Origin of the sequence: Bizionia paragorgiae (assembly GCF_900107625.1) — a bacterium.
Classification (GTDB): Bacteria; Bacteroidota; Bacteroidia; order Flavobacteriales; family Flavobacteriaceae; genus Bizionia; species Bizionia paragorgiae.
In genome coordinates, this window is sequence record NZ_FNQK01000010.1 from 1 (window position 1) to 57,671 (window position 57,671).

A 57,671-nucleotide genomic window follows, 5' to 3' on the forward strand; every position below is an offset into this window, starting at 1 on the left:
CTACTAAATTCCAATCGCGTTGTACAACCTGATTCGTATTTTTATCTAACCATCTGCGACGTTTTACGTGAAGATAGACTGTATTACCTCGAAGTGGAAAATCTTGAATAGTGACTTCTTTGTGAAAACCATGAGCAACAAGCATTTTGGATTTCTCCTCTTTAGGAATCACATTGCGCTCTTCAAAATAAAGGTGCATTACTTCACCATTTTTTGTGTTTTTTATTAAATCGAAATGATTAATTAAAAATTCAGGGAGAATAAGTTTCAGTAATTCTAAATAATTGTCCACGGCTATTTTTTTTACAAAAATCGTAATCTTATTTCAATTCACACACAACTTTTGAGATTGATCCGAATTCTGTATTGTTTATACCGAATTGAACGCTAATCAAAAAATAGGGTCATGGATTTTAAAAGTTACTCAAGTAGTATTTTGATATCGCTTATTAACCGACGGATCTCGTGGTCTTCTGTGCCGTCATTAATACCACGAATCTGTTTTTTCTTATCTACTAAGATAAAATTTGGGGTATGAATAAAATCTTGTAGTCCGCCATCGCCTTGTTCTAAGACCGCAAAATAACTCTTTCTCGCTAAGCTATAAATGTGTTTTTTATCTCCAGTCGTTATATTCCATATGGAGTCATTAACACCATTATCGCTTGCGTAACTGCGGAGTACCGCTACATTGTCGATAGTTGGTGTTACGGATAATGATAAAAGCTTGACTTCCTTAGTATTTTTAAATTCGTTTTGTAAACGTAGCATATTGTTGGTCATTATGGGGCAAATCGTCGGGCAACTCGTAAAAAAGAAATCTGCGACATATATTTTGTCCTTATAATCATGTTGTGTTATCGTGTCTCCGTTTTGGTTTATCAGTTTAAAATCGGAGACAGTATGGTTTTTTGTTTGTTTTTGTAATTCAACATCAACTAATTCCGGATGGAAATCAGATGGTGTATAAACAGGGAGTTCTGGTGATGTTGACTGATTGCAAGCAAATACGCTACTAGTTATGATACTAATTAAAATATATCGCATCCACTGTTTCATCGTTTAAATCGCTTTTTGATTCAGGTATGTTCTAGCTTCACTAATTTCCTTTCGGTCACTTTTAGTGTGTTGAGAAAGGTCTAATAAGATTTTAAAATACATGCTTGCTTTTTCCTTTTGTCCCGCTTGTTGTGCTGCTAGTGCAGCACCATAAACGCCATTAAAACGGTTAGGTCTGCGTTGTAAATTCAATTCATAAGCCACCAAGGCGTCTTCTGGTTTGTTTAGTGCTAATAATAAATCGCCTAAGAGTTCGTCTGCGGGTAAAATTTCTCCTGGAGTAACCGGGTGTTTAGACGTTTTACTCTCCATATCTGCAGCCGTGGTCATTAGGGTGATAGCATTTTCTGATTGCCCTTTTTTGAGGTTTATCCATGCTGCAACGGACTTTATTTGTATTGCCACTTGATTTGCTTTATAACTATCTTTATTGGCTATTAATTTTTCCTTTAAATCGTGTAAAGTATCAAGTTCTTTACTTGCCAATTCAATATCATTTAAATGAATATGACCTAAAGCTTTAGCAAAACGCAAAAGGGCTTCTTGCCAAGGGAATTTTTCCCAATCTAAGCCTGGTAATTGTGGTAGCTCTAAAGCAGCTGCCTCATTCCAACTTTTTGTTTCAACAGCTATGCGTGATGGGATAGCGGCTGCAGTGTAAGCAATCTTTAAGTTCGTAGGAAATAGCTCTTTAAACGTTTTAAGATAATCGTATTGTTCTCTAGCTAAGGTGGTGTTTCCTGTTTGGAGGTAAGCATATACTAAATATCCCATTGCATGTACTTCTTCATCCCAATGGGCTCCTGGTGCAAGACTTTCGGCATAGCATACTGCCGATTCTGCGGATTTTATATTCGTAGCGATAGACTCCTCCCAAAGTCCTAATCGAGTAAATAGGTGAGAGGGCATATGTTGGGCATGCGCGGAGTTTGGTGCAATAGTAGCATAACGTCGTGCAGTATTTAACCCTAAATGAGCTAATTCTGGGTAGTCATAAGAATGTATAATGTAATGCGCTATCCCTGGGTGGTTGGGTGCTTTCTTAAATAGACCTTCTAATATTTTTCCTGCTTCCCGTTGTTTTGAATAGCTTTTATCGGAGGGTTCTGCTGAAGCACGTAAAGCTAAAGCGTAGAATACCGCAACTTCAGTATCGTCTTTATTGGCTTCGTATAGTGCTTTCATTTTTTCTGCATAAGCGTTTTTTCGACTTTGATTATCGGTGGTTTCCCAGTCAGTATAAAAAGCGTCAATAGCATTAATATATTGGGAGGCCTTTTCAGATTTAGGTAAGCTTTTTGCTACGCTTAGAAGTTTAACGCCTTTCTCTAACACGGATGGTGTTGGCGGTACCCATAAGCCATGATAGATACTCATGGCTACACCCCAATAGGCCATGGCACAATTAGGATCGGCATCTATCACTTGTACAAAGGCTTTCTCGGCTTCGATATATTCAAAGGAATGCAATAAAGCAATGGCAAGGTTAAAAGTTTCTCTAGTTTCATAGCTGCAAGATTCGGCAAAACTCACCTCACCAAACTGTCCGTCACCACAAAATTTAAGTTCTCCTCTTAAAAGATTTAAAGTGTCTAAGTTTGGTTGTGACGTAGTGTTTTTACATGAACTAAGAAAAATAAATACGACACACCCAATAGTAATGGCTGTATTTTTAAAATGATTCATACAGTTAAGTTAGTAAAAATAATTTTAAATATTGATTATTAGTTGTTTATGTTTTTTTTTATGCAGATATGGAAATGACCTTATTTTAGGATTATTGATTCTTGCAATTAGAAGTTTTAATCCTTTTATGTATAAATATAGACTTTAACTATAAAGGAAAAGGTGGAGAGTTCTATTTTTTCTAACTGGGGCTTGTAAGTCGTGTTGCTAAGTGCTTCTAGGCTATGTGTATTTTTTATTTAGTATAAGGGCGCTCATTTATCCATTGAAATTTACGCGCATATAGCTTAAAAGCTTTATGATCTATTCTGTTTAGTGTTATTTTCAAGGTGTCAGTATTTATTACGCCTTGTAATAGCAGACTATTAGTGCCTAGTTGCTTATAGTTAAAATTATACGTTGTAGCAACAGTACCTAATTTGTGTATGCTTACTTTTTGAGTGCTTGAATCTGGTATAAATGTATAATAATGTTTTGTGTCATCCATGGTTTTAACGGTAGCTTCCTCTTTAATGTCCACGATAAGATAACGCCATCGGTAGTTGTCTGTTATTAACGGTGGGAGGGTGTCTCCATTTTTAATAAAGTGACTAGCTTCCCAAATGCCATAAAGCAGTGGTTTTTTTCTGTTTTCTCCTCTATTTCTTTCCGTAGTATAAAAATTAAAAGATATAAAGCTAATAAGAAGAATTAAGGCAACAGATTTAAGCCAAAAAATGACCTTGTGGTATTTTTTATTGGCAATGGGATGGAAATAATTATAACTATCAACGGCTTTATTTTTTATAAAGACACTAATAAACCTATGGTCGGTAATAAAAATCACAAGAGCCATTAAAATAAGGTGTATCGAAAATAATTTGACGGGAATATCATAGCAGAAATTCATCATGGCCACTTGAGTCATTACCCCGATTATAATAAACGCCCCAAGTGTTTGTGTACGTCTAGGGATTAATAACAGGCCGCCCAGCACCTCCATTAGGCCAACAAAGACATTAAAACCTTTAGAAAATCCCATGTAAGTCCATGCTAACCCCATAGGAGTGAAATCACTTAAAGGATCCAACATATGTGTTAGTGAGGCGGATGGAAACTGGAGTTTAAAGATTTTAACAAAGCCATATAGAAGCATGGTCGCTACTAAGACGATACGGAGAAAGACTAAAAACCAATATAAAAGCGTATTGTAATTGTTGCGCTTGCGGTCTAATATACTCCATAGTAAAACAGTTACTCCTGTAAAAATAACAGTTACAAAAAGATTTAGATAAGCATAGGTGTTGTCGCCACTGCCGTTTCCGCTGACTTCATAAGCATAGTTTATTTTAAATAAGAATGTGCCAATCCAGCGGTAAGCGGTTTCAAAAAGAGGACTCAATAGCATGAGGAGCATATAGAGTACAAAATAAGAAAACACAAGCCTAAAGAACATTTTACTCTGGGTACTCCAATAGGTTCTATAGGTTTGTGTTAGTAGTTTCAAGTGTGGTTTGTTTAGTGGTGTCTAGTTAATATAACTTATTAGTATTTAAAAGTGAGTTTTTGTTACAAAAAGTTGATTATTAATGTGATAATAAGTTGTTGAAGGCAAAATACAGCTGGAGACAGTATCTAAATGTTGCTCATTTAACTTTTCAACTTAGCTTTCTCTAGGGTCTGGAACAATACCTAGTTTTTTGCTCCACACAATAGTCATACTATAAAAATCGAATCTATCGGTTATTTTACCATAGCAGGCGTAAACACCCAAGCCGTTAATAGGGAACTTATCGACTACCGAGGTAAAGTGTACGGCATCAAAATAAGTACCATCCTGATCTACAAAGGTGCTTAATCGCATCAGCTTGCCTTGAGCTGTTTTATTGTAGCGGGTGGTGACAAGGTTCCCATAGATTAATACTTCTTTATTGATATGTAGCTTCATGTCTTTAGCACGAATTCCGCCTTGCAGGGGTGTGTTTACTAGTTTAAAATAATCGCAAAGCGGAAAACCTAAAAGCTCCATCTCGTCGTAGGCATCTTCCACCCAATTAGAGTTTAGCTTGGGTAGAGTAAAGCTTTTATGCTGAATTTTAAATAGTTTCGATTGGTTCGATCGTGCCTTATCGGCATTCAGCTTAAAAGTAGCATGCCACAGCAATTCGGTTTTACTATGCTTAGTAAATCGGAAAGCATTAATTCTAATCAGTAATGTTAATTGCTCGATACTTATAGTAACGCGATCTATAAAATCGTCTAGAGATTTGTATGGACCGTAGAGTTGTCGCTCGGTTAATAGGCGCTGAATGGTATAGACTTCTAAGTTTTTTAAATACCCAAAACCGAGATAAATAGAAGTGCCTACCAAGCGGTTGGGGTGATCGCTAGTATTAATACAGGGCGCACAAATGGTTGCTCCTTGCTGTTTGGCTTCGTGTAAATAATGCTCCACACTATAAAATCCGCCGCCATTATTTAAAACGGCAGTCATAAACTCCAAGGGGAAATAGCATTTTAAATACATACTCTGGTAGCTTTCTACGGCATAGGATGCCGAGTGTCCTTTTGCAAAAGCATAGCCGGCAAAGCTTTTAATTTGGTTCCATACTTCTAAAGTAAGGGCATCGTCATGGCCTTGAGCTTTGCAATTGGCTAAAAACTTATCTTCTACGGCAGTAAATTCTGCGCGCGACCTAAACTTACCGCTCATACCACGACGCAGCACATCGGCCTCTCCAAGGGTGAGTCCCGCAAACTGATTAGCGACTTTTAAAACGTCCTCTTGATATACCATAACGCCGTAGGTTTCGGGCATGATTTTAAGGAGTATAGGGTGTGCCTTTTTACGCTGTTCGGGATGGCGGTGACGTTTTATAAATTCTTCTTTCATTCCCGACCCCGATACCCCGGGCCTAATAATAGAGCTAGCAGCGACCAAGCCCAAATAATCTTGCGTCTGCAATTGCTGCATGAGTCCGCGCATCGCTGGAGACTCCACATAATAGGCGCCAATAGCGCCACCAGATTTTAAGAGCCGATTAATGTTTTTATCTTTTTTAAAGGCTTCGACATTAGTGATGTCTATTGCTGGTACATCGGGTCTGTTTTCTTTTATAATTTCTAAAGCATCTTTAATTTTTGCTAAGCCGCGCTGACCTAGGATATCGAATTTAAACACTCCAACATCCTCGGCAATAATCATATCAAACTGCACGGTAGGGAAACCTTTTGGAGGTAAATCGGTAGCAGAATAACAATGAATAGGCTGGTCTAAGATTAAAATCCCTGCTGAGTGCACACTTAGGTAGTTGGGAAAGCCTTCGATTAATTTACCGTAACGCAAGACTAGTTTCGATATGGTGTCTAACTTAGATTCGGGAATATTGCCTTTGCTAAGCTTATCGATTTCTTCTTTTGGTAAGCCAAATACTTTACCCAATTCGCGAACTACAGCGCGATATTTAAAAGTGTTGTAAGTGGCTAGTAATGCCGTGTGTTCAAAACGTTTAAAAATGTAAGCGGTAACATCATCGCGGTCTTTCCACGAGAAATCGATATCAAAATCTGGTGGCGATGCGCGAAACGGATTAATAAATCGTTCAAAATACAGGTCTAATTCAATAGGGTCGACATCGGTAATACCAATAATATAAGCCACAATACTATTGGCGCCACTACCACGGCCTACATGAAAATACCCCTGACTTTTAGCATAAGACACAATATCGTGATTGATTAAAAAGAAGGACACGAAATCCATAGCTTTAATCGTATCTAACTCTGTTTTTAAGCGCTGTAATACCATTTCGCTAGGGTTTTTATAGCGTTTTTTTAAGCCTTGTTGACATAGGCGTTCTAAAAGCTGGCAATCGTCTTCAAAAGATTTGGTATAGAGTTTTAAGTTTTGAGATTGGCGTTCGGCACCAAAATTAAAGTGAATACTGCAGCGCTCTAATAGCTGTTTTGTATTTTCTAGAATATGCGGAAAGTCTTTAAAAGCGTCTTGTAACGCTTCCGCGGAAAGCATTTTGTCTGTAATTTTACACTCTTCAGTAGGACATAATTTGCTTAAAAGCGTGTTGTTATCGATAGCTCGCAGTAGGCGGTGGGCATTAAAGTCTTTTTGAGAGCGCACGGTTACCGGCTGAAGCACCACTAGCTTATCGGTATAGGTATTTAATTTTGAAAAACGTAGTTTTCGTAATTCTTCAACAGAAACGCCAATGTATTCAGAATCTGAAAATGACGTTTTATTCATTTGAAGGACTTTTTCAAACGGATAAATAACAAAACTGTCGTTAAACGCAGGGGCGGTTTCAGGACACTTTAGTTTGCGTTCAGAATGCAGCGATAAAAAGCGATTCAATTCTTTAAACCCTGCGTTATTTTTAGCAATACCAACAAAATGCTGCTGCGCACCACTTCTAAAATCAATACCAACCACCGGTTTAATATTATAGACCTTAGCTTGTCGTATAAAATTTAAACAGGCAGAGGTGTTGTTAATATCGGTTAATGCTAAGGTGGAGATACCATTTTCTTGAGCTAATTGTAGTAAATCAACTTCCGAAAAGGTTCCGAAACGCAAAGAGTAATAGGTGTGACAATTAATATACATTAGTGTTTTCTATGTGCTAATAAAACTGGAGGTTCGCCGCCAAACGGGTTTTGAAACCTACCAATTGTTTTGGCGCCCATCGAAGAGGCTCTCATAACGCTTAACTCGCCATAACGTCCACGAATAGTATCCATAGCGTTATAAAGGCTTAACATCTCTTCGGTGTCATCAAATAAATTAATCTGATAATTCCCTGTAACGATATCGCTTATTTTTACGCCTACCAATCGGATGAGTAGGCGGCGCTGGTACAGTTTATCGAACAGTTCCAAGACTTTAGGAATAATAATATGGTCGGCGCTAGAATAGGGGATTTTAATCTGTTTACTATAGGTGTTAAAATCCGAATACCTGATTTTCACGCTAATGGTTCCGGCTAATTTTTCACCTCTTCGCAACTGGTAGGCTAAACTTTCTGCCATAGCAAAAATGGTGGTTCGTAACTGTACCACATCAATAGTATCCTTGGTAAAGGTGCGTTCGGTAGAAATGGATTTTCGTTCGTAAAAAGGAATTATTGGCGGGTTGTCGATACCGTTGGCGCGTTTCCAAATGGTACGGCCGTTGGCACCCAAAGCACTAATCATCATTTCTACTGGCATTTGCTGTATAACAGCTACTTTGTCAACACCTAGATTACGTAGGGTTTGATAGGTTTTTTCACCTACCGAAGGGATTTTTCGAATGGATAAAGGCGCTAAAAATGATTTTTCAAAACCTGAGTCTATTTGTAACTGGTTGTTGGGTTTGGCTTCTCCAGTAGCGACTTTAGAGACTATTTTATTCGCCGATAAGCCGAACGAAATAGGAAGGCCACTCTCTTTTATAATCTGCTGTCTTAACTCAGAAGCGTACTTATAGCAGCCATAAAATTTATCCATACCGGTTAAATCGGCATAAAATTCATCGACACTCGCTTTTTCAAAAAGCGGTACTTTTTCTTTTATAATTTCTGTTACTAGATGCGAATACTTGGTGTAGATACCAGAGTTTCCTTTAATTACAACCGCTTCGGGACAGAGGCGTCTGGCGACTTTCATAGACATTCCCGAATGCACTCCAAAAGCACGTGTTTCGTAACTACAAGCCGCTACAACACCGCGATCACCAATACCACCAACGAGTAATGGGCGGTGTTGTAAACGACTATCTATAAGGCGCTCGCAAGAGACAAAAAAGGTGTCTAAATCGAGATGTAAAATATTTTTCTGCATAAAGCAAAAATAGTTTGTATATCGAACATTGATTGTTTAATTTTGTAACATTATGAATAATTTATCAAAAAACATAAAATACCTCAGAAACTTAAAAAAGTTGTCTCAGGAAGCTTTAGCTGAAGAATTAGGGGTGCACAGATCACGTATCACCTCGCATGAAGCTAATAGAACAGAGCCTAACGTGGATATGATTTTAGCCTTGTCTGATTTCTTTAAGGTACCGGTAGATATTTTGTTACGTCACGACTTAAGCAAGTCTAAAGGCACCTCGTTTATCGAATTGGGAAACCAGCGTGTGTTGTTTCCTATTATGGTGGATAGTGATAATGAGGATTTAATAGAAGTAGTACCTGTAAAAGCATCGGCAGGTTATTTGGCGGGGTATGATGACCCGGAATATATCGAGCAGCTTCAGAAAATAAAACTACCTTTTCTACCTACCGGTAAGCACCGTGCGTTTCCTATAAAAGGGGATTCGATGCTACCCATGAAACCAGGTTCGTTTGTTATTGGACGCTTTGTTGAGGATCGCAGCGATATAAAAACAGGAAGAACCTATGTGTTGGTAACACTTAACGAGGGGATGGTATATAAGCGTGTTATGAATAATATTGATTATAACGGCTCGCTACTTTTAATGTCTGATAATAAAGCTTATGACGATTATAGTATTCCTATAGATGAGGTTTTAGAGCTCTGGGAGTTTACTTGCAGTATTAATACTCAGGAGTATTCGGTTGAAGAATTAAAAATTAGCAGTATTCTCAACTTATTTAATGAGTTGGGAGTGGAGTTAAAAGCTCTAGAAAAACACTTAAAATAATGCTGTACACAATTATAGATGTTGAAACGACGGGGAGAAGTAATCAGATTACCGAAATATCTATTTTTAAATATGACGGCCGGCAGATTGTAGATGAGTATACTACCTTGGTAAATCCGCAGACAGAAATACCAGATTATATAACCGCTTTAACAGGTATTGATAATGCAATGGTTGCTCATGCGCCTACTTTTGAAGAGGTCGCACAAGCGATTTTAGACATTACCGAAGACACGGTATTTGTGGCTCATAACGTTAACTTTGATTATAACGTGATTAGAAATGAGTTTAAAGCCATAGGAATTGATTTTAGACGTAAAAAACTATGTACAGTAAGGCTGTCTCGTAAGTTATTACCGGGCCATAAGTCTTATAGTTTAGGGAAGTTGTGTAAGGCGTTGCATATTACGATTACCGACAGGCACCGCGCAAAGGGTGATGCAGAAGCGACGGTAGTGTTGTTCGAAATTCTTTTAAACCAAGAGAATGCTGAGACCGTGTTTAATGATTTTTTAAAGAAATCATCAAAAGAAGCAACCTTGCCGTCGCAGTTGCCAACGGCAGTATTTAATGCGATTCCAAACGCTGCTGGCGTATATTATTTTAAAGATAAAAAGGGAAATATAATATATATTGGTAAGGCTAAGGACTTGAAAAAGCGTGTTCTCAGTCATTTTTATAGTAAAACTAAGAAATCATTAGAGCTGTGCCGCGAAACAAAAGACATCGATTTCGAGTTGTCAGGAAGCGAACTTGTAGCGTTATTAATGGAGGATGCTGCAATAAAGCACCATTACCCTAAGTTTAATCAGGCAGCAAAACGGAAAACCAAGCAATATGGTGTTTTTAGCTTTGAAGATCGCAATGGTGTGCTTCACCTTGCTTATAATACTATTAAAACCACTCCCAATGCTCTAAAAATATTTCAAAGTATTAGGGAGTGTCGGGCGTATTTAGAGTCTATTTGTTTGCAGTATAATTTATGTCCCAAATATTGCCATTTGCAAGAAGGGGTAACACAATGCTCACATTACAGTATAAAAACCTGTAAAGGGATTTGTAAAGAGGAGGAATCTGCTGCCGAGTATAATGCCAGAGTAACTGCGGTTATCGATGCGATTAACAACACTACTGAATCAAAAGTGATAAAAGAACAGGGGAGAACACCGAGCGAGGAAGCCTTTATATTAATTAAAGATGGTACCTATTTAGGTTATGGATTTATCGACAAAGAAGAGGTGATACAATCTGAAGAAGAATTAGCCGATTTTCTAATTCAGCAGAAAGATAATTTAGATATTCAGAAAATATTACGTCCGCATTTATAGTTAAAGTACTAGTTTAACTATTGTTAACTCATAACTTTAAATAAATTGCCATAAGTCTTTAATTACTAGTATTTTGTAGTTTAATTAGAGGTGGTTTTGTTAGTCCAAGTCACTGTGTGTAAACCTTAAATAAGAGATATTGTTAATCTGCGGTGGATAACACGTATTTGCCTAAATTTTGTCTGTAGTCACGCTTTTATTTCGCTATTACGACGAGTGATTTAAACCTTCTAATTCCGTTTTAATGTTATGTTTGGCTTGAGCCTCAAAGGTCGATTTAAAATAATCTATTTTAAAAATTGAATCTAATGCTAAGAAATGCTGAAGCACTTTTATCCTTCCTTTCCGATACATAAAATCGGGATATATTTTATATTCTTTTCTGATACTATCGCAGTAGATTTTGTAGTCATCTGGACTTTGTCCTAAGATAGACAGGTCTAAATCCAATAGAATATTTGTATCTGTGTCTAACGATGGTTCATGGGCTTTTGTAGCTTCAATTAAAGCCATGCTTTCTGGTATACGTCTAAATGTGGTGTTTGAAAGTCTTTTTTCTAATCGTAAAGCACTTTCGTGCTCGTTAGTGCTCTTTGTCGCATTATAAATGATATCGTGGTAGTATATAGCAAACAAAAGCGTGTCCATATCCGTCACTTGCGAAGCTATGGGGGCTAAACTGTTTATCATGTGTTCTATATGCTGAAGGTTATGATAATAGCGCGATTTAGCGCTGTAAGCTTTTTCGATTTCTCGCCAACATTCTAAACTATAATCATCGTTATCAGAATACTTTGTAATCAGGGAAATAAAGGTTTCTTTTATCATAGTTGAGGTGTTTACCACCACCAAATTTAGGTGTAATTCCTTTATCACCCATTGTAACAGAGTAAAAATAGACTAGCGATGACTCCCGTAATACTTGATCCTGTTTCCTAATCAGGAGCTACAGCTTGTCTTTCAAGTATTTTCCGGTTATCGATTTTTTGTCTTTTACCAATTCTTCAGGCGTTCCGTAAGCAACCAAATGGCCACCGTATTCTCCACCTTCCGGTCCTAAATCAATAATATGATCGGCACATTTAATCAGTTCTAAATTATGTTCTACGACTAAAATAGAATGGCCTTTCTCGATTAAAGCAGTAAACGATTTTAATAGTTTCTGAATGTCGTGAAAATGCAAACCGGTCGTAGGTTCATCAAAAATAAACAATGCTGTTTCCTTTGTGTTTCCTTTTCCTAAAAAGGAAGCGAGTTTTATACGTTGAGCTTCACCACCAGATAGGGTAGAAGAGCTTTGTCCTAAAGTGACATAGCCTAACCCAACATCTTGTAGAGGTTGAAGTTTGTTTTTGATTTTTGTTACATGGTTTTCATCAAAGAATCTAATCGCATCATCGATAGTCATGTTTAAGATATCATCAATGTTTTTATCGGCAAAGGTCACCTCTAATACTTCTTTTTTAAAGCGTTTTCCTTTACAAGTTTCACATTCTAGGTGGACATCGGCCATAAATTGCATTTCGATGGTAACTTCACCTTCACCTTTACAGGTTTCACATCGACCTCCATCGACATTAAAACTAAAATGTTTAGGTTGGTAGTTGCGAATATCACTTAGCTTCTGTTTTGAATATAAGGCTCTAATATCGTCGTAAGCCTTAATATAAGTTACTGGATTAGAACGTGAAGAACGCCCTATAGGGTTTTGATCGACAAACTCAATATGCTTTACATTGGCATAGTTTCCTTTTAACTCTGAAAACTGCCCCGGCTTATCTCCAAAACCTGTTAATGCCTTTTGTAAGGCTGGATATAAAATCTTTTTTACCAAGGTACTCTTTCCACTTCCCGAAACCCCTGTGATAACTGTGAGCATGCCCAATGGGAAGGTCACATTAATGTTCTTTAAGTTGTTTTCACGTGCGCCAATAACTTCAACACTGTACTTTGAGCTTCGTCTTTTCTTAGGGACCTTAATCTGAAGGGTTTCGTTTAAATATTGTGCTGTTAGGGAGTTTGATTTCAAGATCTCTTTAAAGGTTCCTGTGGCAACCACTTCACCACCTAAGGTTCCTGCTTCGGGTCCGATATCAATAATTTCATCGGCCTCTTTCATGATATCTTCATCGTGCTCAACCACAATTACAGTGTTTCCTAAGTCACGTAATGCCTTTAAAACCAAAATAAGGCGCTCTGTGTCCTTTGGATGTAATCCTATACTTGGTTCATCTAAAATATACATAGATCCCACCAAGCTGCTCCCAAGGGATGTGGCTAGGTTTATACGCTGACTTTCTCCACCGGATAGTGTGTTTGATTTTCGGTTTAAGGTTAAATAATTTAAACCGACATTTGATAAAAAGGACAAGCGGTTATTAATTTCTATAAGTAAGCGTTTTGCAATCGTGCTATCGTGCTCGTTTAATTGTATATTTTTAAAGAAATCGGCCAATTTATTAAGAGGCATTTCAACCAAATCGGTAATAGATTTACCATCCACTTTTACATAATTAGCTTCTGGTCGTAAACGCTTACCCTGGCACGTTTTACACTTCGTTTTTCCGCGATAGCGCGATAACATTACTCTATTTTGAATTTTATAAGCCTTAGCTTCTAATTCTTCAAAAAAGGTGTTTAGCCCTTCGAAATATTCGTTTCCTTCCCATATTAGGTTTTTATGTGCTTCACTAAGTTGAAAATACGGCTTGTGAATCGGAAAATCGAATTTATGAGACTGATTCACTAGTTGGTCGCGGTACCAACTCATACTTTCGCCGCGCCATGGGAAAATGGCGTTTTCATAAATGGATAATTCGGTGTTGGGAACGACTAAATCATCGTCAATCCCCACAATATCACCGTAACCTTCACATTTGGGACAAGCGCCATACGGGTTGTTGAAACTGAATAAGTGCACATTAGGTTCTAAAAAGCTAAGGTCGTCCAATTCAAACTTGTTGCTAAAATGACGTTTAGTATCGTCTTTTAATAACTGGATATAACACTCACCTTTACCTTCAAAGAAAGCCGTTTGAACCGCATCGGCCAAACGATTATAAAAATCCTCATCGTTTTTGGTAACAATTCTATCTACAACCAAAAACAGGTTGTCTAAAGAAGAGATATTTTCGGCATCATTGATTTTTAAGATCTCACCGTTATACTTTATACGCGCATACCCTTGTTGATTTAGGGCTTGTAATTTATTTTCTATGGTACGGCCTTCCTCTAAAAAGATAGGAGAGAGGAGCAGTAGTTTTTCCTTTTCGTCAATGGTTTTAATGTAATTTAATACATCGCTAACCGTATCTTTTTTAACTTCAAGACCAGAGACTGGTGAGTGGGTTTTACCAATTCTCGCGAACAGTAATTTTAGATAGTCATAGATTTCCGTTGTGGTTCCTACAGTTGATCGGGGGTTTGTAGAGTTTACCTTTTGCTCTATAGCAATTGCAGGAGCAATTCCCTTTATATAATCGACTTTAGGCTTGTTTAAACGTCCTAAAAACTGTCTGGCGTAACTCGATAAGCTTTCTACATAACGACGTTGGCCCTCGGCGTATAAGGTATCGAACGCTAAACTTGATTTTCCAGAGCCTGATAATCCTGTGATAACAACTAATTTATTACGTGGGATAACAACATCTATATTTTTAAGGTTGTGCAGTTTAGCCCCTTTAATAATAATGTTTTCTTTAGGATTAACTTCGGAAAGTATAGTGTTCATAAGTGTTTAAATATCTAATCTGCAAAGATAAGGTATATGTGTCAGCATATAAAAAAGAATATTGTGCAATAAAATGTTAAATGTTTAGATTTTTTTTGTTTATTCGGAATGATTGTTGTTATATTTGAGACACACAATAACCATTTAAACTTCATTGCTTATAGCAAAATTTTACTTTTTCACTTTATAAACCCCAAATTGCAAGAGGCCTACTTCTGCAAGAAAAAGTAATGATTATGCAAAACAAACTAATCTCGGATGCTACATTGGTTAGCAACTATATTCAAGGCGACGAGCCTTCTCTAGAAATTTTAATCAAGAGACATAAACAGCGCATATTTAGCTTTATATATTCTAAAGTTTACGATAGAGATGTCGCAGAAGATATTTTTCAAGACACCTTTATTAAGGTCATTAAAACCTTAAAACGTGGGGCGTATAACGAAGAAGGCAAGTTTTTACCGTGGGTAATGCGAATTGCTCATAACTTGGTAATCGATTATTTTAGAAAGAATAATAGAATGCCCAAATTTGATAATAGTGGGGAGTTCAGTATTTTCTCGGTATTAAGTTGTGATACCCTCAATGCTGAAAAAGCAATTATTAAAGAACAGGTGGAAAGTGATGTGCGACGCTTAATTGATGAGCTTCCAGAAGATCAAAAAGAAGTCCTTATGATGCGTATGTACAACGATATGAGTTTTAAGGAAATTTCGGAACGTACAGGGGTAAGTATTAATACCGCTTTAGGGCGTATGCGTTACGCATTAATTAATATGAGAAAAGTTATCGAGAAGCATAATATTATATTAACTAATTAATTAATTAATACAATATTTTTAAAAGTGAGCCGTTTTACATTTTGAAACCAACCAAAAAAAACAAAACATGGCGAAACTTTACTCTAAGAAAAACAAAACGGAAATTGTAATGAATCCGAGAGATGAAACCATTAGTTTTATTCTTAATTATTCGAAAGCTTTACGAGTGATTACTCACAAAAATATGAAGTTTGAATCGCTTCAGAATTAGTTTTTTTAAGCCTTGATTTATTTCAAGGCTTTTTTATTGTTTTTGTAGTATTCCTTGAGTACTGAAGCTCTACCAATAGTTTTGGTAATAATATCTTTTTCTAAATCCCAACCTCTTGCTGGCGAATACTCTCTACCGTACCATATAATTTGCAGATGTAAATCGTTCCAAATTTCTTTAGGAAACAAACGTTTGGCATCTTTTTCTGTTTGTACAACGTTTTTACCATTAGTAAGGTTCCAACGGTAGAGTAGTCGGTGAATATGTGTATCTACAGGAAAAGCAGGAAAGCCAAAACCTTGTGACATAACAACGCTTGCGGTTTTGTGTCCTACAGCCGGTAAAGCTTCTAAGTCTTCGTAAGTTTGTGGAACTTCGCCATTATGTTTTTCTATAAGTATTTTAGACAAGCCGTAGATACCTTTACTTTTCATAGGTGATAAACCACAAGGACGAATAATTTCCTTGATTTCAGCCACCGATAGCTTGACCATATCATACGGATTGTCGGCTTTTTCAAAGAGTATAGGAGTTATTTGATTTACACGTACATCGGTACATTGTGCAGATAACAACACAGCAATAAGTAAGGTGTAAGAATCTTTATGATCTAAAGGCACTGGTATCTCTGGATATAGGTCTTTTAACGTATTTATAACAAATTCTACCTTTTCTTGCTTGGTCATATATTGTATTTTTGGGTAAACTCAAAAATACAACTATGAATACACTAAAACAAGGAGATAAAGTACCTGATTTTTCAGTAAATAATCAGGATGGTGAAACAGTATCATTATCAGATTACAAAGGTAAAAAGCTAATTGTATTTTTCTACCCTAAAGCAAGTACTCCAGGGTGTACGGCAGAAGCTTGTAATTTAACCGATAATTATAAATTATTACAAGATAAAGGCTATGAAATATTAGGTGTAAGTGCCGATTCTGAAAAAAGACAGTCTAATTTTAAAAACAAATATAATTTCCCGTTCCCACTATTAGCAGATGAAAACAAGGACGTAATTAATGCTTTTGGTGTTTGGGGATTAAAGAAGTTTATGGGGCGTGAATACGACGGTATTCATAGAAAAACGTTTTTAATTGACGAAAATGGCGTGGTAGAGCACGTTATTGATAAAGTAAAAACAAAAGACCATGCCGCTCAAATATTAGAGCTGTAGGTCGGACTATTATTGATAGACAAAAAACAAAAAAGCTGCTAATTTACCATTAGCAGCTTTTTATTTATAGTTAAGTGTTTTATAGCACTTCTTCTTCATTAAAATTAGCTTGTTCTGTCTCACAACCAAACAGGCTTTTCTCCATAATAAGACTTGATACTCCCGGTGGAAGCATTTTTTGCCATCCGTCTTCATTATTGGCAATCATAGATAATACTTTTCTAGAAAATACGGTCAGCGTAGAAGGATCATATTCTGAAATATCGACTACTTTTCCATTGTATTTAAAGAACTTATAGAGTTCTTTCATTCTAGGGTGTACTTTTAAGTTCTTACTTGTTGTTATCGTACCATCTTCATTTTCCATAGGGTAGAGGTACACGCGCAAATCTTTAAAAAACAGCTTTCCAAAGGCTTCTAATATACCACCACTTAAATGGCGATAGTATTTTTCGTCGAAAATATCGATAAGATTATTCACACCCATGGCTAATCCCATACGGCTTTTTGTGTACTGAGAAAAGTACTCCACAAGCTTGTAATACTCTTGGAAATTAGATATTAATACCGTTTGGCCAAGAGAGCATAATAGTTTTGCGCGATCCATAAAATCTTGCTCATCAATTTCTCCTTCGGCGCGTAGGTTAGATAAGGTAATTTCAAAAATGACTTGTGTATTATCTTCGTCAACCTTATTTTCTTTTATAAACATGTCGTAAGATTTCTTATACATGTCCATATTTACTTTCGTTACGGGTCTAAAACTTCCACGTAGCGTTAAAATATTCTTTTTATAAAGTACTTTCGCTGGTAAAACGTTGTTACCGTCTGGTGCAAACATAATAGCATCAGTCATACCATTTCTTACCAATTGTAAACTCATTAAGCGGTTGTCTACATTTTCGAAAATAGGGCCAGAGAAGTTTATGGTATCTATTTCTAATTGGTCTTGATCTAGATGGTCGTATAGATAACGCAACAATTTTTTTGGTTCGTTATACTTATAATACGCACCATATATTAAGTTTGTTCCTAATTTACCTAAAGTTTCTTGTTGTAAACGTGCATCATTTTCTTTAAAACGAACGTGTAACACAATTTCGTTATATTCTTGGTCGGCATCCACCTGGTACTTAATACCTATCCATCCGTGACCTTTAAATTTTTTAGCAAAATCGATAGTAGCCACTGTATTCGCATAACTAAAAAACATTTTATTAGGATGCTTATCTCGTGTTATACGTTGCTCCATTAGCATAATCTCATGATCAAGCATTTTACGCAAGCGCGCTTCGGTTACGTAACGTCTGTCATTTTCAATTCCGTAAATAGCATCACTGAAATCTTTGTCGTAAGCGGACATCGCTTTAGCTATCGTACCCGATCCACCACCAGCTCTAAAGAAATGACGAACGGTTTCTTGTCCCGCTCCGATTTCAGAGAAGGTACCGTATATGTTTTCATTTAAGTTAATACGTAAAGCTTTATCCTTTAAAGAAGGAACACTTTGAATAACTTTATCTCCTTTTAATGTGATTTCCATGTATAGAACGGGGATTTATTTGATGTTACAAAGGTACCAAATTACTATATGAAACAAAATAAATAGTTTATTTTTGTGTCAAAGAAAATTTATTTGAAGATTACATTTTTAGGCACCGGAACGTCTCAAGGTATTCCTGTTATTGGAAGCACACATCCTGTATGTTTAAGTGAAAACTTTAAAGATAAACGCCTCCGAGTTTCGGTTTTAGTAGAGTGGGATAACTATACTTATGTTATAGATTGTGGTCCCGATTTTAGAACGCAAATGATTCGCGCCAACTGTGGTCGTATTGACGGGGTGATTTTCACCCATGAGCACGCCGATCATACCGCGGGTTTAGATGATATTAGACCTTACTTTTTTAGGCAGGGTGATATTCCTATATATGCCCACCAACGGGTTCTAGGAGAGTTACGTCGTCGTTTCGATTATATTTTTGCTACCGAAAATAAGTACCCTGGAGTACCCAGTGTGATAGAGAACGAAGTGAAAAACGAGCCTTTTATGTTGCATAATATGCAGGTAGTTCCCATTGAAGGCTACCACTATAAGTTGCAAGTTTTTGGCTATCGTTTTGATAGGTTTGCTTATCTCACCGACATGAAAACCATTTCAGAAACCGAATTGGAAAAACTTAAAAACCTTGACGTTCTAGTTATAAACGCCTTACGTGAAGAAGAGCATATTTCACATTTTAATTTAGAACAAGCTTTAGAAATTATTACTAAATTACAGCCCAAAAAAGCCTACTTAACACATATTAGTCATCATTTAGGTTTCCATGATGACGTTGAAAGCCGATTGCCTGAAAACGTGTTTCTAGCTTACGACGAATTACAAATAACACTATAACTAATTAGAGATTACCATAGCCTTATGAAGAACAAAATATTTATGTACTTGTTTATTTTTACGCTGTTAATACTATTGTTTCAGTATATGACATCTAAACAGGTGTTTGATGACAGCAATAAAACGGTAGCGAGTTACAAAGCACAAACTGAAAAATATAAAGACTCTATTGTTGCCCTAAACAACAAAATAACTGATCTTTCATTATTTGATATCGAGTGGAATGACCCGGCTTTATCTTATTTTGAAGATAGTGGTTATAACGTTTCACAATTATTACCATTAATTAAAGATGGTTTATATCAGCAAAACGAAACAAAAGGTCAGCACCCTTTAATTCCTTACGCATCTAGCGAAGGGAATAGAATGCAGATTAATTCGATTAGAATATTAAATCACAAATGGATTATTTGCAACTTTACCGATGGAGAGTTTTCTGGTGAATTGTTTATTAAATATTTTATTGACGATAATAGCCAATTAGAATATATAGTAGAAGACTCGTTTTTGTACCGTATGTAAAAAAAATAGTGCCTAAAAAAAGGGCTAATAGTTCGTTACAATTTGTTTTTTAACCACTCTTTAAGCTCATAGAAATTTTGTGGAGCAACACCGTGACCTACAGGGAATTCATTGTATTTATGTTTAATATCTAAAGCCTTTAAAAACACTGGGTTTTGTCGTGCCCAATCTATAGGAATGACCTGATCCACTGTACCATGAGAACTGTAGATATCTAAATGTGCATAGGCTTCCTTAGGTTTTAATGTAAAGAGGTCCTCGTTTACATACCCACTAAGAGCAATTACATTTTTAATTTTCTCAGGGTAGGTTAGGGCGACGGCATAACTTAGTATAGTACCTTGACTAAAACCTAATAGTGATACACTATCTTTATTTACAGGGTATGTTTGTATTAAATCATCTATAAATTTAGCGATTACATCTCTAGATAGTATAGCTTGTTCATTGTCACTCCATTTTCCTTTTTCTGCATCAAAATTAATAGCATACCATGCATTTCCATAAGGTTGCATAGGGTAGGGTGCACGGGCAGAAACAATAAAAAGCTCTTCAGGCAGTTCTGAGGCGAAAGAAAACAAATCGTTTTCATCACTTCCATAACCATGAAGAAGAATTAGTAGGGGCGCATTTTCTTTTAAAGAAGATTCACGTACGATATGATGTAAAGAGAGCTGAGACATATTATTTACCTAAATTTTTAAAGAAGTTTTGATAGAATCTTCCTATTAATGGGATTTCTTGAGTTTTACCAGTGGCAGCCATTATAACGCCATAAAAAAACAGAATACCAAAGCCTATCCAAAATCCGATAGAGATTAGCCAACTATCAAATTGCCCAATAAAATACCCTAGAATAAGATAAGTAGAACATAGCCCTAGTCCTTGGCGAATGTGAAAAGCGGCAAATTCATTTTTCTTATCGTTATTTAATATAAGTGCTATTACAGAACCTATTATTGTTAAATAGCTAATAATAGCCATGGTCTTTCCTTGCTCAATAGTGTTATTATCCATAATTTATAAACTCAATTTTTTATTTGCTATAATCCCATAAACCGAACCTTTTAAGTCCGTATTTAAAAACAGGCTATTCTTAGATTTAGAAACGATATGCTCCTCACTAAAAGTATATTTTGTATCGGGGTTGAATAAGGTTAGGTTGGCTAATTCGCCAATATTTAAGCTTGAATTCTCAAGGCCAAAACGGGACTTCCCTTTGGTTAATAATCCAATGGTTTTTTTTGTCGAAAATAAGGTTTGAAGCGCTCCGAAGGCACTTTCTAAACCGATTGTGCCGTAAGCCGCTTGTTCGAATTCTACTTTTTTATCTTCAATCGTAACAGGATTATGGTCACTAGTAACCATATCTATTGTGCCGTCTTTTACTCCTTCAATTAAAGCTTCTATATCTTTCTGGGTGCGCAATGGAGGATTTACCTTGTAAACCGTGTCAAAATCGCTTAACACCTCGTCAGAAAATAAAAGGTTATGAATAGCCACACTACAGGTAACGTCCAATTTCTTTTTCTTCGCTTCACGAATTAATTCTACCGATTCGGCAGTAGAGATGGTTGGAATGTGTAATTTTCCGTTGGTATATTCTAAAATATATAAATCTCTTGCTATCTGTAAGGCTTCGGCTAAATTAGGGTTCCCTTTAAGCCCCAAGGAAGTGCTCATTACATTTTCGTTCATAACACCTAGTCCTGCAATACGTTTTTCTTGAGGAAAGGAGCATACCAAGCCGTCAAAATTGCTAGCATATTGCAAGGCGATTTTTAGTAGATTGGGATTACTAATAGGTGTTTTATAATCTGAAAAAGCAACAGCTCCAGCAGTCTTCATATCGTAAAGCTCGGCCAAGTCCACACTCTCACTGTTTTTAGTCAAAGCACCAATTGGGAGTAAGGTTACCGCGTTATTCTGAGCTTTAGAATTCACGAAAAAGATATCCGAATTAGAATCGATTACAGGGTGGGTGTTTGCTTGCATGGCAACGCTTGTAAAACCTGATTTCGCAGCTGTTTTAAGTCCGTTAGCAATGGTTTCACGATCCTCGAATCCTGGTTCGCCAAAACAAACACTACTATCGAACCAGCCTTGAGAAACATGTAAATTATCTAAAACGAGTTCTTTGTAGTTGTTAGGGTTTTCTAATGGTGTACCAATTTTAGAGATTTTCCCTTTTTCGATTAAAATATCTTGTGTGCTATTATGAAAATCACTTTTTGTGTCAATTATAAAGGCCGATTTTATAAGTAAATTCATTTAAAATATTTTAAGATAAGCAGTTCGATAATTAAAAGTATGATTGCAAAAATAACAAACCATTTCCATAGTGCATTTACTTTGTAATCATTTTTTATGGTATTAAAAACATCACGTATAGTAGTTGATACAGACACACCCTCTAAAGTGCTTAAATCATGATAGTTTAAGATGCTTTCGTCTCGACTAAAATTATAACTTACGTTAAGTAGAGGTGAAGCGTCATTTTGTACACTATATATACCCGAACGCGATGGTGTGTCGCTCGTAGTAATAGATACTTTGTTATTAAAATAATGTTGCTGTGGAATGCTATTCCCATCGGCATTCACTAAGGTTAAAACACGATCCTTTTGTAGTGTGGTTTTAACATCAAAGCTATTTTCTTCACCAATAGTAAAGTATAAATTTGGAAGCTTTAAACTACGTTTAGCAATGTTGTAAAATGTAGGGACAATTAAATTTATAGACTGGAATGTGGAATGCTCCGTATTTAGTGCTGCAGTAAATACAAAAGTGTTATTTTTTTCAGACAAGAATGGAGAACCATCTTCGAATAGCAATACTTGAGACGCTCCATTTAGTACTTTATTGTAATAAGAATTTACTTTTGGATATTGAAAATTGTTCACTTCCTTTTCGAACACCCCATTATTGTAAATAGGATGTGAATAATTTATACGAGTAAGGCGTTTTTCTGAATTTACTTTCTTAGTAAATAGATTTAAGTTATTGTTTAAAAAGAAGTTGTTATAACTTTGTAAATCAGTATTTTCGTTAGGAATAATAATTAGGTTTCCACCACTGCTTTTAAACGCTTTTAGAGCAGTACTTAACGCACTTGGAATGTCTGTCAATTCATTTAAAACAATTAAATTCTGATTAGATATTAGACCATAGTTTAAGTTGTTAATTGATGAAGATGTATAGTTGAATTCATCATTTGTAAATAATCGTTTTAAAAAGGAATCGCTAGCTTCATTAATACTTAAAACATGAATAGGTTCTGGTGAATTAATATTAAAAAACAGACTGTTATCGAATTGTAAACTGGTGTCGCTAATAGTCACTTTTCCATTAATAACCGTGTTGTTGGGTAGGGTGAATACGGTGGTAGTTTCTCCTTGAAAGCTCACGGCTGTTTTTGCTAATAGTTGTTCATTATTATACAATGAAACTGGAAGGTTTTGCACCGCCTCACCGGAATTTTTAAGAAAAACCGTTAGTTCTAAATAGGAAGGCGTTTGTTTTGTTATAGCCAGAGAATCTAGTACTATATTATTTTTGTTAATCGGTTTTAACTGTACTAAATGTGTTGTAATGGTGCTATCGTTTACAATAGATAATGGTTTGCCTTTGGCTTGAAAATCACTAATAACCACTAAATTTTTAATGGTAATTTTTGCATCTGAAAAATACGTTTTGCTTTTTAAAAAAGCCGACTCATAATCCAGTTGATTAGTGGCGTAATCAATAGCCAGGAGATCGTTTGTAATACCTTTTATAGTGGTATCCCTAAAGGAATCATCGTTTGTTACTAGTGATACGGTCTCGTTTTCAGGAATCGTAGCGATAAGGTCTTGCACGGCACGTTTTAATAAAGCGCCTTGGCTGCCTTTAGTTTCCATACTAAAAGAGTTATCTAAAAAGATAACGGTCTCTCTCTCTACGTTTATAGTATTTGTTTTTGAGGTGTAAGGTTGCGCAAATGCTAAAATAACAGCTGCTAATATCCCCATTCGGGTTAATAAAATAAGCCACTTCTTAATTTGTGAGCTTTTTCGCGTTTGCAACTGTACCTTTTTTAAAAAGGCCACATTTGTAAAGGCTTCTTTTTTAAACTTACGTAACTGAAATAAATGGACTATAATAGGGATTAGCAGTAGGAGTAAGGCGTAAAGAAGTTCTGGGTTTTTAAACTGCATTGCTAATTTTGATTAAAACAAATATAGAAAATGAATTGTAATTTAGTTAGCCTTTAGCAAAAGAAAAAATAATCGGTCATCGATTGCTTTTTAGCGCTTTTAAAATAAGATGTAATGCGGTCCTGTTCTTCAGGATTGGCAACACTAATAATACATTGTGGTTTTGTTAAATGAGTTATACTATTTACAGCTTTCATTTCTTGCTCGTAAATGTGTTTACCAATTTTTTTAGGATTATTACAGACCCATTGGAAAGGTACCTCTAATTGAATCAGGCGTTGTGCAATTTGTTTCCCTCTTTTACCCGCTCCCCAAAGTACCAAAGGACGATTACTGTCTTTATTTAACTTTAAAAAATAATGTAATTTTATATCTATAAAACTATTTTGCGCATAATTCGTATCTGTTCGCGATGCTCTAGAGCCGTAGTCACGCCAGTAGTGCAACACAGTGTCGCAAGGAATAACTTTTAAATTATGCTCATAAAATCTGAAGGTTAAATCGTAATCTTCAGGATACCGATCACTATTAAATGCACCAACCCGATCAAAGTCCTTTTTAAAAACCATCCAACAGGGAGAGGGAATAACACATTCTTTATAAATCTCATTATAATTACTTCCGGTACGTGTTAATTGATTCAACCAGTTTTCATACTTCCGATACCCATCACTAATACCATCTTCAGAAAAATAATGAACTAATCCTGTAGCAACATGTTGTTCGCCATGGGGTAGTAGTTTATTAACTAAGGTGTCAATTTTTAACTGGTGCATCACATCATCGCTATCCATTCTCGTAATAAAGACTCCTTGGGCTTGGGTGTAGGCCAATTGAAGCGCAGGGATAATACCAGAGCCTTTATTTCTAAAAAGCTTTATTCTTGGTTCTTTAGTAGAAAAGGATTGCACAAGATTGTAGCTGGTATCTGTAGAATGATCGTCGACTATAATTAATTCCCAATTGGTATAGGTCTGATTTATAATAGACTCCAAGCATTCAGCAAGATACTGATCTGTATTTTTAAATGGAATGAGTATACTAACTAATGGGTTTTGCATACGCGAATTTAAGGAAACAATTTTTAACAAAAACTTAAGTAATAACCATGTAACATAATTTATTTTTGAGCGTCTCATTGTAATGAGATATCAACTTAAATTAAAAAGAATGAAGAAAATTGTATTGACCACGGTAGCACTAAGTATGTTACTTGTTGGGTGTAACACAGCAAAAACAGCACATGTCTCTGGAGACGACTTGGCTGTTACTAATCCTATTGAAACAGCCTTGGATCTTACTAAAGTTGTAAATGATAAAGTACCTGTAACTATAAACCCAGGCCGCTTTACAACAGAAACAGTAACTTATAGATTACCAAGAGTAGTACAAGGGACCTATTCGGTAAGTGATTTCGGGAAGTATGTAGACGATTTTAAAGCAATAGATTATAATGGTAATGTGTTACCATCAACTAAAGTAGATACCAACACTTGGACGATAACAAATGCTTCTCAATTAGATAAAATTGAATATTATGTTAACGATACTTTCGATATTGAAAGTGTTGGAGGAATAGGTGGTGAACAACCGTTTTCTCCTGCAGGAACAAATATTGAAGAAACAAATTATGTGTTAAACCTACATGGGTTTATAGGCTATTTTGATTCTTTAAAAAATGCACAATATAAATTAGATGTAATTGCACCAAGTGCGTTTTTAAGAACATCAGCCTTACAGGAAACCGGATCGACGCTGAGTGATGACGGACAAACGATTACATCGACCTATTTTGCTCCTCGTTATTTTGATATTACCGATAACCCAATGTTTTATGGGGAATTAGATGTTGAAGAATTTCAAGTAGGTGATATTAAAATTGTTTTAAGTGTGTATTCTCCAAATAAGAAATATACAGCAAGCCAGCTTAAAGCGGTGATGCATAAAATGATGGAAGCTCAGAAAACGTATATGGGTGATATTAATAGTACACCACGTTACGATATTTATTTATACCTATCAGATGGAGGAGAAACCTCTCCTAAAGGATTTGGAGCTTTAGAGCACCATACTTCTACAGTGGTGGTTATGCCAGAATCGATGCCAGAAGCAGCGCTTTATGAAAGTATGATTGATGTGGTATCTCACGAGTTTTTTCACATCGTTACACCGTTAAGTGTACATTCGGAAGATGTGCACTATTTCGATTACCATTCGCCAAGTTTCTCTAAACACTTATGGATGTATGAAGGGGTAACAGAATATTTCGCTACGTTATTTCAAGTTGATCAAGGTTTAGTTACCGAAGCTGATTTTTACGATAAAATTATGGGGAAAATTCAAGCTGCAGCAGCCATGGACGATACCATGAGTTTTACGGTAATGAGTGAAAATGTATTAGACGAACCGTATGCAGGACAATATTATAATGTTTATCAAAAAGGAGCATTAATAGGAATGTCTTTAGATATTTTATTACGTGAAGAAAGTAATGGTAACAGAGGTATTTTATCTTTAATGAAAGAATTGTCTTTAAAATACGGACAAAATAAGCCGTTTGAAGATGATAGTTTATTTGATGAAATTACAGCAATGACTTATCCATCTATAGGAGCATTCTTAAACACGCATGTAGCAGGTACCACTCCAATAGATTATAATGCACTATTTGCTAAAGTAGGTTTAGAGGTTGTAGAATCTAAAGTAAAAACAAACTACATTCAAAATAACGGCGTCTTCATTTTTAAACCAGATATGGCTAAGGGAACAATTGCTTTTTCTGAAGCGGTAAAAAACAATAGCTTTTGGACTGAAAACGGAGTGTTACCAGGAGATGTTATCAAAACAATAGATGGAGAAGAGGTTACATTAGCTACAGCACAAAGCGTATTGTCTAAAGCTTTTGTATGGCAACCAGGAACCGATGTAGATGTGAGATTAGATCGTAACGGTAAGGAAGTTGTGGTAAAAACAACCTTAACACAATCCTATACAACAGGCGAGGGGTTAAAGGAAATGCCTAATGCAACACAAGCTCAAAAAGACCTACGTCAAGCTTGGTTAAAAGGGTAGTACAAAAATTAAAGTTTTCGTATAATAAAAAAGCCAGATGATTAGTCATCTGGCTTTTTTATTTCTATATATTTTGTTTTAGATGGGTTATAAGGCAATGGTAAAATTAAACGTGGTGCCTTTACCTAGTTCTGACTCTAAGGAAATTGTTCCGCCAAGCTTGGTTATTAATTTTTGAACTGTAGATAAGCCTATACCGTTTCCACGATTACCGTTTCGGTCTAAATTACCAACGGTAGAGAATAAATTGAAAATTTCTTTTTGTTTGTCTTGAGGAATACCGATACCGTTATCAGATATTTTGAATTCCAAGTGAGCATCACCTCTTTTACATGCAATTGTAATAACAATTTTTTCCTTGTCGTTATACTTCAAACTATTGCCTATCAAGTTGAGAAATACCTGCTCTAAAGCTGCACGGTTACAAAACAATTCTTCGTTAGTTTCAGGAAAATTGATTTCGCAGTCAAAGTTTATATTTAATAGATCGACGATCTCTTCTAATAGTAAGTTTAAATCAAAACTTTCTAATTCACCACCTAATTTATCACTTTCATAATGATCTAGTAGCCCTGAAATGTAATCACTCAATGTAAAGGATGACTGTTTTAAGTAATCGAGGTACTCTATGCCTTTAGCATCTAAAACATTTTTGTATTTCTTTTTTAAAATATCGGTAGTCACAATCATGTTTGCTAAAGGCATTTTCATATCATGAGAAACGTGACCCGCAAAATGTTTCAGATTTTCGTTTTGTATATTTAGTTGTTCTTTAGTTTCACGGAGTTCATTATTTCGTTTCCTCAATTCAAATAAATTAACAACTTGTTTAGCCATCGCAATTAACACTTGCTTTTGCAAAGCTGTAAGCTGGCGTGGTTTTGTATCAAAAACACACAGCGTACCTAAAGGAAAGCCTTCTGGATTCATTAAAGGAACACCAGCATAAAAAATCGCCTGATGTTCTTTAACAATAGGATTGTCATGAAAGCGTTCGTCTTTCCTAGAGTCTTCAATAATAAAAATATCATCCTCAGACATGATAGCATGTCCGCAAAAGGAGAGGTCTCTAGGTGCTTCATTAAAAGGAACACCAAAATGAGATTTTAGAAAATTTCTATCCGCATCAAGCAATGTGATTAGCGACATAGGAATATCGAACATTGCCGCTATAATCGAGGTAATATTGTCAAAATCGCTTTCTGGTAATGTATCAATTAGCTTGTATTCGTATACAGCAGCCAATCTAGCCGATTCATTACTTGGTTTTTCTGGTGCAATCACAGATTTGCGTTAAAATTTAGTTAAACAAAAATATGAAAAAATACAGTATGAAAATAATTTATGAGGGTAGGATGATTAATACCTAGTCAAAATGCAATTAAAATAGTGTTTTTAAAACCTCGATTAGGCTTATGGCGTATAGTTTACTAGAAAATAAGCTCGGTATAATGATATGTGAAAACAACTGTTTTTTTTCGACTATTATCTAAGCAAACATAGCTTCGAAATATATGCGTAAATTATGTGCTTTAATACTTGGATTACTTTTACATTTGCCGATTAATTATTTCAGAACTATGAACACTACAAAACATTATTTGGCTGTTACGCTAGCTTTTACTATTTGGGGCTTTTTTAGCTTGGTTTTAAAGCCACTTTCAGACTTTTCTGCATTTGATATTTTAACTTACCGATCGATTGTTTCAGCTTCTATAATGTTAATCGTAAGCTTGTTTTTAAGGCCGAAAGTTCTAAAAAAGAATATTCAGGTATTTAAATCACTAGAAAAAAAGGAACGCATTCGAATACTAATTATAAATCTGTTTAGTGGTTTATTTTTGGCATTAAACTGGTATATATTTATCTATGTCATGAATAATGTTAGTGTAGGAGCAACAGCGTTAGCCTATTTAATTTGTCCTATACTAACTATGGTTTTAGCTTTCGCTATTTTAAAAGAAAAGCTATTTAAACTTCAATGGGTTTCGGTAATTTTAAGCTTAACAGCTTGTATACTATTGTCTTTGGGTGGGTTAATAGACTTTGTTTACAGTATGGTGATTGCTTTAACTTATGCGATATACTTGGTGCTACAGCGTAAAAATAAAGAAATGGATCGTTTTTTAATTTTAACTGTTCAAATTACGTTTGCGGTACTAATTTTAAGTCCATTTTTTGTTACACATGATTTCACAACGGCAAAAACTAATTTTTTCTATAGTATGATAGCCTTAATAGCTGTAGGTTTTACTATCATACCTATGTTTTTAAATATTTATGCTTTACGAGGGTTAAATTCCTCGGTTGTAGGTGTTTTTATTTATTTAAACCCATTGATAAACTTTTTTTTGGCTGTCTTTTATTTTAAAGAATCCTTCACTTATTTACAGGGATTAAGTTACGGCTTAATCATTATATCTATTATTTTATTCAATATTCCGGCATTAAAAAATAGTATAAATAGAAGACGGGCTGCTCATATTCAGTAATAGCATTATTAAAGGGGTTTTAATTGCAGTAAAAAGTAATTTGCAGTTGTAAATTAAAACCCTTCAAAAACACCTAAACCAAAGAGGGCGAAATCATATTTTACAGGGTCTGAAGGATCTAAACGACGTAATGCTTCGTCCAATTCTTTTAAAGCTTTGCCATCGTTTTGTTTGCGGTTTAAAAGATCTAGCTTTCGGGCTACATTTCCAGAGTGTACATCTAAAGGACACGATAAGGCACTCGGAGAAATACTTTTCCAAAGTCCGAAATCAACCCCAGTGTTGTCATTTCTCACCATCCATCTTAAATACATATTAATACGCTTAGCCGCAGAGTTTTTTAGTGGATCACTAATATGTTTTTGAGTTCGTGGTAGGTGTTGTATTTCAAAAAAAGCGCTTTTAAAATGGTGAATAGCGGACTGTAGCCCAGTGGTATTAGCATGTTTTGAAAATACAGCTTCTAAGCCGTTGTGATTTTTGTAAATATGTTGTAAGCCTTGAATAAAGGTCGCAAAGTCATGACCATTAAAGGTTCTGTGAACAAAATGTTCTAGTTTTTGTAAATCTGCCTCTTGATGGTTCATAACAAAATCATAGGGTGACTGCTCCAATAAATTCATCATTTTATTGGCATTATTTATTATGCTCTTACGGTTTCCCCAAGCTATAGTAGCACTTAAAAATCCAGCAATTTCTATGTCTTCTTTTTTAGAAAATTGATGGGGAATTTGAATAGGATCACTTTCAATAAATTTGGGATTATTGTATTCTTCTACTTTGGCGTCTAAAAAGTCTTTTAGTTCTGTTTTAGTCATTGTTAATTGGTTTTATTAGGATCTATATCGAAGCTTATAACCTGTTGTTTTGTAGCATAGAGGCTTTCATTATTAGTCTAAAAACATAAGACTTGGCACTATTAAAGTAGCGTTAAACAAGGCATGTAATAACATCGCATAAAGTAAGCCTAACTTGACTCTTAAATAGCCTAGCAACACACCTAAAACAAGTTGTGGAGCAACTAAAATAGGAGAGAAGATGAGGATTTTAGGAGTGAATTCATAATTAAAAATATGAATATACCCAAAAAGAATAGTAAACCCGTAAAACGCATATTTAAAGCGGCTTTGATTATTACAAAACCAAGTGATCGGACCTCTAAATAACAACTCTTCTATAACAGGGGCCACGATAGCCACTAAAAGAAAGATAATTGGAGGCGAGTAGTCTTTAAAAAGCTGTGTCGTGGCATGCTGATCCATGGTAAACACACCAAAACTTTCTAAAATACTGATTAGAATTGAGAGAATAAAGGCAATGGTAAAAGCTAAAATAAGTGTTTTAAAAACGAGTTTTAATTTCTCAGATACAGAGCGCTCTAAAGGAGTACACGTCGGATTTTTTAAATAACCTACAATAGTTTTTAATAGTATTTCCATAATTAAACATCCGTAATCTTACCGTCCACCATCGTTAACTTCCTATCGGCAAGATTTGCCAATTCTTCATTATGAGTAACAATAACAAAGGTTTGTCCGAACTCATCTCTTAGTTTAAAAAATAAATTATGTAAATTCTCGGCACTTTCACTATCTAAATTTCCCGAAGGCTCATCGGCAAAAATAAGTTCTGGATTATTAACCAATGCACGGGCGACTGCAACACGCTGTTGTTCTCCGCCCGATAATTCATTCGGTTTATGATCGTATCTATGTGATAAGCCTAAAAAGTCTAAAAGTTCTTTAGCCTTTTTCATGGCGTCCGCTTTTGGCGTGTTTTTTATAAATGCAGGTATACACACATTTTCTAAAGCCGTAAACTCAGGAAGTAGTTGATGAAATTGAAAGATAAATCCAATATGCTCATTTCTAAATTTAGCAAGATTTTTTTCAGACAGATCGGGGATCGACGTGCCGTTAATAATTAACGCTCCTTTATCTTTTTTTGAGATGTGGTCTAAAGTTCCTAGAATCTGTAATAATGTGGTTTTACCAGCTCCAGATGCTCCAACAATAGAAACAACTTCGCCTTTTTTAATATGTAAATTAACGCCTTTTAAAACGTGAAGGTCGTCGTAATATTTATGGATGTTTTCAGCTTTAATCATAGATAAAATTTAATGCCTCAAAGTACTACTTTAGCTTAAATTGTACAACAATTAAATGCTTTTAGATTTCTTTTTTAAAACGTTCTTTATCGAATTATAATCAATAAAATAAACGAGTTTTAACGAAACGATGTTTTCCATATTCTCATCAAATAAACTCCCTAGACTTTTAAAATAATCATCTTGAGACGCATTAGAGAAGCTAAATATCGAGTTGCGATAAAGCGCTGTTAACTGACTACCAGGTGCAAATTGCCAGCTATAACTTAAGTCTAAATTCCAAGAGTTGAAATTTATATCTGGATTGTAACCAATAGATTCTTTTGTATACGTAGGGTTTTTAAGTAAGCGTCCGCTGTTTTGTAGGCTATAGAGTTGATTTTCGTAGGTTACTTTTCCTAAGTAATTTCTAAAACTTAAAGTAAGAGCATTAAAAGAGTTAAAATTATAATTCCCAGAAATGGTGGTTTCAATATCGACACGGTCGCGTTGTCCAAATACGATATCGTCATCAATTTTTGTCATGTACCCACGGTCGTTAGTGTAATCGTCGAATTCGAAATTAAACACTAATAAAAACTTATCGTTAAATTTAAATCGCGGACCGATGCCAAACCAGTAATTGTTAAATTCTGAGCGTTCTGACTCAAAGCGCTTGGCATAACCCACATTCGCATCAATCGAAAAGAAACTGTTATAATTCGAAGAGATCCAAAAACTACCTTGAGCGTAATTTTCTGTGAGATAAAAACTATTAAAATCATTTCTAGGTTCAAAAAAATCATATTGTTTTCCTACGTTCCAATTAAAATTAGCCCCAAAAGTATGAAGGCTTTTGTTAGTCGCATTGAACTCTCCACCAACATTGGTACCGGTATAAGTATACGGTGTGCTTAAGTTATTATAATTGCCCCATACACCAATATATAAGCTGTTTAAAGTTTCGGTAGGTTCGAAAATACGATAGGAACCATTAACCGAGAAGTTGCTATAGTTATTGGTATTTAAAATCCCTAAGTCGTTAATATCATAATCTTTATCAGCATAGTTATGAGATAGATTAAATCGGTATTTCCCGCTAGTTTTCCCGAAACCTAAATAACTACTATATCCTTTTTTATTCACTTCAACATCGTTTAACTGACTCATTTTTGCTTCAGCAACCACCCCATAAGTATTACTCTTATTTATCATATCCAATATTAAGGCCGTAACATTAGCATCTCTAAAGTCACCATTTCTGGTCACATTGGTATTTATAATTGTTGCCGATGAGTTCTTATTAAACTGTTGATCTAATACCAAAATATTATAATTCGACAAGGGTTCAATCACTGCTTTCCGTTTAGATTGAATAGTTTCCTCTAAATTTGATTGCGGATTTATAACGGTTTCAGATTTGTTAATTGAGACTTCTGTTTTCTTTGTAATCGCGTTAAAAAAGCCGATACCTAGCCCTTTTTTTGTCCGTCCAGAAACTTTAATGGCATTTAAAAGTTGGATTTTCTCAGGATAATCTTCAATATTCTCATTATCAGCTAAAGCTATATTTCCAGTAGGGTTTCTACCAATACGTCGCGAATAAAACAAATTACCTTTATTAAATAAATCGACACCTTCAGTGAAAAACTGACGTTGCTCTGAAAATTGCTGCTCAAATGGTCCGAGGTTGAGTTGAACATCGTCGAAACCAGCTTGACTAAAATCGGGGATTAACGTAGCGTCCAACGTAATGTTTTCGGTTATACCATATTTTACGTCTAATCCAGCCGCAAAATCGGTCTCAGTAACGCCATCGTAATCAGAAACTAGAGCGGAGGCATAGGGGTACAAGTTTAACCGTGTTGGTGGATCTATATTTTTAAGCCCTACGAGAGTACCATTATATAGACCAATACTATTACCGGTGGTAAGATCCACGGGATTCCATGTTGATTGTTCATTAGTTTTCCTAAAATGTCTATGAAATTGAATGCCCCAAATCGGAGCGTCTTGTTTTGTAAAGCGCAGGCAGCGGTAGGGTATTTTTAGTTCTACAACCCATCCGTTAGACGTTATATTTACCGCACTTTCCCAAACAGAATTCCATCCAAAATCCTCTCCCATACTCGGACTCTCATTCGCGTCGGCTTGATTTCCTGTTGGAAACACGAAGAATTCTGTATTGTTTTGAGCATCATTATTAGGATTAAAAACGACACCAAAAAAATCGTTTTGCCCAAAAACATCACGTTGGTTAAATTGGCGCATGATATCATCTTTATTATCATATAAATACGCCGAGATATAAATCCCTGTGTCGTCGTAAGCCATTTTAACTTCGGTGCGTTTAGTTTCAGGATCAGGTTTTCCAAGTGTGGGTCTAAACTGAATAAAATCTGTAGCTATTGAAGCTTTTTGCCAAACGGCATCATTTAGTACGCCATCAATTTTTGGGGCAACCAAAGCTCGAGTAATAGTATACTCCTTTTTTGATTGCGCATAAGAAGATGGGATTATTAAGATTATAAATAAGAGCCAAAGGATATATTTCATGGTTGGATTGCTTGGTTTATTATAAAGTGATTAAATAATAGACCGCTGTATTTTATTAGTGTTACACTTTTGGTGGAAAAGTATAGGATAAAACAGGGAATTGTTCTTAACAAAACGTTAAAAGCGGTATAGATTGTGGAGGGAATCAGTGATTTCGAACCGATTTTATTTAAATTTAAACTATGAAAGATAAAACGTTAAACCGCGCCACTTTTGCTGGGGGCTGCTTTTGGTGTACCGAAGCTGTATTTGATAGGATAAATGGTGTAGATGCTGTTGTATCTGGTTATACCGGAGGGGCTATAAAAAATCCTGCTTACCGTGAAATATGTACGGGAAGAACGGGTCACGCAGAAGCTATACAAATATATTACAATCCGAGTATTGTTAGTTTTATGGAGTTGTTAGAAGTGTTTTTTGCTACCCACGATCCAACGACGTTAAATCAACAAGGCCACGATAAAGGTACTCAGTACAGATCGGCCATATTTTATGAATCTGAAGACCAAAAACATCAAGCAGAAACGTTTATTTCCCTATTAAAATCAGAGGCTGTTTTTAAAAATAAAATTGTTACCGAAATAACAGCTTTAGGACCTTTTTATAAAGCAGAAGAAGATCATCAGGACTATTATAACTTAAATAAGGAACAGTCGTACTGTCAATTTGTTATAAATCCAAAGATTGATAAATTAAATACCTATTACAGCGATAAATTAAAAGAACAATACACTGCTAAATCATAACTAAAGACGATGTCAAACAAAAATTTTGAGGAATATAATATAAAAGTAACCGATGCCATGCAATTGCGTTATAAGTCTATTATTGAAGACTTAGGTGAAAATACAAAACGTGATGGCTTATTAAAAACCCCAGAACGCGCAGCAAAAGCGATGCAGTTTTTAACTCAAGGTTATGAGCAAGATGCGGCTGAAATTTTAAAAAGCGCAATGTTTAAAGAATCGTATAACGAAATGGTTATTGTAAAAGATATCGAGTTGTATTCGCTATGCGAACATCATATTTTGCCATTTTTCGGAAAAGCACATATTGCTTATATTCCTAACGGACAGATTGTAGGGCTGAGTAAAATTCCTAGAATTGTAGATGTTTTTTCTAGGCGTTTACAAGTCCAAGAACGCTTAACTGAGCAAATATTGAATTGTATTAATGAGACGTTAAAGCCCGAGGGCGTAGCAGTGGTGATTGAAGCTTCTCATATGTGTATGATGATGCGTGGTGTTCAAAAACAAAATTCTACGACGACGACCTCTGGGTTTAGAGGTGCTTTTAAAAATATCGAAACGCGAACAGAGTTTTTGAAATTAATTAGTGAAAATTTATCGTAAAAGACGGATACCTAAAAGCCTTTGGTGGTATTGCTAGACGTGTTTTTTAAAAGTGGAATAAAATTTGTATACTTTATTCTATATTAATACAAGAACAGAATGAATTTAAAAGAAACCAATAAATTTAATAAACTAGCTTTAGGATTACTTTTTGATGCCGTAGGTTATGTCAGTTTTATTGTTCCAGGTTTTGGAGAACTGACAGATATAATTTGGGCGCCGCTATCGGCGTGGCTGATGACAAAGATGTACAGTGGAAAGAAAGGTAAAGTAGGGGCGTTTATTTCCTTTGTAGAGGAATTACTACCGGGCTTTGATGTGATTCCGTCGTTTACTCTAATGTGGATTTACACCTACGTCGTTTCACCTTCTAAAGAAGAAATTATTGAAATAAAATAACAGTAAATAAATTAAAAAGCCAGTAAAAATTTACTGGCTTTTTTGTTTTTATAGTAGTTATAAGATGATGTTTAATCCGAGATTAACACTACGTCCCATATTAAATATACCATCACTTTTTAATCGCGATAAATGATTTATATAGGATTTATTCGTTAGGTTACTACCGCTTACGGATACGCCTAAGGTCGTGTTCCATATATTAAAATCACCACCAATACCAGCACTCAATAAACTATATCCGTCCGTTGCCGTTCCAAAAGCACTCGTATTATTTTGTTTAAATGTAGTTTTTAACTTGATAAAGGCATACCCATTATGGAATTGATTTTTATCAAATTCTACACGTACTTTATTTGTAAGGCTATTGGCAGGTATTAAGGGTAAATTGGCGCCGTTATCTTGTTTCCCAGTTACCGATTCAAAACTAGTCTCAATATGTAACCAGTGAATAGGGTGTGGGTGTAAATGCACTCCAATTTCACCACCGTACAACGCGGCATCTTCTTGAAGATATAAAAACACAGGATCGTTATTAACAAGCTCACCATTAGGCGTTAAATAAATGTAATTATTGACCTTATTATAAAAACCATTTGCAAAAAATTCAAAATGCTTATTACCATATTCAATAGTTAAATCAGCTTGAATATTTTGTTCGTTTTTTAAGTCAGAATTACCGATTTCAAAACGGTTTGTTCCTTCATGACTTCCGTAACTAGTAAGTTCCGCTAGGTTAGGTGCTCTAAATCCTGTAGCCATATTTAAACGAACTATAGTGCTTTCAGTAAGGTTTGTTTTTACACCAATCGAGCCATTAAAACTATTGTAATTTTTATTAATACCAGAATTAACATCGATATTTCTAGTGTCAAATCGCGCACCGATTTGTATGTCGGCAGCATTAAAATGAATATGTGAGGTAGCTAATATCCCAAAATCATTGACTGTAGCATCAGGAATTAATTGTTCTTCCCCATAATTTTTATTCGTTTGATTCATCCCTTGAATTCCTACAACCGTTTCAATTTTATCTGTTTTAGGAAAATGGTATTTGATATCGTAGTTCGCTGTTTTTAATTTCATGTGTAATGCAGGTTCTAAAACACCCTCTTCATTAGCTAGATGTAACTCATCTTCGTGATGTTCTTCTTCGCCCTCATGGTCATCATGTTCTTCGTGATGGTCATGGTCATGATGCTCTTCAAACTCTTTTCTATCATTGTAAGTGTAGCCAAACGTGTAGTCTAGTTGTGAATTTTCGAAATAAGAAGTCGATTGTAGACTAAAAATATGATTTGTTAAATCTTGATAAGGTAAAAGGGGAGTACGGTTCGTGTTTTGCACGCCTATACCATCAGTCATTCCCAATTTAGAGTGGTTAACATTATATCTAAAATCTGTTTTAAAATCCGCATTTCGGTAGCCTATACCTGCTTTAAAATCTTGTTCTCTAAAGCGCGTGTTTGTTACTCGGTAATCTTCAGTTTTATAATCCGAATGCTCAGCTAAGCTTCCTCTAAATAGAAATTTCAGGTTGTCTCCTGAAGATTTATACCCTGCATTAGTACTATAACCTTTGGTGTTACTAAAATATTTCCCTTCTATATTTGATACTGAAGAATTTACTGGGGCATATTTTTCAGGGTTTAAATACAACACACCACCTAAAGCATCACTACCATATAATAGGGATGCTGGGCCTTTAATGACTTCCACACTTTCTATACCGGCATCGCTAATCCCTAATCCATGTTCGTCACCGAATTGCTGATTCTCTAATCGTACGCCTTGTGCATACACTAAAACCCTATTCGAACTGAGTCCGCGAATAACAGGTTTTCCAATACTAACTCCGGTAGATACACTTTCTACACCGGCGATAGACGTTAGGCTTTCAGATAAGTTTACTGCGCCTTGCTGCTGTAAAGCCTTGATGTTTGCACGTTCAACCTTCATTACATTTTCACTTTGTAACTTATGAAAAGGTGTTGAAATAATAACTTCCTCCATTTCAATAGCCGAAGGCTTTAATGCGATAATGAGTTGGTCTTGTAATGGGTAAGTGATATTCTGAGAGGCCGTTTGATAACCTACTATAGAAACAATAATGTTATGTGATCCCTGAGAGATACCTTCTAGTGTGAATTCACCATTTTGATTGGTAATGGTTCCTTTTTCTAATTGTGGGAGGTAAACGGTTGCAAATTCTATAGGTTGCTTGGTGTCTTCGTCTATAATGGAACCGTTAATAGTCTCTTGAGAATACAGTTGTGTTACCGCTAATACGAGCAGTAAAGAATAAAAATATTTCATTGATAATGTAATTAATTTAATAAATAGGTTAGTTCACCTCTTAATTAAGAAGTGAAAAGAAAAAAACTATATGTTAAACTAATTGTGGGGGACCTCGAAGTGAGAAGGGAAGACGTTGGTAGTCGCTTATAAAAAAGTACTGTATACTTGAAACTTTAAAGTTTTCTACTTTAGGTAGATATACAAGGTTTTCAAATTCTACTGAAAATACTTGGTTTAATTTAAATTTATAGAACTCACAATCTATATCAATTTCATGAATATGAGTTTCTTTTTCACCCGTACACACCTCGTGTTTATGATCTTCGAAGATATGTACAAACTTAACAACAGTAGGTATGGCAACTGCAAAAACCAAAGCTAGTGCGAGTAATTTTATACTAATATGTTGTTTAACCTGTTGCATTTAATCTACAAATTTCCCTAATCCAAAGCGTCTTATCATTTTCTTTTCAAATTCCCAAAAGAATTTAAATTGACCAAAAAGCCATCCGAAAGTAACTAATAGGATTTGATAAAAAATAAGGCCAATGATAATATATAAAACCCAATAAACATAGATGTTTAAGTTTTCTTTAGTAATTCCTATAAGTTTTATAATAGGTCTACCAACAAATAATGAAGAGGATCCCGTGATAGCAAATACCATAAAAATCCGAATGAGTTCCCAGCGCTGATCTACAACCCATTTTTTCTCTAATTTTTTAAATAAAAAAAGAATAAACTTTAAAAGGATGGTGAAAAGTAGAGCTGTTAATACCAGTTTTACACCAATGTGATAATCGTTTGTAAATAAACCAGCTAGTCTAAAACTAGAATATAGGAGAGCCAAAACTCCTAAAATCGGAAAAATAAATTGCCAATTTTTATCAATATCCCAGCGTGTTTTAAATTGTTCCATAAATATATAATGCAGCGGCAAATATAATTAATTTGTGGGGATTCTACCGTCTAATAAGTTTTGATTATATGTGTTTTGAAAGTAAATAAAGTAGTTGTAGAGCCTATAGTTTAAATCATAGCCATAGTCTATATTCTTTTGGTAGTTAATAGCGTGTGGGTAGAGATTTGCGTTGTAGTGGTCAGGTTGTGATGCTCTTAGGTTCCATTCCGTACTATAACGTATATTTTTATTTTCAAGATCGTTCTGAGTATATGCTCCTTTTGGTTTCGCGTTAGATTGCAACCATGATATAAATTTAGCATCTTGAATCACTAAATCGTATTCTAAATCGTCACCATCAATAGTTAGACTATCCGAAGAATGTGATGAAATTATCTTGTCTTTTTTAGTATCTGTAACTTTGTCGTTAGTTTTACAACTTACAAACAAGCCCAAACTGAGAAGTATTAGAAATATGTTTTTCATAGCGTATTAAAAGTACAATTTATAAGATAAAAAAAGAGCAAAACAGATGTTTTGCTCTTTAAATATATAACACTGTTTTATTTTTTGTGATTATTTACCACCGAAAAGTCCGCCTAGTAAACCGCCTAAACCACCTTTCTTTTTAGAATTACCTAGTACCATTCCAGCAACATCGTCAATAATACTACCGTCACCGTCGGCATCTAATATTTTTTCTAAGAAACTTTGTTCTGAACTAGAGTCATTTCCTCCCAGTAAACCACCAAGTAAACCTGATAAATCATTTGTAGAACTCACATTATTTTGTTGTGCTTGTTTACCTAGAAACCCCATTAAAATGGGAGTAGCCACTTTTAATATCTGATCTACTGATCCGGCATCTAATCCAGATTTTTGTCCGATAATTGATTCTACACCTTGTTTTTTACTCCCTAAAACGTGGTTTAATATTTTCTCACCATCATTCTTCACTTCATCGTCAACACCACCAGAAAAAAGACCACCTAAGTTGTCTAAAATTCCTCCATTATGTTTGCCTTGAATAGCACCTAATAAGCCTTCAGCACCTTGAGGCGTAGAAGCATTGCGTTGCATAGCTTTCATTAATACTGGTAATGCCATCGTTAGTACACTACTCGTTTTGTCTTTATCCTGTCCTGTAGAGTCAGAAACTCCGTTTATTATGGATTGCCCTAGTTCTGAGTTTAATAAATCTAATATTCCTGCCATTGTTTTTTTTTATTACTGTTAATAGGTTTTAAAGTTACAGAAAAAAACTGTAAACAGAAGTCTACAGTTTAATTTAAAACTTTTAAATTGTATTTTTTAGTTCTGCTTTGTTAATAGCAAATTACTAATCTGTTCTGCCAATTCTGTACCAATACGGTCTTGCGCCTCGTTTGTAGCGGCACCAATATGTGGTGTAAGCGATACGCGACCATTCATTAATACTTTTATGGCTGGTTTAGGCTCTTCTTCAAAAGTATCTAATCCCGCGAAGGCTATTTTTCCGCTATCTAAAGCGTCTATTAAAGCCACCTCGTCAATAACACCACCACGAGCAGCATTAACAATTCCTGCACCGTTTTTCATTAAGTCAAACTCTTTTTTACCAATAACATATTCCTTTTGTGCAGGAACATGAAGAGTAACAAAGTCCGATTGCTTTAATAAGTCTTCTAAACTTACCGATTCTATTTCGACATCTATCGATTGTCCGTTGTAAAAAGCAACCGTTATAACCTCTTTACCAATTTCTTTATCGGTAGCTATGACTTTCATACCAACCCCTAAAGCTATTTTAGCCACCTCTTTTCCTATACGTCCGAAACCTACAATACCTAGTGTTTTACCTCTAAGTTCAACACCGTTTGCATAGTTCTTTTTTAATTTTTTAAACTGTGTATCTCCGTCAAGGGGCATATTTCTATTCGAATCATGTAAAAAACGAACACTTCCAAATAAATGAGCAAAAACAAGTTCTGCTACCGATTGTGAAGAAGCTGCTGGAGTATTAATAACGTGAATACCTTTGTCTTTGGCATAATCAACATCTATATTATCCATTCCGACACCACCGCGACCAATAATTTTTAATCCAGGACAAGCATCAATAATTTCTTTTCTAACTGTTGTCGCACTACGTACTAACAGTACTGTAATTTTATTTTCATTTATAAAATTTGCAAGTTGTTCTTGAGCAACTGTTGTTGTCAACACTTCAAATCCTGCTGTTTCTAAAGCTTTAATACCACTTTGAGAAATGCCGTCGTTTGCTAATACTTTCATTTTATTAAGGTTTAATTTTGAAAGAGCTGGTCTATAGGTCATAAAACAGATTTCAACTTAAAATTAATTTATTTTATAAAAATTTATAAATCTTATGCCTTGCTTTCTAATTCACTCATGACTTCAACTAATGCTTTAACACTATCTATAGATAAAGCATTATACATAGAGGCGCGGTAACCACCAACACTTCTATGACCGTTTATTCCGCTAATACCTGCTTCTATACACATAGCTTCAAAAGTTTCTTTTAAATCATCATTTAAAAGTGTGAACGTCGCGTTCATATTCGAGCGGTCCTCCTTTGCTGCAAAGCCTTTAAATAACGGATTTAAATCGATTTCAGAATACATAATCCGTGCTTTCATCTCATTGACTTCTTCAATAGCTTTTACACCACCTAAGTTTTTAAGCCATTCTAAAGTTAACATCGACGTGTATACTGCAAAAACAGGAGGTGTATTAAACATACTGCTTTTATCGATATGAACTTTATAATCCATCATAGAAGGAATTTTACGGGATACTTTTCCTAAAATATCTTCTTTAACAATAACAAGAGTTGTGCCTGCAGGGCCTAAATTTTTCTGAGCTCCAGCATAAATTAAATCAAATTGAGAATAGTCAATAACACGAGAAAATATGTCACTACTCATATCGCAGACCATTGGAATATCCGTTTTCGGAAAACTTTTCATTTGGGTTCCAAAAATCGTATTGTTAGACGTGCAGTGGAAATAATCGTAGTCTGAAGGGATGTCGTATCCTTTAGGAATGTAATTGTAATTGGCTTGTTTTGAAGAAGCAACCTCATAAATATCGTCGTAAATCCGCGCTTCTTTAATAGCTTTATCAGCCCAAGTACCAGTATTTAAGTAACCAGCTCTTTTTTCTAGTAAATTTAAAGCTACCATTAAAAACTGTGTGCTAGCTCCTCCTTGTAAAAATAAAGCTTTGTATCCCTTTCCTTCTAAACCTAGAAGCTCTAAAGCTAAAGCCCTAGCTTTCTCCATAACATCTACAAAAGGCTTACTTCTATGTGAGATTTCTATTATGGATAATCCATTGTCGAAATCTAAAAGCGCCTCTGAGGCTTTAGTTATTACTTCTTTGGGTAAGACACAAGGTCCAGCACTAAAATTATGTAGTTTCATTCAAATGATATTTTAAATCTTAAAAAAAGATTATTTTTTATTAAAACATATTATATAACCGCAAAGGTGACAAATAATGTCTTATTTTATGTTATTAAAATTATAATTTATTAACTAGATTTTCAACAGAAAATCAATGGTATTCATAGCATCTGCATAATCCCACAGTTCGGGTTTTTGTGTTTTTCCAAATGGTATTTCAGAATCAATAATGCCATCGGCAACCACACATTGAATGTCTTCCGCATCAGTATTTAGCTTTTCTTTTAAAGCATCTAGAGCATCGTAATATTCATAAAACACAGTAGCAATAGGAGAGGAGTAGCTTTCATCTTCTTTAATCATTAAAAAGCCATTTTCTAGCATGTCAAACTCACTCATTAAATAAACCGCTTTATTATAATCGTAATTATTAGCGTACTTGTGTTCGTTAATAATGTCATTCCACGGATACATAGCATTAAAAAAGGCATCGAAATTATAGCCCTTAGGTATAAATATCTTAGAAACATTACGACAACCTAACCCGTAGTATCTAAAAATATCTTCAGAAAGGGCAAGCATTTGCTCTTCGGTTTCATTTCCGGTTAACACGGCTACCGAATTTCGGTTTTTTCTAATAATAGAGGGTTTGTCCTTAAAATAATACTCAAAATAACGTGCCGTATTATTACTTCCTGTGGCAATAACCGCATCAAAATCTGTCAATTTACTTTCTGTAAAGGTGATTTTCCCTTTGAAACCAGGTTCTACATACTCTAAATATTTAGCCAAATAGGGTAAGATATGCTTGTCGTTAGACGATTGCTTAACCAACACGGCATGCCCTGAAATTAATACAGATAAAAAGTCGTGAAACCCTACGAGAGGGATATTTCCAGCCATGATAATAGCAACCTGCTGAGGCGATACCTGGTCAAAATCATATTCTTTAAGCCAGAGATTCAGTTGATCTTCTGTTAAACTTTCGGCCCAACCTTGCAATGCAAACGCAAGATTTTTTTGTGTAAACCAGCCGTTGTGTTCTTTGGCAAGTTTTAATTGATGCTTAAATCCATCGAAAAAGATATCATTATAGTCAACCGTTTCATTTTTTACAGGTTCTACTGTTGTAAACTGAGTTAAAAAGTGTCCTAACTTAGTGAAAGCGTTAATTCTTTGATGTAATTTCATATAGTATTTGCTTATGAAAGGTTTTGGCTTTAAATTTGTGCAAATTTAGAAAAAGAAAATGCTATGGCAATTATAATAACAGACGAATGTATAAATTGTGGTGCTTGTGAGCCAGAATGTCCTAATACGGCAATTTATGAAGGAGCTGATGACTGGCGTTATAAAGATGGAACTAGTTTAGAAGGAAATATTGTTTTACCTGACGGAAAAGCGGTAGATGCTGAAGAAGCTCAAGAACCAATTAGTGATGAAGTTTATTATATCGTTCCTGATAAATGTACTGAATGTAAAGGTTTCCATGAAGAACCTCAATGTGCTGCGGTATGTCCAGTAGATTGTTGTGTTCCTGATGATGAACACGTAGAGACAGAAGAAGTGTTATTAGCAAAACAACGCTTTATGCACCCAGAAGATTAAATATCTAAAGGAACCTTAAATAAAAAAAATCCCAAGAACTATCTTGGGATTTTTTTTTGTCTTAATCGTTTTAAGACTATTCTATATCGGACATTTCAAATACGAGATACTCCATAATGCGATCAACATCCGAAAAGCCCTGATCGGTGTTTTCTGTATGAAATGACGAGTAAAATACGGCACCGCTACCAACTTGGAAAGTAAAAGCTAAATCTTTTATTGCTGTTTCAGAACCGGAATTGGTAGAGTAGGTTACAGGACCACTTAACCATGAAATACAGGTGTTAGGATCGTAAGAATCTACCACTTGCCATAAGTTTAGGAATTCATTGATTTCTATAGTATCGTCGATGGTAATTCCGAAATTTAAAAATAACCATGCGTTTAAATTACCATTTAATATGGTAGCGTTTGTAGACAGGGAAATTCCGCTTCTTTCTGGTGTTAAAAAGCTAAGGTAATCTGCGCCACTATTAGTGATACTAGTTAAATAAAGGGAAGCCCAATCGGTGGCGTACAAGAAACCTCTATTGCTAACATAGTTTAAAAGGTTACTATCTAGGTCCGAGAAACCATCGATTAATCCGCAGTTTAGAAATATAATATCATAGGTTTCTAGTAAGGCAGGATCATTTATTAAATCTCCAAAATCAAAACTTACATTAGGTGTTAATTGGGGATTCTGTGAACTGTTTTTATGGTTTTCTGCACCGTGATTGCCATGTTTCGAAGAGTGATTATAAGGCAAACGGCTCGTATTTACACCATCGATAATATCAAATAAAGAAAACCCGTCAGCGGATTTACTAATCCTATATCGACCAATACATTCTCAATATTGTCATAATAACCGGTAACAACTCCAATTTTTGGTAAACTATCAAGCGTAAAATGAGCTAATGTGGTTTCAGAGTTTACGTTTATCTCTTGTTGCGTGGTAAACAACCCTTTTGACAGCTTAAGACGGTAAGCCCCTGCAGGCAGAGCTATATTAAATTCCCCTGTATTATTGGTTAAGGTATTCCCTTTAAGTGTCGCACCTAAATAGGCTTCAACTTTAGCATTAGAAATGGGGTCTTGATTATTAGGAGCCAGTACGGTTCCTGAAATAGTAAAGGCATGTGATTCGGCTTGAATTTCTTCGTTGTCAAAACAAGAAAATAAGAATAAAAAATTTAAACAGCATATTAAAAATGGTTTCATAAGTATTGGTTTATTGATTAATAGTCTTTTAAAATGATCAACATATTTGCGTAGAATGTGTCATTTAATATTAAACAATTAGTGGACGTTTTCTCCTACCTAAAGAATTAAAAAATATAACACTCTATAAATAAGCGTTTTAATGATTCTGTTTTTTAGATTAAAAAATAGTAATAAATAGTATATTTGCGCCACAATAAATTATAATATGAAAGCAGGAATTGTAGGATTACCAAACGTAGGAAAATCGACTTTATTTAATTGTTTATCTAACGCAAAAGCGCAAAGTGCTAACTTTCCGTTTTGTACGATAGAACCTAATATTGGAGTTGTAAACGTTCCAGATACTAGATTAGAAAAGCTAGAAAGCTTAGTGAATCCAGAACGTGTTTTACCAGCTACTGTAGAAATTGTAGATATTGCTGGTTTAGTAAAAGGAGCAAGTAAAGGTGAAGGTTTAGGTAATCAGTTTTTAGCAAATATTAGAGAAACTGATGCTATTTTACATGTATTACGTTGTTTTGATAACGATAATATTGTCCATGTCGATGGTAATGTAAACCCTATAAGAGATAAAGAAACTATAGATATCGAATTGCAACTTAAAGATTTAGATACTGTAGATAAAAAATTAGATAAAGTAAAGAGAGCCGCTAAAACAGGAAATAAAGAAGCGCAAAAGGAAGAAGCTGTTTTATTAAAAATTAAAGCAGGTTTAGAAGCTGGAAAATCTGTTCGTTCTTTAGAATTTTCTGAGGATGAATTTAATGACTATGTAAAACCTTCTCAATTTATTACCGACAAGCCAGTATTATATGTTTGTAATGTTGATGAAGGATCGGCAGTTTCTGGAAACAGCTATGTAGAACAAGTTAAAGAGGCTGTTAAAGACGAAAATGCAGAAGTATTAGTACTTGCTGTAGGAACAGAAGCAGATATTAATGAGTTGGACGATTATGAGGAGCGCCAGATGTTCTTGTCGGACATAGGATTAGATGAAGCGGGATCGGCAAAATTAATTCGTTCGGCTTACAAGTTATTAAACCTACAAACCTACTTTACGGCGGGTGTTAAAGAGGTAAGAGCTTGGACTATACCAGTAGGCGCAACAGCACCTCAAGCTGCAGGAGTTATCCATACCGATTTTGAAAAAGGATTTATTAGAGCTGAAGTGATAGGTTACGACGATTACGCTACCTATGGTAGTGAAGCAAAAGCAAAAGAGGCAGGGAAAATGAGAGTAGAAGGGAAGCAATATATTGTTAAAGATGGCGATGTAATGCACTTCTTATTTAATGTTTAACTTGTGTAAATGATAAAATATATAAATAAAATAAACGATAAACAGATTTTATTTTTTTTAGTGTGTGTGTTAATAGTTGAGTTTTTACTATTAAAACACACACCTTTTTTTTGGGATGGTATCAGTAAGTCTAGGCGTGCTAGCTGGATTTACGCTAATGGACTTACGGAATTCATTTTACCTACAGATAATAATTCTGGTCATCCACCCTTATGGATTACATTATTGGCTGTTTTCTGGACTATTTTTCAGAAAGCTCTTTGGTCTTCAAGATTACTTTTGCTGCTCGTTAATATTGGTGTCGTATGGCAAATTGTGTTGCTGGGTAAAAACAATTTTGTAAAAGGTGTTTCTGCATTTGCAGTATTGTTAGTATGTCTAGAACCCACATTTGTAGCGCAAACAACCAATTTAAACAACGACATGCTACTGTTGTTTTTTACGTTACTGAGTTTAAATGCGCTGATTAAATCAAATTCATTATGGTTTGCATTAGCACTAACTGGGTTACTATTCACCAACCTTAGAGGAATTTATATTGTTGTAGCTATAGCGATAATTCATATCATATACACACGACTCAAATTAATTAAACACACGAAATCCATCTATTTAGCATATTTGGTCGCGTTATTAAGTTTTGCTGTGTTTTGCTATTTTCAATATGAAAAATTGGGCTGGTTTATAATTAGTCAGAATAAAAATTATAATTTGCATAGGCAACCTGTTGGGTTAAATCAAATACTTATAAATGGTATTGTTTATGTAAAAAGCTTTCTAGAATACGGGAGATTTATAATTGCGATATTTCTATTGCCGTTATTGGTGAAATACATAAAAGATAAATCGAATAGAAGTGTTGGGATAGATAGAATTGCAATCGCCTTATTTGTATTTGCTTTAATATTTTTTATAGGTACGGTACCATTTTCTAATCCGTTTTCAGATCGGTATTTCATGGTCTGTTACTTGTTAGCAGTTATCTTGCTGGTAAACTTGTTGGCGCATTATAATGTTGCTAAAAAACCAATCCTATATACTGCGGTTGTTTTGATGTTTGTTTCAGGGCATTTTTGGATTTATCCTGCAACATTGTCACAATCTTGGGATAGTTCATTAGCTTATTTAAACAGTTTTAAGGTTGAAGAAGAAATGGAGCGTTACATAGATTCCGTAGGCATTAAGCCTTCAGATATAGGTACGAGAATTAGGTTTAATGAGCGAGGAAATTCAGAATTTAAAGTATTATCTGAGGCTGAACATTATGCTAAATTTAATATTGAAACAAATAAATTTATATTGCTTTCAAATATTGAAAATGTGACCAAAGACGAGGAATTAAATTATATTATGACTAATTGGACTTTGATTAAAAGTTGTTCTCAACTAGGAGTATTTATGTCATTATATAAAAGAGAATAAATTTCAGAAAGATCTAACTTAAGACTTGAGAATTGTGGAGAAGTAGGCTAAAGTGCTACAATGAAATACTCTGTTTTTTTTAATATAAGTTTATCGTTAACAAAAACTAAAGAAAATAGTGATTAAAATGAGTAATCATCTTATATTAGAGAGTGCATTTTATAAACACTAATGCTATTAATATTTTAATGCATTATTGTTAATTAATTTAGCTAATCCTTATTTCATTTTTTCAATGGTTATAGTATATTAGCAGTCGATCTAAACTTTCTCTTAAACACTATGTCTGAACAAACTAAATATACCGAAGATAATATACGCTCATTAGATTGGAAGGAGCATATTCGTATGCGTCCTGGGATGTATATTGGTAAATTAGGGGATGGATCATCTCCAGACGATGGTATTTATATTTTACTTAAAGAAGTGCTTGATAACTCTATCGATGAGTTTGTTATGGGGGCTGGTAAAACCATAGAAATTTCTGTACAAGGTAGTAAAGTTATTGTCCGAGATTATGGACGTGGAATTCCTTTAGGAAAAGTGGTTGATGTCGTTTCAAAAATGAATACCGGTGGAAAATACGATTCTAAAGCCTTTAAGAAATCAGTAGGTTTAAATGGAGTCGGTACCAAAGCAGTTAATGCCTTGTCGTCTTATTTTAGAGTCGAGTCGTCTCGTGATGGTAAAAGTGCATCGGCGGATTTCGAACAAGGAAACCTAGTTAATGAAGAGTTTCTTGAAGAAACAACACGCCGCAAAGGAACTAAAGTATCCTTTATTCCCGATGAAGTTATTTTTAAAAATTACAAATACCGCAGCGAGTATGTTGTAAAAATGCTGAAGAACTATGTGTACCTAAATCCAGGGCTAACCATAGTTTTTAATGGAGAGAAGTACTTTAGTGAAAATGGTTTAAAAGATCTTTTAGCCGAAAACATAAACGAAAGCGATTTACTCTATCCAATTATACACCTTCGTGGTGATGATATCGAAGTGGCGCTTACACATAGTAAAACGCAATACAGCGAGCAATATCACTCTTTTGTTAACGGACAGAATACCACGCAGGGAGGGACGCATTTATCGGCTTTTAGAGAAGCCTTAGTTAAAACCATTCGCGAGTTTTACGGTAAAAATTTTGACGCTTCAGATATTAGAAAATCTGTAGTTTCGGCAATAGCCATTAAGGTTATGGAGCCGGTTTTTGAGAGTCAGACAAAAACAAAATTAGGATCTACAGATATGGGTGGCGAATTGCCAACGGTAAGAACCTATGTGAATGACTTCTTAAAAACCTATTTAGATAATTATCTCCATAAAAATCCGGAAACTGCCGATAAGATACAACGCAAAATATTACAAGCCGAACGCGAACGTAAGGAACTTTCTGGTATTCGTAAATTAGCAAAAGATCGTGCAAAAAAAGCAAGCTTACACAATAAGAAACTTCGCGATTGTCGTGTGCATTTTGGTGACACTAAAAATGCTAGATACTTAGAGTCCACTTTATTTATTACCGAGGGGGATTCGGCATCTGGTAGTATTACTAAATCTAGAGATGTAAATACACAGGCGGTTTTTAGTTTAAAGGGGAAGCCTTTAAACAGCTACGGACTGACTAAGAAAATTGTTTACGAAAATGAAGAGTTTAACTTGCTGCAAGCAGCACTAAACATTGAAGAGTCTTTAGAAGATTTGCGTTATAATAACGTTGTCATCGCTACCGATGCCGATGTTGATGGTATGCACATTCGATTATTACTAATCACCTTTTTTCTTCAGTTTTTTCCAGAAGTTATAAAAGAAGGCCATTTATATATTTTACAAACGCCTTTATTTCGTGTAAGAAATAAAAAGGAAACCATTTACTGTTATTCGGATGAAGAGCGTGTAGATGCGATAGAAAAACTAAAGCCTAAACCTGAAATCACCCGATTTAAAGGTCTTGGTGAAATTTCACCCGATGAATTTGTCCATTTTATTGGCGAAAACATACGATTAGATCCCGTAATGTTAGACGATAATATGAATATCGAGGACTTATTGTCATTCTATATGGGTAAAAACACACCAGACAGACAAGAGTTTATTATCGATAATTTAAAAGTAGAGTTAGACGTTATTGAATAACGTTTGCGTATAAAATAGTAAATTACCTCCAGCTAATGGGTAATGCAATTAAACAGAATATAAGAATGAATAGTGTTTAGTTGAAAAAGCATAAGCAGATTCATTAAAAAAACAGAATATAGAACTAGAGTTTAAATGAAAAATCATTTAAAACAAAACCAATAAAATTCCTCACCTACGAAGGGATACGTAATATGGCAGAAGATAACGACGACCTAATTAACGACAACTTAGAAGATTTAAACAACCAGGAGCCTCAAGAAACCATTACCCGAATTACGGGAATGTATAAAGAATGGTTTTTAGATTATGCTTCGTACGTCATTTTAGAACGTGCAGTACCCGCAATTGAAGACGGTTTTAAACCGGTTCAACGTCGTATTATGCACTCGATGAAAGACCTTGATGACGGCCGTTATAATAAAGTGGCTAATATTGTGGGGCATACCATGCAGTATCACCCACATGGGGATGCTAGTATTGCTGATGCCATGGTGCAAATCGGACAAAAAGATTTGCTAATAGACACGCAAGGAAACTGGGGTAATATTCTAACCGGTGACCGGGCAGCAGCTTCTCGTTATATTGAAGCACGAATTTCTAAATTTGGTTTAGACGTCGTTTTTAACCCTAAAATCACCCAATGGCAAGCAAGTTATGATGGGCGTCGTAAAGAGCCTATTAATCTACCAGTGATGTTCCCGCTACTTTTAGCACAGGGAGGAGAGGGAATCGCTGTGGGACTATCGACAAAAATTCTACCTCATAATTTTATAGAGCTAATCGATGCTTCCGTAAAACACTTACAAGGCAAACGATTTACGCTTCTTCCAGATTTTCCGACTGCCGGAATTGCTGATTGCTCCGATTATAACGACGGACTTCGAGGAGGTAAAGTACGTGTGAGAGCAAAAATCTCTCAATTGGACAAAACCACCTTGGTGATTTCTGAAATTCCTTTCGGAACGACGACCTCGTCTTTAATCGATTCGATATTAAAAGCGAATGATAAAGGGAAAATAAAAATTAAAAAAATTGAGGATAATACAGCTGCCGAAGTAGAGATTTTAATCCACCTACCTTCAGGATTATCTCCAGATAAAACTATCGATGCGTTATACGCCTTTACAAGTTGTGAGACCTCAATTTCACCATTAGGCTGTGTTATTGAAGATAACAAGCCTCTTTTTGTTGGTGTCACCGAAATGTTACGCCGAAGTACCGATAATACGGTCGACCTTCTAAAACAAGAGTTAGAAATTAAGCTCGGTGAGTTTGAAGAACAATGGCATTTTGCGAGCTTAGAACGTATTTTTATCGAAAATAGAATCTACCGCGATATTGAAGAAGAAGAAACTTGGGATGGGGTAATTTCTGCTATTGACAACGGACTAAAGCCACACATAGAACATCTTAAGCGCGCTATTACCGTTGATGATATTACGCGTTTAACAGAAATTCGTATTAAGAGAATTTCAAAATTTGACATCGATAAAGCACAACAAAAAATTGATGCACTAGAAGAACAAATAGCTGAAATAAAGCATCATTTAGCGCACTTAATAGATTATGCTATCGCGTACTTTACAAGACTTAAAAAAGAGTATGGTGAAGGGCGAGAGCGTAAAACAGAATTGAGAACATTTGAAGATGTCGATGCAACAAAAGTTGTTATTAGAAACACTAAACTGTACGTAAATAAGGAAGAAGGGTTTATAGGAACCTCCTTAAAACGTGATGAGTATGTTTGTGACTGTAGTGATATTGACGATATTATTGCATTTACTGCAGACGGGAAGATGATGGTTTCTAAAGTAGATTCAAAAACCTTTGTTGGTAAAGGTATTATACATGTTGCTGTTTTTAAGAAAAAAGACAAACGTACCATTTATAATATGGTGTATAAAGATGGAAGTAAAGGTCCGTCGTACATTAAACGTTTTGCCGTAACGTCTATTACTCGTGACAAAGAGTACGATTTAACAAACGGGACTAAAAACTCGAAAGTTCTTTATTTTTCTGCGAACCCTAATGGTGAAGCAGAAGTAGTGACGGTATTTTTACGCCAGGTAGGAAGTGTTAAAAAATTAAAATGGGATATCGATTTTGCAGATATCTTAATTAAAGGAAGAGCTTCTAAAGGTAACCTAGTGAGTAAACACCCTGTAAAGAAAATTGAATTAAAAGAAAAAGGAGTCTCTACATTAAAGCCAAGAAAAATATGGTACGACGATACTGTTCAGCGTTTAAATGTTGATGAACGCGGCGAATTGGTTGGTGAATTTAGAGGAGAAGACCGCATCTTAATTATTACTCAAAAAGGGATTGCAAAAACCATAATACCAGAAGTTACAACACATTTTGATAACGATATGGTTATTATGGAAAAATGGATTCCTAAAAAACCAATTTCTGCAATTTATTATGATGGTGAAAAGGAAATCTATTACGTAAAACGTTTCCTTATAGAAAATGAAAATAAAGAAGAACAGTTTATTTCTAATCACCCAAATTCCTTTTTAGAAATCGTGTCTACCGATTGGAAACCGATGGCAGAGATCGAATTTAAGAAAGAACGCGGTAAAGATCGTAAAGAAAACGAACCAGTTAACTTAGAGGAATTTATTGCTGTAAAAGGGATTACAGCGCAAGGTAATCAGCTTACTAAAGAAAAGGTTAATACTATTAACTTGTTGGATCCGATACCTTATGAAGCTCCTGAAGAAACGCCTGCGGCAGAATTGGAAGTTATTGAAGAAGAAGATGTCTCATCCTCTAAACCAACAGCTTCTAAAGAAAATAAAGACACGAAATCGGACACTGATAGTGATGATGACATTAAATTAGATGAAAATGGTCAGCCCATATTATTTTAATATGTTAGAGTGTTTTAAATGCCTATAATAAAAAAGCCCATCTTTATAAAGATGGGCTTTTTTAATACGCTATATAATCTGATGTTTTGGTCTAGCTATGAACTTTAAAATTCAATGTATAAATAGACTGTAATTAAAGTTAAGCGTATTATAAACAGTAATACACCAATGTTGATTAATCTACTTTAAAGGCTTCTCCTTTTTGTTTTGCCACTTCTCCTACATAAGAGTATTCAAAGGTATAAGAATCTGCTGTCGTTGTTATTATTTTAATATGAATGTCTTTACGCTCGGCCATACTTTTAGGATTAATAGTTCTAAAAATAACCTCACAATCATTTACCCATCGTACTTCAGAAGAATCTACTCGTGTGCCGTAGGTTTCAATTTGCAAATCATCAGTTCGAGTAATGTGCCCCACATGCTCCTTGCCATCAACTAAGTAATTAAATTTAAAATTCCCCGTCTTAAAATCCGTACAATTACGTTCAGGTTGGTTACAGCTTAAAATAAGAAATAGGGTAAAGAATAAAGCAATAGATTTCATAAAATTAAATTTTTTGTAAAGCTACAAAATGATACAATCATTTGCACACATATAGCTTTTATAAGCTAAAAATTAACGCTTATCACAGAATAATAACACCCTTCTAAGAATCGCGTATTTCATTTTATTTAAGGTATGAGTCCTAATTCTCAAAATTTGAAAAACTACCGTCTTTATAAAAAATCACAATCCGATCAATTTCTTTTTTCGAATTAGAATAATTTGTCGAAGTAGGGCGTTCATTTTGAATTTCTGGGTGCTGCGGATTTTTATCTGAGATAGGTGTTGAAAATAAATTCTCAGGTGCTGCTTCTTGAAATCCGTTTTGAACTTCATTTTTTGATTGCGCAGGAAAATGTCCTTTGCCATTCATCAACCAATACAATTCTACTTCGGGGAAGTGGGAGAGTATTTTAAGAACAAATTCTAAACTAGGCTTATTTCTCCCAGAAAGAATATGCGAAATGGTAGAACGCTGAACACCTATTTTTTCGGCAAAGGAAGAGGCACTCTCACTATAAAAATCAATCACCTTTTGAAGGCGTTTTCCAAAATCAGCATTGTTTATCATTGTAAACACGTGTTTAATACTATTATACGTTACAAATGTAAACTTATTATTTAGAAGTAGCAATATTATGTGTGTATTTATTAATTTTAACCTATAAAACACTTTAAATAACAATATATAACTAACTGAAAACAAGAAGTTTAATAAGATTAGTTTAAAGCTATTGAATTTTTCTAAATACACTGGGGTTAAACGCTTTTTAAGCAGTAACAATTGTATACAATTAACACTCAAACTCTCTTTTCCTTTGTTTACAGATGTAACAAAACAATTGTTTACCTTTGTAACACTTAAAATTTACAGATGGAAATAGATTGTATTAAATCACTCTTTTTTAAACACAAAGAGAAAGTCCTTTTTGGACGTTATATAAACAACAAGCATATTGAGCCCTTATTAAAAAGACTGTCGGAGAAATTTAAAGTTTCTGTGATTGGTCGTTCTGTAAACACTCAAAATATTTATTCTATTACTGTCGGACAAGGTCCCGTTAAGATTCTTATGTGGTCTCAAATGCACGGAAACGAATCGACAACCACGAAAGCTCTTTTTGATTTAATCAACCTTTTGGAATCCGATTCAGAGGAATCTCGTCGTCTTTTAAACCACTTTACAATGGTTATTATCCCTATTTTAAATCCAGATGGCGCTGAAGTATATACGCGTTTAAATGCTAATTTAGTAGACTTGAATCGGGATGCCCAGCAACAGTCTCAGCCCGAAAGCCGAGCTTTGAGGTTGTGTTTTAATGAATTTAAGCCTGATTTTTGTTTTAATCTGCACGGACAACGAACTATTTTTAGCGCTGGTCCTTATAATAAGGTGGCTACACTTTCATTTTTATCACCCGCTCAAGATGAGGAGCGCTCTATAACGGCGACAAGAGCTAAAGCTATGGCTGTTATTGGTAAAATGGCGGAATCATTACAAAGCGAGTTAGATGGTCAGATTGGGGTGTATGACGACTCATTTAATATAAACTGTGTAGGGGATACTTTTCAATCGCTAAATGTCCCTACTATTTTATTTGAAGCTGGACACTACCATAATGATTACGAGAGAGAGGAGGTGAGGCGATTTGTATTTCAATCCTATCTCCTGGCTTTAAACGCTATAATAACTCCTGAGGACACAGATAAAGCTGTTGAATCCTATCTTAAAATACCCCAAAATGAAAAACGTTTTTTTGATGTCCTTATAAAAAACGTCTTAATAGAGGACGACATTAAAGATATTGCGATTCAATTTGAGGAGCAATTAGTAGATGGTGCCGTTACTTTTGTGCCAAAAATTGTAAAAATTGAAAAGACTATAACCGAATATGGTCATAGAACAATAATGGGCGATAATAAGTCTGTCGTTTCCACTAACTATAGCTCTTTACAGGTTGGTGATATAGTAAATTCTTTAATTATAAACAATGAATTATTGGCATTAAAATTAGGTAATAATTAACTTTTATACTCTAATCTTTCATAAGATTATACTATTTTTGCATTATATTTAATAATTAATAGAAATGGCAAAATTTAGATTAGACGAAGTTGATCATCAAATCCTTGATATGTTGATTGATAATACACGTGTTCCTTTTACAGATATAGCTAAAAAGCTATTGATCTCTGCAGGAACAGTACATGTAAGAGTAAAAAAAATGGAGGATGCTGGTATTATTAAAGGCTCTTCATTAACAATTGATTACAAGAAGCTTGGTTATTCTTTCATAGCTTATGTTGGTATATTTTTACAGAACACTTCTCAAACAAAATTTGTTTTAGAGCGTATTAACTTGATACCGTTTGTAACCGTAGCACACGTTACGACTGGGAAGTTTAATATTTTCTGTAAAATCCGAGCTAAAGACACAGAACATGCAAAAGAAATTATCTTTATGTTAGATGACATAGATGGTGTTTACAGAACAGAAACTATGATTTCTTTAGAAGAAAGCTTAAATGATAAAAAACGTTTAATGCACGATATTTTTAGAGAATTATAAGTAGAATCGATTATCAATTCAAAAAAAAACACGCCCTTTAATGTTAATTAAAGGGCGTGTTTTTTTATATATCTACAAAAATAGGATTGTAACAGCGATTACATCAATCTATTTCTTTATTCTTCTTCGTCTTTCTTGGTGAAAAAATCATCTTCAACAACGATATGTCCGGCGTCATTAAGTTCTAGTTGATCTATATTATCATCTAAATTCGTCATGGTATAATGTAAACGGCAGCTTACCTTAACGAGATACGTGGTGTCTTCCGATTTCACTTCAATAGCTTCAATTGTTTCGTTTTTATGGTTGTCAAAAGTTATAATATCCTTATCACCATAACCGTCAGGAAACTTAGAGGTTAATAATTGTAGAACCTCTGGGGTTAATTTTTTGTAATCCACAATAACTCTTCGCATAACTACAGGTTTTAATTAATACTATGTAAGCGTATCCGCAAGTCAACTCCTTTTAAAATTACAAAAAAATACGATGCCTTTTATGATTTTATATCATTCCTTATAAAAATTAAGAGCTTTAATGATTAATTCATTATCTACTTGACAGTCTATTTTGGGTTTACCTATAGCTTCAAGGAGTACGAAATTGATGTGACCATGTTCATTCTTCTTATCATATTTTAACAACTCTATGATAGGGGCATAATCATTTTCGCTTATCTCCACAGATCCATAAATAGCTTTAATCACCTTTTTGATCATCGCATTTTCTTTCTCTGAAAAACCTGTGAGTTGGGTAGAGATAAAAGTGGCTAAAATCATACCTATAGCAACTGCATCTCCGTGTAACAAAGTAGGTTTGTCCGTCCTGCTTAAATAATAAGATTCAATAGCATGACCAAGGGTGTGGCCGAAATTTAAAGTTTTACGTAAGTTATTTTCATTAGGATCCTGTTCTACAATGTCTTTTTTTATAATTATCGACTCGTGTATTAAGTCGTCCAAATCCTCAAGTGTTAATTTAGATAAGTCTTCTAATCTACTCCAATACAGTTTATTGTGAATCAATCCATGCTTAAGCATTTCGGCTAATCCCGATCGCATTTCAAGTTGCGGCAAAGTGTTTAGGTAAGCTGTGTCCACAATGATCATTTTAGGCGTATTAAAAACCCCTATTTGATTTTTTAAAGCTCCTAAGTCAACCCCTGTTTTTCCACCTATAGACGCATCAACCATGGCTAATAAAGAGGTTGGAACATTAATAAAGTCAACACCCCTTTTAAAAGTAGATGCCACAAAACCTCCTAAATCTGTTACAACGCCACCACCTACATTTATAATTAGGCATTTACGATCAGCATTCAACTCCGAAAGGGCATTCCATACTCCAGAACAGGTGTCTATATTTTTATGTGTTTCACCAGCTTCAATTTCGATGATTTCAATCTCTTTATCGGTAGAAATTTGAGATAAAAAATGAGGCAAACAGTGGTTATGCGTGTTATTGTCGACTAAAAAAAATAATTTTGAGTAATTGCTTGTTTTTAAAAACGCATTTAATTTATCATAACCATCTGTATTAAAGTGAATTGTATAGTCTTGAGTTGTAATTGAAGTCATTTTTTAAATAATTTAAATAGAGTGTGAAAATAAGGTCTTTTTATAAAATTATTAGTGCCGAGTAAGTATATTTGCAAAATATCTTATTGGAAAATAAA

Annotated in this window: 53 protein-coding genes; 19 read left to right on the plus strand and 34 right to left on the minus strand. The window is 34.8% G+C overall.

Translation table 11 applies throughout. From position 1 onward, the window contains the following. From BLV64_RS08560 to dinB, 6 genes are all read right to left on the minus strand, one after another. The coding region (locus tag BLV64_RS08560) for an ISAon1 family transposase N-terminal region protein (protein ID WP_092131355.1) at window positions 1–292 on the minus strand (292 nt) is incomplete at its 3' end. 128 nt (window positions 293–420) lie between these two features. Beyond that, the gene (locus BLV64_RS08565; protein ID WP_092134051.1) at window positions 421–1,059 is read right to left on the minus strand and encodes an SCO family protein; all 639 of its coding nucleotides are present in this window, start codon (window positions 1,057–1,059) and stop codon (window positions 421–423) included. Window positions 1,060–1,062: 3 nt separating this feature from the next. Further along, entirely contained in the window at window positions 1,063–2,745 is a 1,683-nt protein-coding gene (locus tag BLV64_RS08570; protein WP_092134053.1) for a hypothetical protein, read from the minus strand. Window positions 2,746–2,980: 235 nt separating this feature from the next. Then, on the minus strand, window positions 2,981–4,231 hold the full coding sequence (locus tag BLV64_RS08575) for a DoxX family protein (RefSeq protein ID WP_143034141.1): 1,251 nt from the start codon (window positions 4,229–4,231) through the stop codon (window positions 2,981–2,983). Window positions 4,232–4,387: 156 nt separating this feature from the next. Continuing rightward, complete coding sequence (locus BLV64_RS08580; RefSeq protein WP_092134057.1) at window positions 4,388–7,345, minus strand: DNA polymerase III subunit alpha; 2,958 nt, start codon at window positions 7,343–7,345, stop codon at window positions 4,388–4,390. Beyond that, window positions 7,345–8,559 (minus strand): DNA polymerase IV, encoded by a 1,215-nt coding sequence (gene dinB / locus BLV64_RS08585; protein ID WP_092134059.1) that lies wholly within the window; start codon window positions 8,557–8,559, stop codon window positions 7,345–7,347. The genes BLV64_RS08580 and dinB overlap by 1 nt, the downstream gene beginning before the upstream one ends. A 52-nt stretch (window positions 8,560–8,611) precedes the next feature. Between dinB and BLV64_RS08590 the strand changes: the two genes are divergently transcribed. Then, entirely contained in the window at window positions 8,612–9,385 is a 774-nt protein-coding gene (locus tag BLV64_RS08590; protein WP_092134061.1) for an XRE family transcriptional regulator, read from the plus strand. Next, window positions 9,385–10,713, plus strand: coding sequence for an exonuclease domain-containing protein (locus BLV64_RS08595; RefSeq protein WP_092134063.1), 1,329 nt, complete (start codon window positions 9,385–9,387; stop codon window positions 10,711–10,713). The genes BLV64_RS08590 and BLV64_RS08595 overlap by 1 nt, the downstream gene beginning before the upstream one ends. A 207-nt stretch (window positions 10,714–10,920) precedes the next feature. Here the strand turns inward: BLV64_RS08595 and BLV64_RS08600 are convergent, their stop codons facing one another. Continuing rightward, entirely contained in the window at window positions 10,921–11,541 is a 621-nt protein-coding gene (locus BLV64_RS08600) for an HD domain-containing protein (protein WP_092134065.1), read from the minus strand. Between the two features lie 118 nt (window positions 11,542–11,659). Then, window positions 11,660–14,443, minus strand: a complete 2,784-nt coding sequence (gene uvrA / locus BLV64_RS08605; RefSeq protein ID WP_092134067.1) for an excinuclease ABC subunit UvrA — start codon at window positions 14,441–14,443, stop codon at window positions 11,660–11,662. A gap of 236 nt (window positions 14,444–14,679) precedes the next feature. Between uvrA and BLV64_RS08610 the strand changes: the two genes are divergently transcribed. After that, window positions 14,680–15,264 carry an RNA polymerase sigma factor gene (locus BLV64_RS08610; RefSeq protein ID WP_092134069.1) on the plus strand — a complete coding sequence of 195 codons (585 nt, stop codon included), beginning with the start codon at window positions 14,680–14,682 and terminating at the stop codon, window positions 15,262–15,264. A 67-nt stretch (window positions 15,265–15,331) separates the two neighbouring features. Next, window positions 15,332–15,475, plus strand: coding sequence for a hypothetical protein (locus BLV64_RS14545; RefSeq protein WP_177165310.1), 144 nt, complete (start codon window positions 15,332–15,334; stop codon window positions 15,473–15,475). Window positions 15,476–15,492: 17 nt separating this feature from the next. On the opposite strand, the gene BLV64_RS08615 is transcribed toward BLV64_RS14545, so the two are convergent. Beyond that, complete coding sequence (locus BLV64_RS08615; protein ID WP_092134071.1) at window positions 15,493–16,161, minus strand: endonuclease III domain-containing protein; 669 nt, start codon at window positions 16,159–16,161, stop codon at window positions 15,493–15,495. Between the two features lie 35 nt (window positions 16,162–16,196). Here BLV64_RS08615 and bcp point away from each other — a divergent pair, with 35 nt between their 5' ends. Next, window positions 16,197–16,652, plus strand: coding sequence for a thioredoxin-dependent thiol peroxidase (bcp, locus tag BLV64_RS08620; RefSeq protein WP_092134073.1), 456 nt, complete (start codon window positions 16,197–16,199; stop codon window positions 16,650–16,652). Between the two features lie 79 nt (window positions 16,653–16,731). Here bcp and BLV64_RS08625 read toward each other — a convergent pair whose 3' ends face one another. Next, window positions 16,732–18,195, minus strand: a complete 1,464-nt coding sequence (locus BLV64_RS08625; RefSeq protein WP_092134075.1) for a nicotinate-nucleotide adenylyltransferase — start codon at window positions 18,193–18,195, stop codon at window positions 16,732–16,734. A gap of 93 nt (window positions 18,196–18,288) precedes the next feature. Here BLV64_RS08625 and BLV64_RS08630 point away from each other — a divergent pair, with 93 nt between their 5' ends. Both BLV64_RS08630 and BLV64_RS08635 read left to right on the plus strand, forming a co-directional pair. Then, window positions 18,289–19,050 carry an MBL fold metallo-hydrolase gene (locus BLV64_RS08630; protein ID WP_092134077.1) on the plus strand — a complete coding sequence of 254 codons (762 nt, stop codon included), beginning with the start codon at window positions 18,289–18,291 and terminating at the stop codon, window positions 19,048–19,050. 87 nt (window positions 19,051–19,137) lie between these two features. Continuing rightward, window positions 19,138–19,572 carry a hydrolase gene (locus BLV64_RS08635; RefSeq protein ID WP_245705889.1) on the plus strand — a complete coding sequence of 145 codons (435 nt, stop codon included), beginning with the start codon at window positions 19,138–19,140 and terminating at the stop codon, window positions 19,570–19,572. 35 nt (window positions 19,573–19,607) lie between these two features. Here BLV64_RS08635 and BLV64_RS08640 read toward each other — a convergent pair whose 3' ends face one another. The 5 genes from BLV64_RS08640 to BLV64_RS08660 are packed head-to-tail and all read right to left on the minus strand — an operon-like array spanning window position 19,608 to window position 24,829. Further along, window positions 19,608–20,255, minus strand: a complete 648-nt coding sequence (locus BLV64_RS08640; protein ID WP_092134081.1) for an alpha/beta hydrolase — start codon at window positions 20,253–20,255, stop codon at window positions 19,608–19,610. 1 nt (window position 20,256) lies between these two features. Next, on the minus strand, window positions 20,257–20,589 hold the full coding sequence (locus BLV64_RS08645; protein ID WP_092134083.1) for a DUF4870 domain-containing protein: 333 nt from the start codon (window positions 20,587–20,589) through the stop codon (window positions 20,257–20,259). Between the two features lie 3 nt (window positions 20,590–20,592). Then, entirely contained in the window at window positions 20,593–21,843 is a 1,251-nt protein-coding gene (locus BLV64_RS08650) for a dihydroorotase (protein ID WP_092134085.1), read from the minus strand. After that, window positions 21,840–23,768 (minus strand): BatA domain-containing protein, encoded by a 1,929-nt coding sequence (locus BLV64_RS08655; RefSeq protein ID WP_092134087.1) that lies wholly within the window; start codon window positions 23,766–23,768, stop codon window positions 21,840–21,842. Before BLV64_RS08655 ends, BLV64_RS08650 begins: the two co-directional genes overlap by 4 nt. A 53-nt stretch (window positions 23,769–23,821) precedes the next feature. After that, window positions 23,822–24,829 (minus strand): glycosyltransferase family 2 protein, encoded by a 1,008-nt coding sequence (locus BLV64_RS08660; RefSeq protein WP_092134089.1) that lies wholly within the window; start codon window positions 24,827–24,829, stop codon window positions 23,822–23,824. 109 nt (window positions 24,830–24,938) lie between these two features. Here BLV64_RS08660 and BLV64_RS08665 point away from each other — a divergent pair, with 109 nt between their 5' ends. Then, window positions 24,939–26,840: a M61 family metallopeptidase gene (locus BLV64_RS08665; RefSeq protein ID WP_092134091.1), complete on the plus strand. Its 1,902-nt coding sequence runs from the start codon at window positions 24,939–24,941 to the stop codon at window positions 26,838–26,840. A gap of 87 nt (window positions 26,841–26,927) precedes the next feature. On the opposite strand, the gene BLV64_RS08670 is transcribed toward BLV64_RS08665, so the two are convergent. Further along, window positions 26,928–28,124, minus strand: coding sequence for a sensor histidine kinase (locus tag BLV64_RS08670; protein ID WP_092134093.1), 1,197 nt, complete (start codon window positions 28,122–28,124; stop codon window positions 26,928–26,930). A 296-nt stretch (window positions 28,125–28,420) separates the two neighbouring features. On the opposite strand from BLV64_RS08670, the gene BLV64_RS08675 reads away from it, so the two are divergent. Then, window positions 28,421–29,332, plus strand: a complete 912-nt coding sequence (locus BLV64_RS08675; protein WP_092134095.1) for an EamA family transporter — start codon at window positions 28,421–28,423, stop codon at window positions 29,330–29,332. A gap of 53 nt (window positions 29,333–29,385) precedes the next feature. On the opposite strand, the gene BLV64_RS08680 is transcribed toward BLV64_RS08675, so the two are convergent. From BLV64_RS08680 to BLV64_RS08695, 4 genes are all read right to left on the minus strand, one after another. Further along, window positions 29,386–30,150, minus strand: coding sequence for a TIGR02757 family protein (locus BLV64_RS08680; protein WP_092134097.1), 765 nt, complete (start codon window positions 30,148–30,150; stop codon window positions 29,386–29,388). A 72-nt stretch (window positions 30,151–30,222) separates the two neighbouring features. Continuing rightward, a complete protein-coding gene (locus BLV64_RS08685) occupies window positions 30,223–30,771 on the minus strand; it encodes a CPBP family intramembrane glutamic endopeptidase (RefSeq protein ID WP_092134099.1) in 549 nt (182 codons plus the stop codon). A gap of 2 nt (window positions 30,772–30,773) precedes the next feature. Further along, window positions 30,774–31,439, minus strand: coding sequence for an ABC transporter ATP-binding protein (locus tag BLV64_RS08690; RefSeq protein ID WP_092134100.1), 666 nt, complete (start codon window positions 31,437–31,439; stop codon window positions 30,774–30,776). 51 nt (window positions 31,440–31,490) lie between these two features. Next, the gene (locus BLV64_RS08695) at window positions 31,491–33,974 is read right to left on the minus strand and encodes a DUF5916 domain-containing protein (protein WP_092134102.1); all 2,484 of its coding nucleotides are present in this window, start codon (window positions 33,972–33,974) and stop codon (window positions 31,491–31,493) included. Between the two features lie 182 nt (window positions 33,975–34,156). Here BLV64_RS08695 and msrA point away from each other — a divergent pair, with 182 nt between their 5' ends. The 3 genes from msrA (at window position 34,157) to BLV64_RS08710 (ending at window position 35,725) form a co-directional block, all read left to right on the plus strand. After that, entirely contained in the window at window positions 34,157–34,720 is a 564-nt protein-coding gene (gene msrA, locus BLV64_RS08700) for a peptide-methionine (S)-S-oxide reductase MsrA (protein WP_092134104.1), read from the plus strand. Between the two features lie 9 nt (window positions 34,721–34,729). Then, a complete protein-coding gene (gene folE, locus BLV64_RS08705; protein WP_092134106.1) occupies window positions 34,730–35,326 on the plus strand; it encodes a GTP cyclohydrolase I FolE in 597 nt (198 codons plus the stop codon). 99 nt (window positions 35,327–35,425) lie between these two features. Then, window positions 35,426–35,725, plus strand: coding sequence for a hypothetical protein (locus tag BLV64_RS08710; protein ID WP_092134108.1), 300 nt, complete (start codon window positions 35,426–35,428; stop codon window positions 35,723–35,725). Window positions 35,726–35,782: 57 nt separating this feature from the next. Here BLV64_RS08710 and BLV64_RS08715 read toward each other — a convergent pair whose 3' ends face one another. From BLV64_RS08715 to BLV64_RS08750, 8 genes are all read right to left on the minus strand, one after another. Continuing rightward, on the minus strand, window positions 35,783–38,041 hold the full coding sequence (locus tag BLV64_RS08715) for a TonB-dependent receptor (protein ID WP_092134110.1): 2,259 nt from the start codon (window positions 38,039–38,041) through the stop codon (window positions 35,783–35,785). Between the two features lie 73 nt (window positions 38,042–38,114). Further along, complete coding sequence (locus BLV64_RS08720) at window positions 38,115–38,447, minus strand: hypothetical protein (RefSeq protein ID WP_092134112.1); 333 nt, start codon at window positions 38,445–38,447, stop codon at window positions 38,115–38,117. Continuing rightward, complete coding sequence (locus tag BLV64_RS08725; RefSeq protein WP_092134114.1) at window positions 38,448–38,942, minus strand: DUF6787 family protein; 495 nt, start codon at window positions 38,940–38,942, stop codon at window positions 38,448–38,450. 27 nt (window positions 38,943–38,969) lie between these two features. After that, window positions 38,970–39,410: a DUF6146 family protein gene (locus BLV64_RS08730; RefSeq protein WP_092134116.1), complete on the minus strand. Its 441-nt coding sequence runs from the start codon at window positions 39,408–39,410 to the stop codon at window positions 38,970–38,972. A gap of 90 nt (window positions 39,411–39,500) precedes the next feature. Continuing rightward, on the minus strand, window positions 39,501–40,139 hold the full coding sequence (locus BLV64_RS08735; RefSeq protein ID WP_092134118.1) for a DUF937 domain-containing protein: 639 nt from the start codon (window positions 40,137–40,139) through the stop codon (window positions 39,501–39,503). Window positions 40,140–40,235: 96 nt separating this feature from the next. Further along, window positions 40,236–41,198, minus strand: a complete 963-nt coding sequence (locus BLV64_RS08740) for a D-2-hydroxyacid dehydrogenase (protein WP_092134120.1) — start codon at window positions 41,196–41,198, stop codon at window positions 40,236–40,238. A gap of 92 nt (window positions 41,199–41,290) precedes the next feature. Beyond that, window positions 41,291–42,352 carry a 3-phosphoserine/phosphohydroxythreonine transaminase gene (serC, locus tag BLV64_RS08745; RefSeq protein ID WP_092134122.1) on the minus strand — a complete coding sequence of 354 codons (1,062 nt, stop codon included), beginning with the start codon at window positions 42,350–42,352 and terminating at the stop codon, window positions 41,291–41,293. A gap of 114 nt (window positions 42,353–42,466) precedes the next feature. Next, window positions 42,467–43,525, minus strand: coding sequence for an acyl-CoA reductase (locus BLV64_RS08750; protein ID WP_092134124.1), 1,059 nt, complete (start codon window positions 43,523–43,525; stop codon window positions 42,467–42,469). Between the two features lie 63 nt (window positions 43,526–43,588). On the opposite strand from BLV64_RS08750, the gene BLV64_RS08755 reads away from it, so the two are divergent. Further along, window positions 43,589–43,942 (plus strand): 4Fe-4S dicluster domain-containing protein, encoded by a 354-nt coding sequence (locus tag BLV64_RS08755; RefSeq protein WP_092134126.1) that lies wholly within the window; start codon window positions 43,589–43,591, stop codon window positions 43,940–43,942. A gap of 76 nt (window positions 43,943–44,018) precedes the next feature. Here the strand turns inward: BLV64_RS08755 and BLV64_RS08760 are convergent, their stop codons facing one another. Then, window positions 44,019–44,690, minus strand: coding sequence for a YbaK/EbsC family protein (locus BLV64_RS08760; RefSeq protein WP_092134128.1), 672 nt, complete (start codon window positions 44,688–44,690; stop codon window positions 44,019–44,021). An 11-nt stretch (window positions 44,691–44,701) separates the two neighbouring features. Next, the gene (locus tag BLV64_RS08765; RefSeq protein WP_092134130.1) at window positions 44,702–45,145 is read right to left on the minus strand and encodes a carboxypeptidase-like regulatory domain-containing protein; all 444 of its coding nucleotides are present in this window, start codon (window positions 45,143–45,145) and stop codon (window positions 44,702–44,704) included. Window positions 45,146–45,353: 208 nt separating this feature from the next. Between BLV64_RS08765 and ychF the strand changes: the two genes are divergently transcribed. The 4 genes from ychF to BLV64_RS08785 all read left to right on the plus strand — a co-directional run bounded on the left by ychF (window position 45,354) and on the right by BLV64_RS08785 (window position 52,879). Continuing rightward, a complete protein-coding gene (gene ychF, locus BLV64_RS08770) occupies window positions 45,354–46,448 on the plus strand; it encodes a redox-regulated ATPase YchF (RefSeq protein ID WP_092134132.1) in 1,095 nt (364 codons plus the stop codon). Window positions 46,449–46,457: 9 nt separating this feature from the next. Beyond that, window positions 46,458–47,870 (plus strand): glycosyltransferase family 39 protein, encoded by a 1,413-nt coding sequence (locus BLV64_RS08775; RefSeq protein ID WP_092134134.1) that lies wholly within the window; start codon window positions 46,458–46,460, stop codon window positions 47,868–47,870. A 282-nt stretch (window positions 47,871–48,152) separates the two neighbouring features. Further along, on the plus strand, window positions 48,153–50,003 hold the full coding sequence (locus BLV64_RS08780) for a DNA topoisomerase IV subunit B (RefSeq protein ID WP_092134136.1): 1,851 nt from the start codon (window positions 48,153–48,155) through the stop codon (window positions 50,001–50,003). Window positions 50,004–50,197: 194 nt separating this feature from the next. Next, complete coding sequence (locus BLV64_RS08785) at window positions 50,198–52,879, plus strand: DNA gyrase/topoisomerase IV subunit A (protein WP_092134138.1); 2,682 nt, start codon at window positions 50,198–50,200, stop codon at window positions 52,877–52,879. 175 nt (window positions 52,880–53,054) lie between these two features. Here the strand turns inward: BLV64_RS08785 and BLV64_RS08790 are convergent, their stop codons facing one another. Continuing rightward, a complete protein-coding gene (locus tag BLV64_RS08790; RefSeq protein ID WP_092134140.1) occupies window positions 53,055–53,426 on the minus strand; it encodes a DNA topoisomerase IV in 372 nt (123 codons plus the stop codon). A gap of 142 nt (window positions 53,427–53,568) precedes the next feature. Beyond that, window positions 53,569–53,997: a helix-turn-helix domain-containing protein gene (locus BLV64_RS08795; RefSeq protein ID WP_092134142.1), complete on the minus strand. Its 429-nt coding sequence runs from the start codon at window positions 53,995–53,997 to the stop codon at window positions 53,569–53,571. Between the two features lie 303 nt (window positions 53,998–54,300). Here BLV64_RS08795 and BLV64_RS08800 point away from each other — a divergent pair, with 303 nt between their 5' ends. Both BLV64_RS08800 and BLV64_RS08805 read left to right on the plus strand, forming a co-directional pair. Next, complete coding sequence (locus BLV64_RS08800; RefSeq protein ID WP_092134144.1) at window positions 54,301–55,452, plus strand: M14 family metallopeptidase; 1,152 nt, start codon at window positions 54,301–54,303, stop codon at window positions 55,450–55,452. Window positions 55,453–55,516: 64 nt separating this feature from the next. Beyond that, a complete protein-coding gene (locus BLV64_RS08805) occupies window positions 55,517–55,996 on the plus strand; it encodes an Lrp/AsnC family transcriptional regulator (RefSeq protein WP_092134146.1) in 480 nt (159 codons plus the stop codon). Window positions 55,997–56,112: 116 nt separating this feature from the next. Here the strand turns inward: BLV64_RS08805 and BLV64_RS08810 are convergent, their stop codons facing one another. Together BLV64_RS08810 and aroB are read right to left on the minus strand one after the other, a co-directional pair. Then, window positions 56,113–56,412: a hypothetical protein gene (locus BLV64_RS08810; protein ID WP_092134148.1), complete on the minus strand. Its 300-nt coding sequence runs from the start codon at window positions 56,410–56,412 to the stop codon at window positions 56,113–56,115. Window positions 56,413–56,505: 93 nt separating this feature from the next. Next, window positions 56,506–57,573 carry a 3-dehydroquinate synthase gene (gene aroB, locus BLV64_RS08815; protein WP_092134150.1) on the minus strand — a complete coding sequence of 356 codons (1,068 nt, stop codon included), beginning with the start codon at window positions 57,571–57,573 and terminating at the stop codon, window positions 56,506–56,508. Between the last annotated feature and the right edge of the window lie 98 nt (window positions 57,574–57,671).

Coding starts and splice junctions, on each gene's coding strand:
- BLV64_RS08565 (WP_092134051.1), bottom strand. CDS start 1,059: ATGAAACAGTGGATGCGATATATTTTAATTAGTATCATAACTAGTAGC.
- BLV64_RS08570 (WP_092134053.1), bottom strand. CDS start 2,745: ATGAATCATTTTAAAAATACAGCCATTACTATTGGGTGTGTCGTATTT.
- msrA (WP_092134104.1), top strand. CDS start 34,157: ATGAAAGATAAAACGTTAAACCGCGCCACTTTTGCTGGGGGCTGCTTT.
- BLV64_RS08665 (WP_092134091.1), top strand. CDS start 24,939: ATGAAGAAAATTGTATTGACCACGGTAGCACTAAGTATGTTACTTGTT.
- BLV64_RS08685 (WP_092134099.1), bottom strand. CDS start 30,771: ATGGAAATACTATTAAAAACTATTGTAGGTTATTTAAAAAATCCGACG.
- aroB (WP_092134150.1), bottom strand. CDS start 57,573: ATGACTTCAATTACAACTCAAGACTATACAATTCACTTTAATACAGAT.
- uvrA (WP_092134067.1), bottom strand. CDS start 14,443: ATGAACACTATACTTTCCGAAGTTAATCCTAAAGAAAACATTATTATT.
- BLV64_RS08785 (WP_092134138.1), top strand. CDS start 50,198: ATGGCAGAAGATAACGACGACCTAATTAACGACAACTTAGAAGATTTA.
- BLV64_RS08580 (WP_092134057.1), bottom strand. CDS start 7,345: ATGTATATTAATTGTCACACCTATTACTCTTTGCGTTTCGGAACCTTT.
- BLV64_RS08615 (WP_092134071.1), bottom strand. CDS start 16,161: ATGACCAAGCAAGAAAAGGTAGAATTTGTTATAAATACGTTAAAAGAC.
- BLV64_RS08775 (WP_092134134.1), top strand. CDS start 46,458: ATGATAAAATATATAAATAAAATAAACGATAAACAGATTTTATTTTTT.
- BLV64_RS08750 (WP_092134124.1), bottom strand. CDS start 43,525: ATGAAATTACATCAAAGAATTAACGCTTTCACTAAGTTAGGACACTTT.
- BLV64_RS08675 (WP_092134095.1), top strand. CDS start 28,421: ATGAACACTACAAAACATTATTTGGCTGTTACGCTAGCTTTTACTATT.
- BLV64_RS08735 (WP_092134118.1), bottom strand. CDS start 40,139: ATGGCAGGAATATTAGATTTATTAAACTCAGAACTAGGGCAATCCATA.
- BLV64_RS08645 (WP_092134083.1), bottom strand. CDS start 20,589: ATGGATAATAACACTATTGAGCAAGGAAAGACCATGGCTATTATTAGC.
- BLV64_RS08635 (WP_245705889.1), top strand. CDS start 19,138: ATGACATCTAAACAGGTGTTTGATGACAGCAATAAAACGGTAGCGAGT.
- BLV64_RS14545 (WP_177165310.1), top strand. CDS start 15,332: ATGGCGAAACTTTACTCTAAGAAAAACAAAACGGAAATTGTAATGAAT.
- bcp (WP_092134073.1), top strand. CDS start 16,197: ATGAATACACTAAAACAAGGAGATAAAGTACCTGATTTTTCAGTAAAT.
- BLV64_RS08765 (WP_092134130.1), bottom strand. CDS start 45,145: ATGAAACCATTTTTAATATGCTGTTTAAATTTTTTATTCTTATTTTCT.
- dinB (WP_092134059.1), bottom strand. CDS start 8,559: ATGCAGAAAAATATTTTACATCTCGATTTAGACACCTTTTTTGTCTCT.
- BLV64_RS08610 (WP_092134069.1), top strand. CDS start 14,680: ATGCAAAACAAACTAATCTCGGATGCTACATTGGTTAGCAACTATATT.
- BLV64_RS08780 (WP_092134136.1), top strand. CDS start 48,153: ATGTCTGAACAAACTAAATATACCGAAGATAATATACGCTCATTAGAT.
- ychF (WP_092134132.1), top strand. CDS start 45,354: ATGAAAGCAGGAATTGTAGGATTACCAAACGTAGGAAAATCGACTTTA.
- BLV64_RS08740 (WP_092134120.1), bottom strand. CDS start 41,198: ATGAAAGTATTAGCAAACGACGGCATTTCTCAAAGTGGTATTAAAGCT.
- BLV64_RS08650 (WP_092134085.1), bottom strand. CDS start 21,843: ATGAATTTACTTATAAAATCGGCCTTTATAATTGACACAAAAAGTGAT.
- BLV64_RS08795 (WP_092134142.1), bottom strand. CDS start 53,997: ATGATAAACAATGCTGATTTTGGAAAACGCCTTCAAAAGGTGATTGAT.
- BLV64_RS08715 (WP_092134110.1), bottom strand. CDS start 38,041: ATGAAATATTTTTATTCTTTACTGCTCGTATTAGCGGTAACACAACTG.
- BLV64_RS08595 (WP_092134063.1), top strand. CDS start 9,385: ATGCTGTACACAATTATAGATGTTGAAACGACGGGGAGAAGTAATCAG.
- BLV64_RS08730 (WP_092134116.1), bottom strand. CDS start 39,410: ATGAAAAACATATTTCTAATACTTCTCAGTTTGGGCTTGTTTGTAAGT.
- BLV64_RS08680 (WP_092134097.1), bottom strand. CDS start 30,150: ATGACTAAAACAGAACTAAAAGACTTTTTAGACGCCAAAGTAGAAGAA.
- folE (WP_092134106.1), top strand. CDS start 34,730: ATGTCAAACAAAAATTTTGAGGAATATAATATAAAAGTAACCGATGCC.
- BLV64_RS08725 (WP_092134114.1), bottom strand. CDS start 38,942: ATGGAACAATTTAAAACACGCTGGGATATTGATAAAAATTGGCAATTT.
- BLV64_RS08710 (WP_092134108.1), top strand. CDS start 35,426: ATGAATTTAAAAGAAACCAATAAATTTAATAAACTAGCTTTAGGATTA.
- BLV64_RS08755 (WP_092134126.1), top strand. CDS start 43,589: ATGGCAATTATAATAACAGACGAATGTATAAATTGTGGTGCTTGTGAG.
- BLV64_RS08720 (WP_092134112.1), bottom strand. CDS start 38,447: ATGCAACAGGTTAAACAACATATTAGTATAAAATTACTCGCACTAGCT.
- BLV64_RS08790 (WP_092134140.1), bottom strand. CDS start 53,426: ATGAAATCTATTGCTTTATTCTTTACCCTATTTCTTATTTTAAGCTGT.
- BLV64_RS08810 (WP_092134148.1), bottom strand. CDS start 56,412: ATGCGAAGAGTTATTGTGGATTACAAAAAATTAACCCCAGAGGTTCTA.
- BLV64_RS08660 (WP_092134089.1), bottom strand. CDS start 24,829: ATGCAAAACCCATTAGTTAGTATACTCATTCCATTTAAAAATACAGAT.
- serC (WP_092134122.1), bottom strand. CDS start 42,352: ATGAAACTACATAATTTTAGTGCTGGACCTTGTGTCTTACCCAAAGAA.
- BLV64_RS08695 (WP_092134102.1), bottom strand. CDS start 33,974: ATGAAATATATCCTTTGGCTCTTATTTATAATCTTAATAATCCCATCT.
- BLV64_RS08625 (WP_092134075.1), bottom strand. CDS start 18,195: ATGGAAATCACATTAAAAGGAGATAAAGTTATTCAAAGTGTTCCTTCT.
- BLV64_RS08655 (WP_092134087.1), bottom strand. CDS start 23,768: ATGCAGTTTAAAAACCCAGAACTTCTTTACGCCTTACTCCTACTGCTA.
- BLV64_RS08690 (WP_092134100.1), bottom strand. CDS start 31,439: ATGATTAAAGCTGAAAACATCCATAAATATTACGACGACCTTCACGTT.
- BLV64_RS08590 (WP_092134061.1), top strand. CDS start 8,612: ATGAATAATTTATCAAAAAACATAAAATACCTCAGAAACTTAAAAAAG.
- BLV64_RS08600 (WP_092134065.1), bottom strand. CDS start 11,541: ATGATAAAAGAAACCTTTATTTCCCTGATTACAAAGTATTCTGATAAC.
- BLV64_RS08640 (WP_092134081.1), bottom strand. CDS start 20,255: ATGTCTCAGCTCTCTTTACATCATATCGTACGTGAATCTTCTTTAAAA.
- BLV64_RS08805 (WP_092134146.1), top strand. CDS start 55,517: ATGGCAAAATTTAGATTAGACGAAGTTGATCATCAAATCCTTGATATG.
- BLV64_RS08800 (WP_092134144.1), top strand. CDS start 54,301: ATGGAAATAGATTGTATTAAATCACTCTTTTTTAAACACAAAGAGAAA.